The sequence below is a fragment of the Kitasatospora sp. NPDC101155 genome (genome assembly GCF_044768305.1).
Lineage (GTDB): Bacteria > Actinomycetota > Actinomycetes > Streptomycetales > Streptomycetaceae > Kitasatospora.
This window is the reverse complement of record NZ_JBIWPN010000006.1, coordinates 56080-112796: the sequence shown is the minus strand read 5'-3', so window position 1 is coordinate 112796 and position 56717 is coordinate 56080. Positions and strand designations below refer to the sequence as shown.

Genomic DNA, 56717 nt, shown 5'->3' with positions numbered 1-56717 from the left:
GCACGCAGCTCCGTGTCGCCCGGCAGCGGGACGGCGGTCGGCGGCGGCTCACCGGGGTCGTCACCGCCCCGGCGGCCCAGCGCCCAGCTCCGCCAGGTCTGGGGCCGGTCGGACGCCTCCGACCGTTCCGGACCGGACCGGCTGGCTCCGCTCACGATCGCCTCCGTCCGCGCCCGCCCGGTGTGGCCGCGGGCTCCGCGGCGACGGCGCCGACCGGCACCGGCTCCTCCGAGCCGCCGCGGCGCTCACGGCCGGGGACCTGGCCGGGGGCACGGTGCTTGAGCGCGGCGCGCAGGTGCGAGCGGCCGCGGTGGATGCGGCTGCGGACGGTGCCGAGCTTGACGCCCAGCGTGGCGGCGATCTCCTCGTAGGACAGGCCCTCGATGTCGCAGAGCACCACGGCGGCGCGGAACTCCGGGGCGAGGGTGTCCAGGGCGTGCTGCACGTCGGCGTCGAAGTGGGTGTCGCTGAAGTGCTGGGCCGGGCTGGGCTCGCGGGAGGCGAGCCGCTCGGCCGCGTCCTCGCCGAGCGCGTCGAAGCGGATGCGCTGGCGGCGGCGGACCATGTCCAGGAACAGGTTGGTGGTGATCCGGTGCAGCCAGCCCTCGAACGTGCCGGGGGTGTAGGTGGACAGCGAACGGAACACCCGGACGAAGACCTCCTGGGTGAGGTCCTCGGCGTCGTGCTGGTTGCCCGTCAGACGGTAGGCGAGGCGGTAGACGCGGGCGCTGTGAGCCTCGACGATCTCCTCCCAGGTGGGCGGAGTCCAGCTCTGCGCGTCGGGGCCCTCGGCGAAGGTCGCGAGGGCGGGGGCCTCGGTGGTACCGGCGGCCGGCGTCGCGGCGGCGGGCTGGTCCAGGTCGGAGTGCGCAGACTGGTTCATCACGGGCTTCGGCGTACGGGCCGACGCGGTGCCGCGGGAGTGCCGCCGCACGGGGACGTCGCCCTCGGCCACACCTCCTCGGTCGGCTCTTCTGCCCAGCAGGGCCACCACCATATCCACCTCACCCGTCAAGCCCGGATAAAAGTGCCCGGGAGGTCTCCCGCACCCGGTCCTCAGTGACAACGGCCCGCCGCCGTACGCGGTTCCCGCCCGGCCAGTAATCTGTGGCAGGAAATATCGACATCCCCCGGCACCGGGCCGCCACCCGGGGCTCCGAAAGAGGCAGCCATCAGCGAGTTCGGGCCCGCGCGCGCGGCCCTCGCCGACACCTACGTGGGCGAGGACGCGGTGCTGACCTACGCCCGGGCGCAGTCCGCGCGGACCGGGATACGGGCCATCGGGCCGAGCGGCGGGGCGTGCCTGCGGCTGCTGGCCGCCGCGCTGGACGCCAAGGCGGTGGCCGAGATCGGCACCGGCACAGGCGTGTCAGGCGTCTACCTGCTGCGCGGCATGCGGCCGGACGGCGTGCTCACCACGGTGGACTCCGAGCCGGTGCGCCAGCAGCTGGCCCGCGAGGCGTACCAGGCGGCCGGGTTCGCGGCCAACCGCTCGCGGTTCATACCGGGCCGGGCACTGGAGGTGCTGCCCCGGCTCGCCGACGGCCAGTACGACCTGGTGTTCTGCGACGGCGATCCGGCCGAGTCCCGGGAGTACCTGCTGGAGGCGCTGCGGCTGCTGCGGCCGGGCGGGATGGTCTGCTTCGAGGGGGTCTTCCAGGAGGGCCGGCTCGCCGAGCCGGAGCTTCAGGACCCGCAGACCGGCGCGGTGCGGGACCTGGTCCGGGACGTACGGGAGAGCGAGGCGCTGCTGCCCGCGCTGCTGCCGGTCTCGGACGGGCTGCTCTGCGCCGTCAAGCGGTAGGGGCCGCCCGCCCCGGAGACCGCGCGGGCCCGGGCCGACGTGACGTCGTACCCGGGCCCGGCAGTGCGTCTCCAGGAGACGGCGAGCACCCGCTGCGGTCAGCCGGTGACCTTCATGAGGGCATCGCCCAGGGCCTCGGCCTCGTCAGGCGTGAGCTCCACCACGAGGCGTCCGCCGCCTTCGAGCGGAACGCGCATGATGATGCCCCGCCCCTCTTTGGTGACTTCGAGCGGGCCGTCACCCGTCCGCGGCTTCATGGCCGCCATGCTCGTTCCCCTTCCTGCAACCGCTCAGCTACGCACCGGCAGTCCGTCCACCGCCGGTATCGAACGCATTGATCGGAAGCCATTATCCCGCATGCCACGGCCTGATGACCAACATCACTCTCGGTGCAACATCGGCCGGACCGACTCCAACCGCCGCAATTGGCGTCATAAGCCCCGGTGCGGCGGCGGTACCGGCACCACGGGAAGGTGCGATACCTCACACTCCCCAGTCCGGCCCGCGCTCCGGCATCCTGGCACGACCACCGACGCGACGATCGTTTAGGGAGCCCTCCCCCATGTCCGATTCCGTGCTGTACGAGCTGGACGGCGGCCTGGCCGTCATCACCATCAACCGCCCGGAGGCGATGAACGCCCTGGACGTCGCCACCAAGGTGGCGCTGCGCGACGCCGTGACCGAGGCGGCCGGGGACCAGGCGGTGCGGGCGGTGCTGCTGACCGGGGCCGGCGACCGGGCGTTCTGCGTCGGGCAGGACCTGAACGAGCACCTGGCGCTGCTGAAGCGGTTCGAGGAGACCGGCGAGGGCGCGCTGCGGACCGTCGCCGAGCACTACAACCCGCTGACCCGGGCGCTGGCCGGGATGCGCAAGCCGACCGTCGCCGCGGTCGGCGGGGTGGCGGCCGGCGCGGGCGCCTCGCTCGCCTTCGCCTGCGACTTCCGGATCATCTCCGACCGGGCCGGCTTCAACACCGCCTTCGCCGGGATCGGCCTGACCGCCGACTCGGGGGCGTCCTGGACGCTGCCCCGGCTGGTCGGACACGCCAAGGCAACCGAGCTGCTGATGCTGCCCCGCACGGTCAAGGCCGCCGAGGCGATGGAGCTGGGCCTGGCCACCAAGGTCGTGCCGGCCGAGGAACTCGCCGCCACCGCGCGGGTCTTCGCCCGCGAGCTGGCTGAGGGCCCGACCGTGGCCTACGGCGCCATCAAGGAGTCGCTGGCGTACGGCGCTTCGCACTCGCTGGACGAACTGCTCGACAAGGAGGACGAGCTGCAGACCCTGGCCGGCGAGAGCGAGGACCACCGGATCGCGGTGCGCGCCTTCATCGCCAAGGAGAAGCCGAAGTACGTCGGGCGCTGAGGCTCAGCGCCGCTTCCTCCCACCGGTGCGGACGTGGCAGTCCGCCAGGTGGTCGTCGACCAGACCGCAGGCCTGCATCAGGGCGTAGGCGGTGGTCGGGCCGACGAAGCGGAAGCCCGCCTTCTTCAGCGCCTTCGCCAGCGCCGTCGACTCGGGTGTGACGGCCGGCACCTCCGCCGGCGTGCGGGGGGCCGGCCGGTCCGGGTCGGCGGCGAACTGCCAGATCAGCGCGTCCAGGCCGCCGTCCAGGTCGCGGGCGACCCGGGCGTTGGCGATCGCCGCCTCGATCTTGGCCCGGTTGCGGATGATGCCGGTGTCGGCGAGCAGCCGCTCCTCGTCCGCCTCGCCGAACTCGGCGACCTCGGCGATCCGGAAGCCGGCGAACGCGGCCCGGAACCCCTCGCGGCGGCGCAGGATGGTCAGCCAGGACAGGCCGGACTGGAAGGCCTCCAGGCAAACCCGCTCGAACAGGGCGTCGTCGCCGTGCACCGGGCGGCCCCACTCGGTGTCGTGGTAGACGCGGTAGTCGTCCGTCGACTCGCCCCAGCCACAGCGGCGCAGGCCGTCCGCGCCGAGCACCGCGCCTTCGACGACCTCTGTCACTGCTGCGTCCCAGGCTTGGCGTCCTCGGGGGCCGGCTGCTCGGTGAGCGCGGCGGCGGGCTGGACCACCTTGGCGAACTCCTCCAGGCCCGGCAGCGGTTCGGCGCCCGGGTCCGGGGCGGTGGTGGCCTCGACCGCGCCGCGCAGGTGGGCGGCGGCCTCCAGTTCGGCGATCCGCGAGTCGCGGTAGGCGAGTTCGGCGCCGAGGCGGTCCAGGACGTCGTCCACCTCGTCCATCCGGTAGCCGCGCACGGCCATCGGCAGGCGCAGGTCGTCCACGTCCGTCCTGCTCAGCGGTCGGTCCTGCGGCAGCCGCGCGGCGATGCGGTCCGGCACCGCCTCCGGCATCGAGCCGCCCCCGCCCAGCGCCACCAGCGCGGCGCCGCCGACCACCACGGCCATGGCGACCACGATCACCCAGAACACGAGCTGTCCTCCCGAACTCCCGGCCGGTCCTCGATCAAGTGCCAGGGAACCAGACTGATCATGACAGCATGGTCCCTAGTGAGGCCGGGGGCCATCATCGCACCCGCAGGAGCTGTGGAGGAGACATCGGTGGCACTGCGCCTGGGACCGCGCGAATTCGGTGAGGACGAGCTGGTGATCATGGCGATCGTGAACCGGACGCCGGACTCGTTCTTCGACAAGGGCTCGACCTTCACCGACGAGGCCGCGTTCGCCGCCGCCGACCGCGCGATGGCCGAGGGCGCCGCGATCCTGGACATCGGCGGAGTGAAGGCCGGCCCCGGCGACGAGGTCACGGTCGAGGAGGAGCTGCGGCGCACCGTCCCCTTCGTGGCCGAGCTGCGCAAGCGCCACCCCGACGCGGTGATCAGCGTGGACACCTGGCGGCACGAGGTCGGCGAGGCGGTCTGCGAGGTCGGCGCGGACCTGCTGAACGACGCCTGGGGCGGGGTGGACCCGAAGCTCGCCGAGGTGGCCGCCCGGTACGACGCCGGGCTGGTGTGCACCCACGCGGGCGGCGCCGAGCCGCGCACCCGGCCGCACCGGATCGGGTACGAGGACGTGATGGCGGACATCCTGCGGGTGACCGTCGGGTTGGCCGAGCGGGCGGTGGGGCTGGGCGTCCGCCGGGACGCGGTGATCATCGACCCGGGGCACGACTTCGGCAAGAACACCCGGCACTCGCTGGAGGCCACCCGGCGGCTGCCGGAGATGACCGCGACCGGCTTCCCGGTGCTGGTCTCGCTCTCCAACAAGGACTTCGTCGGCGAGACCCTGGACCGGCCGGTGAACGAGCGGCTGCTCGGCACCCTGGCCACCACGGCGGTCTCGGCCTGGCTGGGCGCGCAGGTCTACCGGGTGCACCAGGTCGCGGAGACCCGCCAGGTGCTGGACATGGTCGCCTCGATCCGGGGCACCCGCCCCCCGGCGGTCGCCCGCCGGGGGCTGGCCTAGGTCTCCCGTTGGCGCTCGGCTCGCCTCCGGGGCGCTCGGACCCGGTGCCGACGTTCGTCACTCCGGCGCTCGTGCCTCGCTTGTCGCTCCTCGCTTTCGGCACCGGCGCGCCCCTTCGGCTCGCTCGCGGGCTCGCTCGCGCTAGATCTCGTTGGCGGGCCGGCGGGCGTCGGCGAGGATCTTCATGACCTCGTCGATCTCGTCGGTGATGTGGAACAGCTCCAGGTCGTGCGGGGCCGCCTTGCCCTGCGCGACCAGGGTGGTCTTCAGCCACTCGTAGAGGCCGCCCCAGTAGGCGCTGCCGTAGAGGATCACCGGGAAGCGGGTGACCTTCTTCGTCTGCACCAGGGTCAGCGCCTCGAACAGCTCGTCCAGCGTGCCGAGCCCGCCGGGCAGGACCACGAAGCCCTGGGCGTACTTCACGAACATCGTCTTGCGGACGAAGAAGTAACGGAAGTTCAGCCCGAGGTCGACGTACTCGTTGAGGCCCTGCTCGAAGGGCAGCTCGATGCCGAGCCCGACGCTCAGCCCACCGGCCTCGGAGGCGCCGCGGTTGGCGGCCTCCATCGCACCCGGGCCACCGCCGGTGATCACCGCGTAGCCGGCCTCGGCTAGGGCCCGGCCGATGGCCACCCCGGCCTCGTACTCGGGCGAGTCGACCGGGGTCCGGGCCGAGCCGAAGACGCTGATCGCGGGCGGGAGTTCGGCGAGGGCGCCGAAGCCCTCGACGAACTCGGAGGTGATCCGCAGCACCCGCCAGGGGTCGGTGTGCAGCCAGTCGGTGGGACCGGTGGTGTCCAGCAGGCGCTGGTCCGTGGTGCTCGTGCCGACCTGGTCCCGGCGCACCAGCACCGGGCCCTTCTGCTTCTCGGGCCAGGCCTTCTTCTTCCGCGGCACGCCGACCTGCTCGGGGCCGTGTCCGTAATGCTTGTCGTCTCCTGTGCCTGTCATGACGAAACCCTACGCCGACCCTCCCCCGTTTTCAGGCAACGGGAGAAGGTCGGTTGGGCAACCGGAAGATGGCCTTCAGCAGCTGATCGGATCAGTGGCCGAACGGGCCAGGTTCAGCTGGTCAGCCAGGCGCGCAGCCGGTCCTCGGTCTCGGCGATGGCACTCAGCGAGCAGTGCTCGTCCCGCTTGTGCGCGTAGTTCGGGTCGCCGGGGCCGTAGTTGACCGCCGGGACGCCGAGCGCGCTGAACCGGGCGACGTCGGTCCAGCCGAACTTGGCCCGGGCCTGGCCGCCGGTGGCCGCCAGGAAGGCCTGGGCGGCGGGCTGGGAAAGGCCGGGCAGCGCGCCCGCGGCGAAGTCGGTCACGGTCAGCTCGAAGCCGTCGAAGACCTCGCGCACGTGCTTCTCCGCCTCGGCCTCGCTGCGGTCCGGCGCGTAGCGGAAGTTGATCGTGATCACGCACTCGTCCGGGATGACGTTGCCGGCCACGCCGCCGTCGATCCGCACCGCGTTGAGTCCCTCGCGGTACTCCAGGCCGTCGATCTCCACCCGGCGCGGCTGGTACTGCGCGAGCCGGGTGAGCACCTCGGCGGCGCGGTGGATGGCGTTGTCGCCGAGCCAGCTGCGGGCCGCGTGGGCGCGCACGCCGGAGAGCCGGATCTGCGCCCGCAGGGTGCCCTGGCAGCCGCCCTCGACCACGGCGTCACTGGGCTCCATCAGCACCGCGAAGTCGGCGGCCAGCCACTCCGGACGGTCCTTGGCGAGGTGGCCGAGGCCGTTGCGGTGGGCCTCCACCTCCTCGCAGTCGTAGAACACGTAGGTGAGGTCGCGGTTGGGCTCGGTCAGGGTGGCGGCCAGGCGCAGCGCGACGGCCACGCCGGACTTCATGTCCGAGGTGCCGCAGCCGTAGAGCAGGTCCCCCTCGACGTACGAGGGCAGGTTGTCGGCGATCGGCACGGTGTCCAGGTGGCCGGCCAGGACGACGCGCTCGCCGCGGCCGAGGGTGGTGCGGGCGACCACGTTGTTGCCGTACCGGTCCACGGTGAGGTGCGGGTAGCCGCGCAGGGCGGCCTCCACGGCGTCGGCGAGCGCCTGCTCGTCGCCGCTCACCGAGGGGAAGTCGACGAGCCGGGCGGTCAGCGTGCCGCCGTCGAGAGTGAGGTCCAGGGGCGTCGGGTTCGGGCTGCTCATGGCGTCAGCCTATCCGCGTGGCCGTGCCGCCGATGTGGTCGTTCCGTGACACGGAAGGCACGTGGATCGGCAACCGGGATGCGCCGCACATCCGTCCGAGTAGGTACGGTGTCGGATCAAGAAGGCGGGCGCGAGAGGGGCGAGGGTGGCCAGGAGAAGGCGCGGCAAGGAGCTGGGCGAGGAGCTGGGCGATGAAGTGGCGCCCCGCCGCCGCGGTCCGGTGCGCGCGCTGCTGCTCGTGCTGGTCGGGCTGCTCGGCCTGGCGTTGGTCGCGGGCCTGGCGGTGGTCGGGATCTGGTGGTTCGGGTTCCGGCCGGGCGTCTCCGAGGAGTGCTCGGTGAAGACCGCGGCCGGCAGCGGGACGCTGGAGCTGCCGCAGGCCTCCAACGCGGCGACGATCGCCGCGGTGGCGCGGTCACGCGGGCTGCCGGACCGGGCGACGGCGATCTCGCTGGCGACCGCCATGCAGGAGTCCAAGCTGCGCAACCTCGCGGGCGGTGACCGGGACTCGATCGGCCTGTTCCAGCAGCGGCCGTCGATGGGCTGGGGCACCCCGACGCAGATCGCGGACCCGGTGTACGCGACCAACAAGTTCCTGGACGGCCTGGTCAAGGTGCCCGGCTACACCCGGATGCCGCTGACCGACGCGGCGCAGGCGGTGCAGAAGAGCGGCTACCCGCAGGCGTACGCCAAGCACGAGACCAAGGCGACCCTGCTGACCTCGGCGCTGGCCGGGCGCGAGCCGGCCTCCTTCACCTGCGTGGTGCACGACTACGCCAAGCCGGACCCGGCCGACTCGCCGTCGCCGACCGCGGGTGCCTCGGCCACCCCGGTCGCCCTGCCGGACCGTGCCCAGGTGCTGTCCGACCGGGTGCGCCGGGAGTTCGGCCGCACCGTCACACCGGCCACCGGCTACACCTCGACGATCAAGGGCGCCGAGAACGCGGTCTCGCTGACCCCGGACCCGGCGACCGCGGCGCTGACCTCCTCGGCGGACGCCGGCGGCGACGCCGGGGCGAGCGCGGAGCGGACCAGCGGCTGGGAGGTGGCCCACTGGGCGGTCGCGCAGGCCCAGCAGCTGGGCATCGCGACGGTCGCCTACGACGGGAAGATCTGGCGCAAGACCAAGTCCGAGGACGGCTGGCAGGCCCAGACCTCGGGGACGTCGACCAAGCTCGTTCAGGTCACCCTGGCCCCGTACGACAAGAGCTGACGCACAGACGTACGGGTTGCCGCCGGACGGGTGATTTCGGTCAACTCCGGTGGACCGGCCGCCCGTTCCGGCGAACCCGGGTGGAGAACCGTCACTTCCCTTGGCCGGGGCCGATCCGACGGGGTGCGGCGGGGTCCGGTGGACCCCGCCGCTGTGGTCATACGATCCGATGGTCGGCTTGGAACTTTCCTTGCCCCGGCCGAAACCTTCTGGCTTCTCAAGCGGTAACAACCTCGTCCGCCCGGTCCCGTCCAGGCCCGGTCGTCCACCCGGCGGACGGGACGGACCCAGACCCCTTCGAGGAGCCCCATGTCTCACCCCCTCACGCGCCGGATCGCCCAGGCCGCGCTCATCGTGGCCGCCGGAGCGACCCCGCTGGTCGCGGCCGGCTCCGCGTCCGCCCTGGGCGGGGACGCCCTGCTTCCCAAGAGCGACCTCGCGGCGCCGCTGGGCCAGCTGACCAACACCGACACCGGTTCCACCCTGCAGCACACCACCCACCAGCTCGGCCAGGCGGCCGGCACCACCGGCGCGGCCACCGTCGCCGCGGGCGTGCCGGCCTCCGCCGATGCCGCCGGCGGCATCGTCGCCCACCAGCTCCCCGAGGCGAACGAGAAGGCCAGCTCGCTGACCGCCCCGGTCGACCAGACCGCCGCCACCACCGGCCAGCTCTCCGCCATCACCCCGAAGGTCGCCTCGGCGCTGGCCGGCAAGCTCGGCGAGGCCGTCACCGGCAAGGGCACGGGCACCCGCAGCGCCAACGCCGGCACCGGCCCGGTCGGCGAGCTCGGCCAGGCGGGCGCCGTCGCCCAGGCCCTGCCCGGCACCGACAAGCTCTCCAGCGCCGTCCCCGGCCCCAACGCCGTCACCGACGCGCTGCCGCTCGGCTCGGTGCAGCGCGCGCTGCCGGTCGGCTCGGTCGAGCACGCCCTGCCCGGCGGCCTGCCCGGCACCGACGTCCTGGGCCTCGCGGAGCACGGCTCGGCCAACCGCCTCGGCGGCGCCGACCTCGGCCCGCACAACCCGCTCTCCGGCCTGACCGGCGCGCTCGGCCCGGTGGGCGGCCTGCTGGGCGGCGTCAACGGCGGCAGCATCAGCGGCCTGCCGCTGTAGTCCGCGGTGGTTCCCGGTAGCCCCCGGTAGTCCGCACAGGCCGAAGGGGCCGGCGTTCCCGCTCGGAACACCGGCCCCTTCGACGTGTCGTCAGCGCGCCGCGGTCAGCCGCTCGACGGCCGCGGCGACCCGCTCGTCGGTCGCGGTGAAGGCCACCCGGACGAAGCGCTCGCCGGCCGGGCCGTAGAAGTCGCCGGGCGCCACCAGGATGCCCAGAGCGGCCAGTTCGGCCACGGTCTCCCAGCACGGGCGGTCCTGGGTCGCCCACAGGTAGAGGCTCGCCTCGGAGTGCTCGACGCGGAAGCCGTACGCCTCCAGCGCCGCCCGCAGCGCCGAGCGCCGGGACGCGTACCGCTCCCGCTGCTCGGCCACGTGGGCGTCGTCCGCCAGCGCCGCGATCGTCGCCGCCTGGACCGGCGCCGGCACGATCATGCCGCCGTGCTTGCGCACCTCCAGCAGCTCCTTGACCACCACCGGGTCGCCCGCCACGAAGGAGGCGCGGTAGCCGGCCAGGTTGGAGCGCTTGGAGAGCGAGTGGACGGCCAGCAGGCCCTCGTGCTGCGTTCCGTCGTCAGGGCCGCCGCAGACGTCCGGGTGCAGGACGGAGACCGGGTCGGCCTCCCAGCCCAGCTCCAGGTAGCACTCGTCGCTGACCAGCAGCGCCCGGTGCTCCCGGGCCCACTCGACGGCGCGGCGCAGCTCGTCCCCGCCGAGCACCCGGCCGGTCGGGTTGGACGGCGAGTTCACCCAGAGCAGGCGCACCCGGGAGCCGTCCAGCTCGTCCACCGAGTCGTACTCGACCGGCTCGGCGCCGCACAGCCGGGCACCGACCTCGTAGGTCGGGTAGGCCAGCCGCGGATAGGCGACCTGGTCGCCCGGGCCGAGGCCGAGCTGGGTCGGCAGCCAGGCCACCAGCTCCTTGGAGCCGACGGTCGGCAGGACGGCCTGCGGGCCGATCTCGGCGCCACAGCGGCGGTGCAGCCAGCCGGCGATCGCCTCGCGCAGCTCCAGGGGGCCCCAGACGGTCGGGTAGCCCGGCGTGTCGGTGTGGGCGGCCAGCGCCTTCTGGATCACCTCGGGGACCGGGTCGACGGGGGTGCCGACGGAGAAGTCGCAGAGGCCGCCCGGGTGGGCGAGGGCGGTGGCTTTGCAGGGCTCCAGCTTGTCCCAGGGGAAGACGGGCAGCCGGTCGGAAACGCGGCGCGCCGCCCCCGGGTGGCCCGGGAACGGCGCGCGCGTGCTGTTCGTGCTCACAGCTCAGTAGCCACCGATCGTCAGTGGTCGGCGTTCTGCGGCGGCAGAGCGGCGATGAACGGGTGGTCCCGCTCGATCAGGCCGAGCTTCGAGGCGCCACCGGGCGAGCCCAGGTCGTCGAAGAACTCGACGTTCGCCTTGTAGTAGTCCTTCCACTCCTCCGGAGTGTCATCCTCGTAGAAGATCGCCTCGACCGGGCAGACCGGCTCACAAGCACCACAGTCGACACACTCATCCGGGTGGATGTAGAGGGAACGGCTGCCCTCGTAGATGCAGTCAACCGGGCACTCTTCGATGCACGCCTTGTCCTTCACGTCGACACAAGGCTGCGCGATGACGTAGGTCACGCTGTCGTTCCTCCTCGGAAGGGCCCTGGCGGCCCGTTCTGTTCTGCTCGCGTGCGCGGTGAGCGCGGCGTCGTCGATGCCCGCCCCTAGTATCGCGGGTCGGAGACCGCAAATGCACAGGAGGTGGCCGGATCATGACTCGGGACCCGCTGGACAGCCGCCCGGAAGTCCGGATAGATCGCTCTGACGTGGGACGACGCGTGTCCGTACGACGGGTGTCCGAGTTCGTGGACGACCGTCCGGTGTTCCGCGATGTGATCGGGGTGCTCACATCGTGGGACGATCATGGGCTCACCGTAGCACCGCGCTCGGGCGAGCCGGTCTCCTTCCCGGAGAAACTGCTGGTCGCGGGCAAGGCCGTCCCGCTGTTCCCGGCCCGGCGCGTGCCGCAGCCGGCCGCCACGCCCGTCGAGCTGCAGCGGATCGCCGGGCGCGGCTGGCCCGGGGTCGAGCAGGAGGCGCTCGGCGAGTGGACCCTGCGGGCCGCGTCCGGGTTCACCCAGCGGGCCAACTCCGTCCAGGCGCTCGGCGAGCCGGGGCTGCCGCTGCCGGAGGCGCTGGCCGCCGTCCGGGACTGGTACGCGGCACGCGGCCTGCCCGCGCTGGTCGAGGTGGTCACCCCCGGGACGACGGACGAACTGCGGGCGCTGCTGGGCCCACTGCGCTCGCCAACCCTGGTGCGCACGGCCCCGCTGGCCGGGGTGGCCCGGGCCGGCGCCGGGCACGACCGGGTCCGGCTCTCGCGGACCGCGGACGCGGACTGGATGTCGCTGTACGGGCGGCTGAGCGAGGACCCGGCGGTGTGGGAGGCGGCCCGGCGGGTGCTGCACGGCGGCCCGTCGGTCTGGTTCGCCACCGTGCCGGGCGCCCCCGGACAACCGCCGCTGGCGATCGGACGCTGCGTCATCGACGGGCCCTGGGCCTGCCTCGGCGCGATCGAGGTCCAGCCGTACGCCCGGCGGGCCGGGCTGGCGACGGCGGTCATGGCCGTGCTCGCCGCCCGGGCGGCCGAGGAGGGGGCGAGCGGCGCGCACCTGCAGGTCGAGGCCGGGAACGGCGGTGCGATCGCGCTCTATGACGGACTCGGCTTCACTACCAGTCACACTTACCACTACGCACCCCTGCCCCAGGGGTAGCCCCCCGACCGCTACGTCCCCGTTTGTCCGCTTGTCCGTCCGTCGCACGAAGGCCGTCGTCGTCACCGTGACCGAGCAGAGCAGAGACCGCTTCCGGACCGCCGCCCGCACCGAGCAGCCCGACCCGGTGCTGCTCTGCCTGCTCGCCGCCGCCGAGCACGCCCCGGTCCTCGACCCGGGCGACGTCGGCGAGCCGCCCGGCGTCGACGCCCTGCTCGCCGCCTGCGAGGCCGCGCTGGACCGGCACGCGGCCGCCGTGCGGCTCGCCGTCGCCGAGCGCTCGCCCTCCGGCCCGGAGGAGACCGCCGCCCTGCTCGCCGCCGTCCTCGGCGGGCGGGAGCGGTTCCACGGGCGGATGTCCGACTACAGGCGGCTGGAGTCCTCGCTGCTGCCGGACGTGCTGCGGCGCCGGCGCGGACTGCCGATCATGCTCTCGCTGGTGTGGACGGCGGTCGGACGGCGGGCCGGGCTCACCGTCCACGGCATCGGGCTGCCCGGCCACTTCATCGTCGCGGTCGGCGGCCCGGCCGGCGGCGAGGACTACGTGCTCGCCGACCCCTTCCACGGCGGCCGGCTGCTCGACCCGGCCGACGTCGAACAACTGGTCGCCACCGCCGGGCACGAGTTCACCCCCGACCTGCTCACCCCCGCCCAGCCGCTGGACATCGTGCTGCGGGTGCTCGGCAACATCCGGGCCTGGGCCGCCGACCGGCCCGAGCACGCCCGCACCCAGCTGTGGGCCACCGAACTCGCCCTACTGCTCCCCCGGCACCCGGCCCAGCTCCGGCTGGAACGGGCCGAACTCCTGGTGCGGACGGGGGACTTCCTCGGCGGCTCGGCGGAGATGGACGCCTACGCGCAGATCCTGGACGCCTTCGACCCGGACACCGCCGCCAAGGTCCGCCAGGAGGCCAGGGCGGCCCGGCACCGGCTCAACTGACCGTCCGCGGGGTTACAGCCAGCCCTTCTCCCGGGCGATCCGGACCGCCTCGGTGCGGTTGCGGGCCTCGGTCTTCTGGATCGCCATCGACAGGTAGTTGCGGACCGTCCCCTCCGACAGGTGCAGCCGCTTGGCGATGTCCGCGTTCACCGCGCCGTCGGCGGCCGCCCCCAGCACGTCCCGCTCGCGCGCGGTCAGCGGGTTGGCGCCCTCGGCCAGTGCGGCCGCCGCCAGCGCCGGGTCGATCACCCGCTCGCCGCGCAGCACCCGGCGGATCGCCTCGGCGAGCTCGGAGGCGGGCGCGTCCTTCACCAGGAAGGCGTCCGCGCCGTACTCCATCGCCCGGCGCAGATAGCCGGGGCGGCCGAAGGTCGTCGCGATCACCACCTTCGTCCGCGGCGCCCTGCGGTGCAGCTCGGCGGCCGCCTCGATGCCCGTCATGCCCGGCATCTCGATGTCCAGCACGGCGACCTGCACGTCGTTCGCCAGCACCGCCTCCACCACCTCGTCCCCGCGGCCCACCTGCGCGACGACGTCGATGTCCCCCTCCAGCCCGAGCAGCGCCGCCAGCGCCTCGCGGACCATGCCCTGGTCCTCGGCGAGCAGCACGCGGATCGAGAGGCTGTTCTCTGTGTTACCCATGGTCAAGACCTTAGAGGGAGGCTTGAGTTCCCTGTAGGGGGGAGACGCCGAGGTGGACCGCCCGGTATTCGGGTGGTTCACCGAGGCCCTGCGCAGCAGACTGGCCGGATGCCGACCCTGGAGCTCCTCCGCCCCGACCACGCCGACGCCCTGCTCGCCTTCGAACGCGCCAACCGGGCCTGGTTCGCCCGCACCGTCCCCGACCGGGGCGACGCCTACTTCGCCGAGTTCCCGGCCCGCCACGCCGCCCTCCTCGCCGAACAGGCCGAGGGCACCTGCCGGTTCCACGTCATCCTGGACGCCGACGGCGCTCTGATCGGCCGGATCAACCTGGTGGACCTCTCGGGCGGCACCGCCGACCTCGGCTACCGCATCGCCGAGTCGGCGGCCGGCCGAGGCCTCGCGAAGGCCGCCGTCGCCGAGGCCTGCCGCCTCGCCGCCACCGCGTACGGCCTGCACGCGCTGAACGCCGCCACCACCCTGGACAACCCGGCCTCCCAGGCCGTTCTCACCCACAACGGGTTCGCGGTCACCGGAGAGATCCTCCTCGGTGACCGCCCCGCCCTGCGTTATCACCGCGACCTGGACCGGCCGGGGCCGGCATGATGGCGGCTATGACGATCTACCGAAAGGCCGATGCCGCGTAAGCGGCCCGGCGCGCTGCGCGCGCACCCTGATCCCGCCCGCCGTTGGGAGACCGCCCCGCCGGTCCGGATTCACGGGCTCTCGACCTCGACCGGCCTCGCCGTCCATCGATACGAGCACCTGGACAGGTCGTACTACGTGTTTCCAGGCGCGACCGAAAGAGCCCTGCGGCGGTACCGGCAGTTCCTGAGCCCTCCCGGCACCCGCCCGCGCTATCCGAGGGCGCTTCACTGCACCTGCCGCGGCTGCTCGTTCGACGACGTACGGCACGCCCGCGACGTTCTGGACGAGGTGCTGGGAGCTCTTCCGCCACGGCCGCGCGGCGAACTCGTCCGGCTCCTGCTCCCCATGGATGCGGCCTACCTCCGCCGTACCCTTCCCGATCCCTTCGCCGACCGCCTCGGGCCGGGCCCCTGGTGGTACCGCCGCCTCGGCGAGCGGTGGGAGTGCGGGAGCTGAGCGCAGTGGGAAGTCGGCCGGGCCGACTTCCCACACCGCACCGGGCGGCTACTCCGGTTCTCCATGGCACGCACCAGTGCGACGAAGCCACGTCCTACCAGGGGTTACAGCCAGCGCTGGGCGGCCTCGACGCTGTCGGCGCCGCTGGTGTTGAAGGCGATGGCGGCCTGCGGGGCGTGGCGGTGGACGAGGTTGACGACGAGTTCGAAGAACGGCAGCGCCGGCTCCGGCTTGCGGATGCCGCCGCCGATGACCACGACGTCCCAGTCCCGGTCGGTGAGGGCAGCGGTGATCGCGGGCTCGGCGGTCCCGTCGGGGGCGACCAGGGTCATCGCCGCGTCGAGGCCGTGGTCGGCGAAGCGGTCGAGTTCGGCGTCGAGGACGGCCCGCATGCCGTCGCCGTCCATGCCGGGGACGGTGTGCGGGTCGAAACCGAGGATGAGGACGGTGGACATGCCCAACAGAACGATCAGTCCACCCGGTCGGGTTCCCCGACTGCCGTCCGGCTAGCGGGCCTTGGAGGGCGCGGAAGGCGCGGAGGGTTCGGAGGGCTCGGACGGCGCGGCCGTCGTCCGCAGCGGCACCGAGGCCCGCAGCCGGAAGCCCTTCCCGCGCTCCCCCGGCCCGGTCTCCAGCCGCCCGCCGACCAGCGCGAGGCGCTCCTCCAGCCCGGAGAGCCCGTTGCCCGCCTGGGACTTGCCCGGCCCGCGCCCGTCGTCGGCGATCTCCAGGACGGCGTAGCGCTCGCCGCTCGCCTCCCAGCTCTCGTCCGCCGTCACGGTGCAGACGGTGGCGCCCTCGCCGTGCCGGACGATGTTGGTGACGGCCTCGCGCAGCGCCCAGGCCAGCGCGCCCGCCTCCTCGGTGGCCAGCGACGGCCAGGCGTCCACCAGCTCCGGCGCGACCTCCAGCCGGACCTGCGCGGCGGACAGGGCGGTCCGGGCGGCGGCCAGCTCGACCGGCAGGGTCGGGCGGCGGAAGCCGGTGACCGCCTCGCGCACGTCGATCAGCGACTGTCGGGCGACCTGCTCGATGTCGGCGACCTGCGCCCGCGCCGCCTCGTCCTTGCCGGCGTCCATGAACCGGCCGGCCAGCTCGCTCTTCAGGGTGATCAGCGAGAGCGAGTGCCCGAGCAGGTCGTGCAGGTCGCGGGCGAGCCGCAGCCGCTCCTCGGAGGCGGCCAGGTGGGCGACGGCCGCCCGGGCCTCGCGCAGCTCCTTCATGGTGGCGACCAGCCGCTGCAGGCCGGCCATCGCGACGCCGGAGAGGAAGGCGGTGAGGGCGAAGGTCGTGATGTTGTCCGTGTCGGCGTGGGTGAGCAGGCCGACCCCGGCGGTGAGCGCGGCCATGCCGCCGAGCGCGCGCAGCACGTAGCGCGCCGGTGTGATGATCGCGACGCACACTGCGGCGTAGATGAACAGGGTCAGAAAGGCGGTGCCGAGGACGAAGGAGGCGGCGACCGCGAGCACGATCATCGCCGCGACGATCGCCTGACAGGCCCGGAGCCTCATCTCGGCCTGCGAGCGGAAGATCACCAGCAGGACGTAGGCGGCCACGAACCCCGCCAGGCAGCACCAGCCGAGCACCCGCCCGGCCGGGCTGTGGTCCCCGTTCAGCAGGTTGCCCGCCGGGTAGGCCAGGTAGAGCATCCACAGCAGCATCCAGGCGACCTTGACCAGCAGCTGGCGCCTGGTCTCCACGGGGGAGCCGGGGACATTCATGAACGACGCACGTGCCAGGCCCACCTGCATGTGGGCGTCGGAAGGGCGGGCCTGACGCGTGTCATCCATGGAGATCATCATGCCTGGCGGGTGTCACGCCGGTACAGCGCGGCGGCGGCGGTGACGAACACCACGAGGAAGGCAGCCAGCCCGGCGACGGCGACCGTGTCCAGGGAGTGCCCGGGCTGGGTGAAGGCGGCCAGCTTGTTGTACAGGTACACCGGGTTGAACCGGGCGTACTTCTCCAGCGAGCCGCTCACCGGGAACCAGGTGCCGCCGAAGAGCGACATCAGCATGTACGTGATCATCACGATGGTCTGCACCGAGTCCGGCGCCGCCGCGTAGCCGAGCGCCACCCCGAGCGCGGCGAAGACGAAGCTGCCCAGCCACAGCGCGGCCGCCAGCCCGATCCACTGCGTCGCGCTCAGCGAGACGCCCTGGGTCGCGCCGACCGCGAAGACCACCAGGATCGCCGGCAGCGTGGTCACCGCGCTCGCGCCGATCTTGCCGAGGGTGTACGCCCGGCCCGGCAGCGCGGTCAGCCGCAGCTGGCGCGTCCAGCCGCTCTTGCGCTCCAGCGAGATCCGCTGCGCGCTGCCGGAGAGCACCGCGCCGACCGCGCCGAAGGTGGCCATCGAGACCATGAAGTAGGTCTTCACCGGCAGGCCGCCGGCCAGCTTGTCGGAGCTGTAGGCGTGGATGAAGAAGAAGTACATCAGCGCCGGGTAGGCGATGGTGAAGAGCAGGTAGCGCCGGTTGCGGAGGGTCCGCAGGACCTCCAGCTTGATCAGGGTGGTCATCGCACGCTCTCCTTCTCGGCGTCGGCCTCGCGGTCCAGCTCGCCCGTGATGGTCAGGAAGGCCTGCTCCAGGCCCAGGCCGGCGACCTCCAGCCCGCGCGGGTACAGGCCCGCCCGGTAGATCCCGGCCACGCTCGCGTCGGCGTCCGCGGTGCGGATCCGCACCGTCCGCACCCCCGGGACGCGGGCGGTGACGTCCAGCGACTGCACGCCCGGCAGGGAGCGCAGCACGGCCTCCTCGAACTCGCCGTCCGTGTCGTGGAGTTCGAAGGCGATCCGGCGCGCCCCGGCGCGCGCCTTGATCTCCGCGGAGCTGCCGTCGACGATCAGCCTGCCCCGGTGCAGCACCAGGACGCGGTCGGCGATCGAGTCGGCCTCCTCCAGGTAGTGGGTGGCGAACAGCACCGTGCGCCCGGCGTCGGCCTGTGCCCGCATGCTCGCCCAGAACCCCTGCCGGACGCTGACGTCCATGCCGGTGGTGGGCTCGTCGAGCACGATCAGGTCGTTGTCGCCCGCGATCGCCAGGGCGAAGCGGACCCGCTGCTCCTGGCCGCCGGACAGCTTGTCGACCCGGCGGTCGGCGATCTCGGTGATCCCGGCGTCGGTCAGTACCCCCGTGACCGACCGACCGCTCGGGTGCACCTTGCAGGCGAGCTCGACCAGCTCGCGGACCTTGACGTCGGTCATCAGCCCGCCGCTCTGCAGCATCGCGCCGACCCGGCCGGCCGCGATCGCCTCCCGCGGGGTGCCACCGAACAGCGTCACGCTGCCCTGGTCGGGCTCGCGCAGGCCGAGCAGCAGGTCCAGGCTGGTGGACTTCCCGGCGCCGTTCGGGCCGAGCAGGGCGACGGTCTCGCCCGGCCGCAGCACCAGATCCAGCCCGTCCACGGCGCGGACCCGCCCGTAGCTCTTGCCGACGCCGCGGAAGGCGGCCACCTCGGTAACCATCGCCCGGCTCCTCTCCCCTGACGGGTGTCCTGTGCGGCGCTGTCCGCACCACCTCAGAGTCCCGCGCGGGCGGGTGCCGGCGGCAGTGTCGGCCGTCGTGCTTTCGGTATGACGGATGTCATGCCGACGGCCGGTACCCCCATCACCCCAATGGGGCACTACCGGGTACCGGCCGCGAACAGGCTGGCCAGGGGGTTCTACAGGCCCAGCGCGCGCTTCACGAAGTCGACCTGGAGCAGCAGCAGGTTCTCCGCGACCTCCTCCTGCGGGGTCATGTGGGTGACACCTGACAGCGGCAGCACGGTGTGCGGGCGGCCGGCGGCCAGCAGCGCCGAGGAGAGCCGCAGGGTGTGGGCGGCCACCACGTTGTCGTCCGCGAGACCGTGGATGATCATCAGCGGCCGCTCCAGCCCGGCCGCGTAGCCGTTCAGCGAGTTCGCCTCGTACACGTCGGGCCGCTCGGCCGGGTGGCCCAGGTAGCGCTCGGTGTAGTGGGTGTCGTACAGCTCCCAGTCGGTGACCGGCGCCCCGGCGACCGCCGCGTGGAACACGTCCGGGCGGCGCAGCACGGCGAGCGCGGAGAGGTAGCCGCCGTACGACCAGCCGCGGATGGCGACCCGGTCGAGGTCGAGCGGGAACTCCCCGGCGAGCGCCTGGAGCGCGTCCACCTGGTCGTCCAGGGTGGCCCCGGCGAAGTCGAAGGCGATGGACTTCTCCCAGGCCGGACCGCGCCCGGGGGTGCCGCGACCGTCGGCGACGACCACCGCGAAGCCCTGGTCGGCGAACCACTGCGAGTTGAGGTGCGGGTTGTGGGCCTGGACGACGCGCTGGCCGTGCGGGCCGCCGTACGGGTCCATCAGGACGGGCAGCAGGCCGTCGTGCTCGCGGTCGTAGCCGGTGGGCAGGAAGACGGCGGCCGGGATGCGGCGCTCGCCGGCGAAGCGGAAGACCGGGCGGGCGGTGATGACCGGGGTCTCGGCGTAGGAGGCGATGACCGCGACGTCGTCGACCACCACGCCCTCCGGCAGGTCGCGGGCGACCTGCACCAGGGAGCCCGGCAGGTCGGGCTCGGCGGTGGCCCGGACCGTGATGCCGCCGGCGTGCACCGCGCTGGTGACGGAGGTGAACGGACGGCCGTTGGAGGACTCCCACGCGAGCCGCTTGCCGTCGTGGCTGATCCGGCCGACGGCGATCCAGCCGGGCTCGGGGTCGGTCTCCTCGGCGCCGCCGGAGGCGGTGAAGAACACCTCCTCCTCGGTCACGGTGACGACCGACCTGATGTGCAGGTCGGCCCCGGTGACGGCCTGGTCGCCGACCACCAGCGCGCGCGCTCCTCCCTCGTCGGAGATCCGGACCAGCTTGCCGTCCGGGGTCCAGGCCGGGACGCCCGGGAAGGCCTCCAGCCAGGCCTCGTCGCGCTCCTCGAACAGCAGGTCGGTGGCGCCGGTGACCACGTCCAGGCCGAGGATCCGCTGCGCGCGCTGGTCGCGGGACTCGACCAGCAGCAGCGGCACCCCGCCCTTGGACCAGTGCACCCGGGCCAGGTACGGGAAGGCCTCGCGGTCCCAGGACACCTCGGTGCGCCCGCCGTGCAGGTCGAGCACCCAGAGGCCGACCTCGGCGTTGGCGGTGCCGGCCGCAGGGTAGGCGACCTCGGCGGGCTCGCGGTCCGGGTTGGCCGGGTCGGCGATCCACCAGCGGCGCACCGGGCTGTCGTCGGCGCGCTCGACCAGCAGCCGGTCGCTCTCCGGGGACCACCAGAAGCCGCGGTCGCGGTCCATCTCCTCCTGCGCGATGAACTCGGCCTGACCCCAGGTGACGTTGGGGCCGTCCGGCTCGGCGAGCGCCCGGTCGCCGCTGCCGTCGGTACGGGTCAGCCGCAGCTCGCCGGTGGTGTTGGCGTAGGCGACGTGCGCGCCGTCCGGGGAGAGCCGCGGGTCCAGCAGCGGGCCCCGGGCGGGCAGTTCGGCGGTGGCGCCGGTGGCCAGGTCGGCGGTGAACAGCCGGCCGGACAGGGCGAAGGCGGCGAGCTTCCCGTCCGCGTCCAGGGCGTAGCCGACGACGCCGGCCGAGCCCTCGCGGCTGCGCTCGCGGCGGGCCTTCTCGGCCGGCGAGAGGTCCTCCTCGCCGCCGCCGAGCAGGACGGCCGGGTCGGCGGCGATCCGCTCCTCGCCGGTGGCGGTGTCGAGGGTCCAGAGCAGGTTGGCCCGGTCTCTGCCGGAGCGTGAGCGCAGGAAGACGACCCGCGAGCCGTCCGGTGCGACGGAGAAGGAGCGGGGCGCGCCGACGGTGTAGCGCAGGGTCCGCGCGTACTGCCGGGGGAAGGTGTCCGCAGGGGTGTGGGAGGTCATGGCACCAGACCCTACGACGGCGGACTCCCACGACAGGGTGACTGGTGATCACTCGTTCGGAGCATCGTCGCGAAGTACCCCCCAAAGAGCTCCAAACCCCCTCCGACCGGCCCACGCGCCGCACGAGTGCCCCGACGCCCCGGCGTGCACGGACTCACCGAATGTAATGCTCCCCTTACCCATCGGGTATGACTGGTCGGGCGAGTGATCGTCGGGTCCGTCCCGGCCCCGGTCACCCGGCCCCGATTCCCGTACGGTCCCACCGCCGGCCCTCCCCAGGGGTCGGCACCCGAGAAGGGGGATGAGCCGACATGGCCATGAACATCTCCGCAGTCGCGCTGATGCTGACGATCGTGGTGGTGCTGGTCCGCCGCTCCGACCTGAAGCCGACGCACGCCGTCGTCTGCGCGCTGCTCGGCTTCTACCTGGCCTCCAGCTCGATCGCCCCGTCGATCACCCAGGTCACCACCAACCTCGCCAGCATGCTCAACGGCCTGAAGCTCTGACCCGTAGCCGCGGTCGTTAGGCTTCCTCCCATGACCGCGACTACCGGCCGCAGCCTCCTCCTGGTGCACGCCCACCCCGACGACGAATCGATCGGCAACGGCGCCACCATGGCCCGGTACGCCGCCGAGGGCGCCCGGGTGACGCTGGTGACCTGCACCCTCGGCGAGGGCGGCGAGGTCATCCCGCCCGAGCTGGCCCATCTGACGGCCGATCGGGACGACACCCTCGGCGCGTACCGGATCGGCGAGCTGACCGAGGCGATGCGCGCCCTCGGCGTCACCGACTTCCGCTTCCTCGGCGGCCCGGGGCACTACCGCGACTCCGGGATGATGGGCGTGCCCGACAACGACGTCCCCGGCTGCTTCTGGCGGGCCGACGTGGACGAGGCGGCCGGCCACCTGGTCACGGTGATCCGCGAGGTGCGGCCGCAGGTGCTGGTCACCTACGACGAGAACGGCGGCTACGGGCACCCGGACCACATCCAGGCGCACCGGGTCGCGATGCGCGCGTACGAGCTGGCCGCCGACCCGGCGCACCGCCCTGAGCTGGGCAGTGCCTGGCGGATCGCCAAGGTGTACTGGAACCGGATGCCCCGCTCGGTGATCGAGGCCGGGCTCGCCGAAACCGCCGTCAAGGCGCCGTTCCCGGGCGTCGCCCAGCCCGCCGACGTGCCCGGGGTGGTGGCCGACGAGGCCGTCACCACCGCGCTGGACGGCGCCGGGTACGCGGGGCGCAAGGCCGCCGCGATGGCCGCGCACGCCACCCAGATCACCGTGGACGGCGCCTTCTTCGCGCTCTCCAACGACCTCGGCCAGCCGCTGTTCGCCACCGAGTACTACCAGCTGGTGCGCGGCCAGGCCGGGCCGGAGCGCCCCGAGCGCGACCTGTTCGCGGGCCTGGACCACGACACCGAGACCGAGAACGCCACTGAGGGGAGCGTCCGATGACCGCGCCCGCCACGCCGCCGCGCCGCTCGTTCGCGGCGACCGTCCTCGGCACCCAGAAGGAGCGGCTGGCCGAGCCTCAACCCCCGCGCGCCGTCCGGATCGCGGTGTATGTCCTGTTCTTCCTCCTGGGCATCGCGGTATCGGTCTGCGGATCCTTTGTGCAGGCCCTGTGGCCGCCGGTGGGGGTTCTGCTGGCGCTCGCCGCGAGCGTCGCGACCTTCTACGCCGGTCTGCGGATCACCGGCACCCGGCTCGGCGCCGCGATGCCCGCGGCCGGCTGGTTCCTGGCGATGCTGCTGATGATGGTGCCCCGACCGGAGGGCGACAACGTGCTGTGGTCCAACGCCACCTCGCTGGCCTGGCTGTTCGCCGGATCGGTCCTGGGCGTGATCTGCGCCACCCTGCCCACCCGTGGCAGCTGGTTCCCGGGGGTGCCCAACCCCCCGCGCTGATCCCGCCCGCGCGCGGCGTACGGCACCGCGCACGACGCGCAGTCAGGACCACACGGCCGTACTCTCATACCGGAGGAACCGGACGTATCAGGATCTGTCCGAAGCCGTTCACCCCTCAGTTCTTCCCAGTATGGTGGTCCCGCAGTACGTCGAACCCGACCGTCGGTCGCAGAGACAGGCCCAGGGCCCGGCGACCACGAACCGCGGTCGCGCCGCACGGCCCGCCCGCGAACCCGGAGCAGAGCAGCATTGAGCAGCCGCGAATCTGACAACGCCAACCCGACGCCCCGGCGCACGGGTCCGGACGCCTACCCGTCGGGCACGCCGCCCTACGGCACACCGGGATTCCCCGGCGGCGACCGGGCCGCGGCCGGTGCCGACCAGGGCGCCGCGTCGGGCGGCGAGGACGACGGCCCGAAGACCGAGACCACCCTGACCACCCGGGTGCGGATCAACATCCCGGGCTCGCGCCCGATCCCGCCGGTCGTCGTCCGCAGCACCGTCAAGAACGAGGACGGCCCGGGCGAGCCGGCCCCGGCCGCCGCCGAGCCGGGCGGCCCGCGGCACCGCTCCGCGCCCGCCTCGCCCGTCCTCGGCGTGATGGAGGACGGTGGCCGCGGGGCCACCCCGCCGCACCTGCCGCCGGAGTGGCAGATCCCGCCGATCCCGCCGGCGACCTCCGAGTCCGAGTCCACCGGCGCGTGGTTCCGGCCGCGGCAGAAGAAGGCCCCGGCCGCCGAGCCCACCCCGGCCGCCGTGCCGGCCGGTGCCCCGAGCGCGCCGGAGGCCCCGGCCGGAGCCGGCACCGCCGCCGAGGCCCGTCCGCAGGGCACCCCGAACGGCGCCCGCCCGGCCCCGGCGGCCGCTGCGGCCCGCCCGAACGGCCGCCCGGTGCCCGCCCCGGGCAAGTCGCCGAACCAGGCCCCCGCGCCGTTCGGCGCCGAGGTGCCGGCCGAGGAGCCCGGGGTGTACGAGGCCGCCGAGCCCTTCGCCCCCGTCGCCGACCCGTTCGCCCCGGTCGCCGACCCGTTCGGCCCGACCCGCCCGACCCGCCCGACCGGCCCCGAGGCCGGTCCGCGCGGCCCGCGCGGCGGCCGCCCCCAGCAGCAGGCCCAGCAGCCGGCCCCGCAGCCGAACGGGGTCCAGCCGAACGGTGGTCGGCCGAAGCGGCGGCAGCAGAACGGCCCGCAGGGCGCGCCGGGTCTGAACGGCCGTCCGCAGGGCCCGGCCCCCGCCGAGCCCGGCCCGGAGGACACCTCCGTGGACGGCTTCGCGCCGATCCGCGAGAACACCCCGCCGCCGGCCGCCATACCCGGCCTGCCCCAGAACGGCGCCCCGCGCGCCGCCGACGGCCGTCCGCAGCCGGGCCTGTTCGCCTCGGCCCCGACCGGCGCCGACCCGTTCGCCACCCAGCGTCCGGCCGCCCCCGGCCAGGACCCCTTCGGCCCCCCGGCGGCCCCCGGCGGGCTGTTCCCGGGCGCACCGCAGCCCGCCCCCGGCGGCTCCCCGCAGGCCGGCCGCGACCCGGAGTCCACCGAGTTCACCCCGCTGCCGACCCCGGCTCCCGGCCCGGGCCCGGAGGCGGCCCGGCCCGCTCCGGGCGGTCCCGACGGCCCGGTTCCGCCCGGTCCGGCCGCGCAGCCCGTCCCCGCACCGAACCCCGCCCCGGCTCCGGCCAAGGCCGAGCCGGCCGCCCCCGCCAAGGGCAAGGACAAGGGCAAGGCCAAGGGAGGCGGCGCCAAGAAGCTGGTCAAGCTCGGCGTCTACGCCGTCGGCGGCGTGCTCTTCCTCGGCGCCGCCGCGTACGGCACCGGCCTGATGCTCAACGAGTCGGACGTCCCCAAGGGCACCGTGGTACTCGGCACCGACATCGGCGGCAACAGCCGTGACCAGGCGATCCACGCCCTGGACGAGTCGGTCGGCAAGGCCGGGCAGCAGCCGCTCAAGCTGAAGATCGGCGACCAGAGCGTCGACCTCGACCCGACCGTCGCCGGGCTGAGCTTCGACACCACTGCCACCGTGGACGGCCTCGCCGCGCACAGCTACAACCCGGTCGACGTCATCAAGTCGCTCAAGGGCGGCACCAAGGCGGTCGCGCCGGAGGTCCGGGTCGACCGGGCCAAGCTCAAGGCGGCACTGGACTCGCTGGCGGCCGGCTCGGGCCAGGGCCTGCAGGAGGGCTACGTCAAGTTCGGCGACAACGGCGACCCGGTCGTGGTGCCCGGCAAGGCCGGCCAGGCGGTGGACTCCAACGCCGCCCTGGACGTGGTCGAGCAGGCCTACCGCGACCGCGCCGCCGGCAAGCCGGACCAGCCGATCGCGCTGGCCGTCACGGCCGCCCAGCCCAAGGTCTCCACCCAGGCCCTGCAGGCCGCGGCCGACGGTCTCGGCAAGCAGGTCACCAACGGCAAGATCCACATTGTGGCCGGCGCCAAGCCCTGGGAATTCGGCGCCAAGACCGCCGCCAAGGCGCTCACGCTGGTCCCGGACGCCTCCGGCAAGATCGCGCCCAAGTGGGACCTCGACGCGCTGAGCTCGCAGCTGAACGGCGTGTTCGACAAGGTGAAGGTCAAGAAGAACGGCCAGACCGGCACGATCACCCCGCAGGACGTAGCGGACGCCGTCACCTCGCTGTTCGACAAGACCGGCGACAAGGACCGCACCTTCAAGTTCACCGTCGCCTGACGGACCGGACACGAACGAGGGGCGGGCCCGCTGCCGCAGTACCGGCAGATGGTCCCGCCCCTCGACAACTCCCCCTCCCGGTCAGCAAGATGTGACGCCACACCTTCCGCCACAGCGACCCCGGGAGCCACGCCGATGAGCAGCCGCCTCCAGCACCACCGGACGGCACTGCTCGCCGGCCTCACCGTCCTGACCCTCTCGCTCGCGCTCTGCTCCTGCTCCTCCGGGCAAGGCGACGCGGGCGCGGACGCGATGCCGAGCGCCGCCGGGGTCCCCAAGCTCACCTCGATCGACATCAATCAGCACGACCGCTCCGAGCTGCGCCAGGGCGGCACCCTGAACCTGGCGATCACCCAGTTCTCCCACCAGTGGTCGCCGATCCACGCCGACGGCAGCGAGTCCTCGACCATCGCCGTCACCAAGCCGCTGCTGCCGACCTTCTTCCGCTCGGACGCGGCCGGCACCCAGACCGTCAACCCGGCCTACCTGCAGGAGGCGCACGCCGACTTCAAGGACGGCCGACAGGTGGTCACCTGGACGCTCAACCCCAAGGCCCACTGGTCCGACGGCACCCCGATCACCTGGCGTGACATCGAGGCCAACTGGCGCGCCCTGAACGGCCGGAACCCGGCCTACCGGCCCTCCAGCAGCACCGGCTTCGAGCTGGTCTCCTCGGTCGAGCGCGGCAAGGACGACTTCCAGGCCGTGATGACCTTCGACCAGCCGTTCTCCGAGTGGCAGTCGATGTTCAACGGCGCCGCCAACGCCCCGCTGCTGCCGGCCGCCAAGGTCTCCACCCCGGAGCTGTTCAACTCGGCCTACCTGGACGCGATCCCGCTCACCGCCGGCCCGTTCAAGGTCGACCGCCTGGACCCGGCCGCGCAGACCGTCACCCTGGTCGCCGACCGCACCTGGTGGGGCGACAAGCCGATGCTGGACAAGATCGTCTTCCACGCCATGCTGCCCGACGCGATGGGCGCTGCCTTCGCCAAGGGCGGGATCGACCTCTTCAACAACGGCCCGGACCTGGCCGGCTACCAGGTCATCAAGAACACCAAGGGCGCCGCCGTGCGCCGGGCCGGCGGGCCGGACTTCCGGCAGATCACCCTGAACGCCCGCACCCCGGCGCTCGGCGACCCGTCCGTCCGCCAGGCCGTGTTCCAGGCGATCAACCGGGACGCCCTGATCCGCTCCGACCTCAACGGCCTGGACTGGCCCGGCGTCCCGCTCAACAACCACCTGCTGGTCGCCAACCAGAACGGCTACCGCGACAACTCCCTCGGTCTGTCCCGCTTCGACCCCGCCGACGCCGCCCGCAAGCTGGACGCGGCCGGCTGGAAGCTCGACGGCGACGTCCGGAAGAAGGACGGCCGCGAGCTGAACCTGCGGATGATCGTCCCGGCCGGGGTCGCGGTGGCCCAGAACGAGGCCGTCGGCGTCACCAAGATGCTCAAGGACGTCGGGATCAAGGTCACCACGGTGACCGCCGCCGCCAACGAGTTCTTCGACAAGTACGTCAACCGCAACGACTTCGACCTGGCCGCCTACGCCCTGATCGGCACCCCGTTCCCGGCCAGCGGCAGCCGGGCCGGCTTCGCGCAGAACGGCGGCGCCAACCACGTCGGCGCCGGCAGCGCGGCCGCGGACGCCGCGCTCGACCGGGCCGCCGCCGCGACCGACGCCGGCACCGCCTCCGAGGCGATCAACCAGGCCGACGGCGAGCTCTGGAAGGTGGCCGGCGTACTGCCGCTCTACCAGCGGCCGCAGCTGTACGGTGCTCGCGCCGACCTCGCCAACATCGGGGCGCAGGGGCTGTCCGACATCGTCTGGGAGAACGTCGGATTCACCAAGTAGGGCCGCCCGACGCCCGGTTGGCCCGAAGGGGCTCAGCCGTGCAGCGTCTCCCGCCAGTAGTGGCAGGCGCTGCGCCGGCCCGGCAGCTCGGCGCCCTCCTCGTCCACCACCGGCACCAGCGGCGGGAGTTCGGCCAGGCAGCGGTCCTGCACCCGGTCGCAGCGCGGGTTGAACGCGCAGCCCTGCGGGATCCGCAGCAGGCTGGGCGGCAGGCCCTTGATGGCGTGCAGGTCCTGGCCCTTCTGGTCCAGCCGCGGGATGGAGTCCAGCAGGCCCCGGGTGTACGGGTGGGCCGGGCGCGCGTACAGCTCGTGCACCGGCGCGGTCTCGACGATCCGGCCCGCGTACATCACCGCGATCTTGTCCGCGACGTCGGCGACCACGCCCAGGTCGTGGGTGATCAGGATCAGGCCCATGTTGAACTCGGCCTGGAGGTCGGCCAGCAGCTCCATCACCTGGGCCTGCACCGTGACGTCCAGCGCGGTGGTCGGCTCGTCCGCGATGATCAGGTCGGGCTCCAGGGAGAGTGCCATGGCGATCATGATGCGCTGGCGCATGCCGCCCGAGAACTGGTGCGGGAAGTCACCGACCCGCTGCCGGGCGGCAGGTATGCGCACCCGCTCCATCAGCTCGACGGCCCTCTCCCGGGCCTCCTTGCGGGAGAGCCCCTGGTGCACCCGGAACATCTCGCCCAGCTGGTAGCCCACGCTGAGCACCGGGTTGAGGGCGGACAGCGCGTCCTGGAAGATCATCGCGATCCGCTGACCCCGGACGGCCCGCCGGGCCTTGGGGTTCATGGTCAGCAGGTCCTCACCCCGGAACAGGATCCGCCCCGAGGTGATCTTCCCCGGCGGCATGTCCAGGATGCCCATGACCGCCTGCGCGGTCACCGACTTGCCGGAGCCGGACTCCCCCAGCACCGCCAGCGTCTCCCCCGCCGACACCGAGTAACTCACCCCGTTGACGGCCCTGGCGACGCCGTCCTGGGTGTGGAACTCGATGTGCAGGTCCTCGACCTCCAGCAACGGGGTCCCGGGCTCCAGGCTCGACCGGCCGCCGCCGATCACCTCCACCGCGTCCATGTGAGCAGCCCTCCTCAGCGCAGCAGCGACCACCGATAGGCGCCTAGCAACTATCAATGACCGACGCGCACTTGGGGAGGGCACGGCAGATCTCGGTTCCATCACGGCATGGCACGGGGCGCGCCCCCGCGCCGAGGACGCGCCCTGGGGACGGCGCGGTCAGTCGCCGCTCGGCCCGATCTCGCGCTCCGGCGCGCTCGGCCCGATCTCGCGCTCCGCCGCACTCTGCTCGATCTCGCGCTCCGCCGCGAAGTGACAAGCCGAGTCGTGAAAGGCCGCGCCCTGCAGCCAGCTCGGCGAGGCGAGCAGCGGGACCTCCACCGCGCAGCGCTCCTGTGCCTTCCAGCAGCGGGTCCGGAAGCGGCAGCCGGACGGCGGGTTGGCCGGCGAGGGCACGTCCCCGGTGAGCACGATCCGGTCCCGCGACTCGCGCGCCGTCGGGTCCGGCACCGGCACGGCCGACAGCAGCGCCTGGGTGTACGGGTGGGTCGCGTGGTCGTAGATCTCCGCGTCGGTGCCGATCTCGACCATCTTCCCCAGGTACATCACGCCGACCCGGTCGGAGATGTGCCGGACGATGGAGAGGTCGTGCGCGATGAACATGTACGACAGGTTGAACTCGCCCTGCAGCTGCTCCAGCAGGTTGATCACCTGCGCCTGCACCGACACGTCCAGCGCCGAGACCGGCTCGTCGCAGATGATGATCTCCGGCTTGAGTGCCAATCCCCGGGCGATGCCGATGCGCTGGCGCTGACCGCCGGAGAACTGGTGCGGGTAGCGGTTGATGTACTCGGGGTTGAGCCCGACCACGTCCAGCAGGTCCTGGACGGCCTTGCGGCGGTCGCCCTTGGGCGCCACCTCGGGGTGGATCTCGAAGGGCTCCCCGATGATGTCGCCGACCGTCATGCGCGGGTTCAGCGAGGTGTACGGGTCCTGGAACACCATCTGGATGTTGCGCCGGACGGCCTTCAGCGCGGACCCGGACAGCCGGGAGATCTCCTCCCCCTTGTACCGGACCGAGCCGCCGGTGGCCGGCTCCAGGTTCATCAGCACCTTGGCCAGCGTGGACTTCCCGCAGCCGGACTCGCCGACGATGCCGAGCGTCTCACCCTGCATCAGGTCGAAGCTGACCCCGTCGACGGCCTTGACCGCGCCGACCTGCCGCTTGAACAGCACGCCCTTGGTGAGCGGGAAGTGCTTGACCAGGTCCCGGACTTCGAGGATCGGCTCGCCGCGCGGAATGTCCTGGTTGAACGCGACCTCCTCCGGCACCACCGCGCCCAGCGCGCTGGACCCGTTGGCAGCGGCCCTGCCGGCGCCGGCTCCGTCAACGGTCATGGAGGGTCTCCTTCCAGAAGAAGCAGGCGCTGCCGCGCCCCTCCAGCGGCCTGCCGTCCTCCTCGGCGACCGGGAACAGCTCCGGCACCTCGGCCCGGCAGATGTCCTGTGCCCGGGGGCAGCGCGGGTTGAAGGCGCAGCCCCTGGGGATCCGCAGCAGGTTGGGCGGCAGGCCCTTGATCGCGTAGAGCTCCTGGCCCTTCTGGTCCAGCCGCGGGATGGAGTCCAGCAGGCCCCGGGTGTACGGGTGGGCCGGGCGCGCGTACAGCTCGTGCACCGGCGCGGTCTCGACGATCCGGCCCGCGTACATCACCGCGATCTTGTCCGCGACGTCGGCGACCACGCCCAGGTCGTGGGTGATCAGGATCAGGCCCATGTGGAACTCGGCCTGGAGTTCGGCCAGCAGGTCCATCACCTGGGCCTGGACGGTCACGTCCAGCGCGGTGGTCGGCTCGTCCGCGATGATCAGGTCCGGCTCCAGGGCCAGCGCCATGGCGATCATGATGCGCTGGCGCATGCCGCCGGAGAACTGGTGCGGGTAGTCGTTCACCCGCTGCTTGGCCGCCGGGATGCGCACCCGCTCCATCAGCTCGACGGCCTTCGCCCTGGCCTCCGCCCGCGAGGCCCCCTGGTGGGCCCGGAACATCTCGCCGAGCTGGAAGCCCACGCTGAGCACCGGGTTGAGGGCGGACAGCGCATCCTGGAAGATCATCGCGATCTTCCGGCCGCGGATCCTCCGCCGCTCGTCCTTGCCCATCTTCAGCATGTCCCGGCCGCGGAAGCGGATCTCGCCGCGCGGGATCCGGGCCGGCGGCATGTCCAGGATGCCCATGATCGCCTGTGCGGTCACCGACTTGCCGGAGCCGGACTCGCCCAGTACCGCCAGCGTCTCCCCGGCCCGGACGCTGTAGTTGACCCCGTTGACGGCCCTGGCCACGCCGTCCCGGGTGACGAACTCGACGTGCAGGTCCCGTACGTCGAGCAGCGGCCCCTCGTACGGCGTTTCCCGCTCGTGTTCGGTGCTGTGCACAGCTGTGGTCACGATGCGCTCCCCTCGCTCAGCGAAGCTTCGGGTCGAGGGCGTCGCGCACCGCGTCGCCCAGCATGATGAAGGCCAGCACGGTGACGGACAGCGCCGCGGCCGGGAAGAACAGCACGTACGGCGCCGTGCGGATCACCTTCTGGGCGGAGGAGATGTCGATGCCCCAGGAGATGGTCGGGTCCTGCAGGCCGATGCCGAGGAAGCTCAGCGTCGCCTCGGTGGCGATGTAGCCGCCGAGCGCGATGGTGGCGACCACGATCACCGGGGCGATCGCGTTCGGCAGGATGTGCCGGAACATCAGCCGTCCGGTCCCGGCGCCGAGCGCCCGGCCGGCCACCACGTAGTCGGCCTGCTTGACGGTCAGCACCGCGCCGCGCATGACGCGGGCGATCTGGGTCCAGCCGAGCACGCCCAGCGCGATGACCACGCTCCACACCGTGCGGGTGGAGAAGGCGTTCAGCAGCACCAGCGAACCGAGCAGCAGCGGGATGCCGAAGAAGATGTCGGTGATCCGGGAGATCACCGCGTCCACGCCGCCGCCGAAGTACCCGGCGACCATGCCGGTCAGCCCGCCGAGCACGGTGACCGTGGCGGTCACGAAGATGCCGACGGTGATCGAGGCGCGGGCGCCGTAGATGACCCGGGCGTAGATGGATCGGCCCTGCGCATCGTAGCCGAACCAGCCGGTTCCGAAGATGTCGCCCCAGGCCGGCCGCCGCAGGTAGTCGTGCACCAGGTCGGCCTTGCGCGGGTCGGCGTCGGTGAAGGCCCAGGGGAAGATCGCCATGATGACGAGCAGCAGGATCAGCACCGCCGAGATCAGGAAGATCGGCCGCCGGCGCAGGTCCCGCCAGGCGTCGCCCCAGAGGCTGCGGGCCTCCTCCCGCTTCTCCACATCCCGTTCGACCAGGGTCCCCTGCTCGACCGCCATGCCCTGTTCCCCGGCGTAGTCGAGGCGCGCGACGCCGGGCTTGGGGTGCGGCTCGTACGAGTCCTCGTCGTGGATGTCAGGCATAGCGGATCCTCGGGTCCAGGACCGCGTAGAGCAGGTCGACGAGCAGGCTGGCGACCAGGTAGACGATCACCAGGACGGTCACGATGCCGACCACGGTGGGGCCTTCCTTCGTGTTGATCGCCCGGTACAGGACGTTGCCGATGCCCTGCACGTTGAAGATGCCCTCGGTGACGATCGCGCCGCCCATCAGCGCGCCGAGGTCGGTGCCGAGGAAGGTGACCACCGGGATCAGCGAGTTGCGCAGCAGGTGGCGCAGGACGATGGTGCGCCGGGGAAGGCCCTTGGCGACGGCCGTGCGCATGTAGTCGGCCCGCAGGTTCTCGCCGATCGAGGTCCGGGTGAGCCGGGCCACGTAGGCGAGCGACAGTGAGCCCAACACCACGGCAGGCAGGACGAGTTGGGAGAGGTCGTAGCTGTTCTGCACGGTCGGGGTGACCCAGCCGAGGTTGGTGGCGAAGACCGTCTGCGCGATGTACGCCAGCACGAAGACCGGGATCGAGATCACCACCAGGGTCAGCACGAGCACCAGGGTGTCCTGGATGCTGCCGCGCTTCAGCCCGGAGACCAGGCCGAGGGCGAGGCCCAGGATCATCTCGAAGACGAAGGCCAGCAGCGCCAGCCGGATGGTGACCGGGAAGGCGTTGGCCATGATGTCGGAGACCGGGCGGCCGGTGAAGCTGGTGCCGAAGTCGCCCTGGAAGAGGTTCCCCATGTAGTGCAGGTACTGCTTCCAGACCGGCTGGTCCAGGAAGTACTTGTGCTTGATGCTGGCCACCACGGCCGGGTCGGCGGCCTTCTCGCCGAACAGCGCGACCACCGGGTCACCCGGCAGCGTGTAGACCATCACGAAGATCAGCAGCGTGGTGCCGAAGAACACCGGAATCATCTGCAGCACCCGCCGCAGCACGTAACTGCCCATCCGAGCCTCCTTCCTACGTTCCGGCCGGCCGGGCCGGTCGGCCGAGAGACCGCGCCCCGCCCTCCGCGCGGAGAGGGCGGGGCCGGCCCGGGGGTGCGGGCCCGCCGCCGGGCGGGCCGCAGGAGATCAGCCCTTGACCTCGACCTGGGTCCAGGCCGGGTTGCCGAAGGAGTCGAACTTCACGTTCTGCACCTTGCTCGAGTAGCCCGAGTTGGTGCGGTAGTACCAGAGCGGGATGGCCGGCATGCCGCTCGGCAGCACGGCCTCGGCCTGCTGGTAGCCGGTCACGGTGGCGGCGACGCTGGGGGCCTCGTCGGCCTTGGTGGCCGCGTCGTCGAACTGCGGGTTGCTGTACCCGAAGTCGTTGGAGGCGGCGCCGGTGCGGTACACGTCGGCCAGGAAGTTGGCGTTCAGCGGGTAGTCCTGCACCCAGCCGGTGCGGAAGGCGCCGTTGAGCTGGTGCGTGGTGATCGCCGCGCGCGCGGTCTTGAAGTCCGGCTTCGGGTCGCCCAGGCAGTCGACGCCGGTGTTCTGCCGGATCGAGTTGCAGACCGCGTCCACCCACTCCTTGTGGCCGCCGTCCGCGTTGTAGGTGATCAGCAGCTTGTTGCCGGGGACGCCGCCGCCCTGCTGGATCAGCTGCTTGGCCTTGGCCGGGTCGAACTTGCAGTAGTCGCCGCAGGCGCCTTCCTTGTAGCCCTCGACGCCCTCGGCCACCCAGGCGCTGGCCGGCTTGCGGGAGCCCTGCAGCACGGTCTTGGTGATGGTGTCGCGGTCGATCGCCATCGACAGGCCCTGGCGCACCTTGGCCTTGTCCGGGGAGGACCAGTCGGCCTGGTAGAGCGTGAAGCCGATGTTCTGGATCGCGCCCTGCGGGGCGTCGATGGCCCGGTCGCCGAGGTCGTTCTTGTACGTCGCCAGCGCGGACGGCGGCACCTGGTCCATCACGTCCAGGTTGCTGGACTGCAGGTCCGCGTAGGCGGCCTCGGACGTGGTGTACATCTTGAAGACGATGCCGCCGTTCTTCGGCTTGTCCACGCCCTGGTAGTCCGGGAAGGACTTGGTGACCACCTCGGTGTTGTGGGACCAGCTGACGAACTGGTACGGGCCGTTGCCCACCGGCTTCTGCCCGTACCCGTTCGGGTCCTTGAAGAAGCCGTCCGGCAGCGGTGAGAAGGCGATGTAGCCGAGCTTGTACTCGAAGTACGAGACCTTGTGGCTCAGCTTGACGGTGAAGTGCAGGTCGTCCGTGACGGTCAGTCCGGACATCTTGTCCGTGGTGGGCTTCCCGCCGGCCGGGTGGACGTCCTGGTAGCCCTCGATGTCGGAGAACCAGGAGCTGTTGATCTGGGCGTTGGCCGGGTTGGCGCCCCAGTTCCAGGCGTCCACGAAGTTCTTGGCGTGCACCGGGGTGCCGTCGTGGAACTTCCAGCCGTCCTTCAGGGTGACGTTGAAGGTCTGCGAGTCGCTGGTGTCGATCTTGTCCGCGGCCTGCAGCCGGATCTTCGCGGTGCTGGGGTCGTAGTCCACCAGCCCCTTGAAGAGGTTCTGGATGATGCGACCGCCGCCGACCTCGTTCGCGTTGGCGGGCTGAAGCGGGTTCTGCGGCTCACTGCTCTGGTAGCTGAACGTCTTGGTGGCGTTCGACGAGCTGGTGCCACCGCCTCCTCCGCCGCCGCCGCACCCGGTGGCCACCAGGACCACGGACGTCGCAGCGGCGAGGACCAGGCGAGCACGGGCGGCTACGGGCATGGAGGTCCCTCCTCATCGGGTGTGTTTCGCATCACACCCCATGAGAAGCGTGCCCCGGCGACGGCGCGAGCCGGGTGCACCCGGACGAGTGCCGTAACCCCCTGCGGGGTTGACGCAGTGCCGGATTGACCGAATGCCGGAAGGGCCCGCGGCCGAAGCCGCGGGCCCTTCCTGGGACGCCGGGAGAGGTCAGGCCGCGGCCGACTCCCGGACCTCGGCGAAGTGGCAGGCCGACTCGTGCGCGGCCGGGCCCTCCAGCGTGGTCGGGATCGCCAGCAGCGGGATCTCCTCCGCGCAGCGGTCCTCCGCCTTCCAGCAGCGGGTGCGGAAGCGGCAGCCGGACGGCGGGTTGGCCGGCGAGGGGATGTCACCGGTGAGGATGATCCGCTCGCGGGACTCGCGCGCCGTCGGGTCCGGCACCGGTACGGCCGACAGCAGCGCCTGGGTGTACGGGTGGGTGGCGTTCTCGTAGATCTGCTCGTCGGAGCCGATCTCGACCATCTTGCCCAGGTACATCACGCCGACGCGGTCGGAGATGTGCCGGACGATGGAGAGGTCGTGCGCGATGAACATGTACGACAGGCCGAACTCACCCTGCAGCTGCTCCAGCAGGTTGATGACCTGCGCCTGAACGGAAACGTCCAGGGCGGAGACCGGCTCGTCGCAGATGATGATCTCGGGCTTGAGCGCGAGACCGCGGGCGATGCCGATGCGCTGGCGCTGACCGCCGGAGAACTGGTGCGGGTACCGGTTGATGTACTCCGGGTTCAGACCCACGACATCCAGCAGGTCCTGGACGGCCTTGCGGCGGTCGCCCTTGGGCGCCACCTCGGGGTGGATCTCGAAGGGCTCCCCGATGATGTCGCCGACCGTCATGCGCGGGTTCAGCGAGGTGTACGGGTCCTGGAACACCATCTGGATGTTCCGGCGGACGGCCTTGAGAGCCGAGCCGCTCAGCTTGGAGATGTCCTCGCCCTTGAACAGCACCTGGCCGGAGGTGGCCCGCTCCAGGTTCATCAGCACCTTGGCCAGCGTGGACTTGCCACAGCCGGACTCGCCGACGATGCCGAGCGTCTCACCCTTCTTCAGGTCGAAGCTGATGCCGTCGACGGCCTTGACCGCGCCGATCTGCTTCTTGAACAGGATGCCCTGGCTCAGCGGGTAGTGCTTGACCAGGTCCTTGACCTCCAGGATGTTCTCAGCCATGGAGGGTCTCCTTCCAAAGGTGGCACGCGCTGCGGCGGCCGGTGAGCTCCTCGCCGTCCTTGCCGGTCACGTGATGCAGCGCCGGGATCTCCGTGCGGCACAGGTCGGTGGCGACATCGCAGCGGGGGTTGAACGCGCAACCGGCCGGGACCTTCAGCAGGTTCGGGGGCAGGCCCTTGATCGCGTACAGCTCCTGGCCCTTCTGGTCCAGGCGCGGGATCGAGCGGAGCAGGCCCTTGGTGTACGGGTGCGCGGGGTTCGCGTACAGGTCGTGCACCGGGGCGGTCTCGACGATCCGGCCCGCGTACATCACGGCGATCTTGTCCGCGACGTCGGCGACCACGCCGAGGTCGTGGGTGATCAGGATCAGACCCATGTTGTACTCGGCCTGCAGTTCCGCGAGCAGGTCCATCACCTGGGCCTGGACGGTGACGTCCAGGGCGGTGGTGGGCTCGTCGGCGATGATCAGGTCGGGCTGCAGCGACAGCGCCATGGCGATCATGATGCGCTGGCGCATGCCGCCGGAGAACTGGTGCGGGTAGTCGCCCACGCGCTGCTTGGCAGCGGGGATGCGCACCCGGTCCATCAGCTCGATGGCCTTGGCCTTCGCCTCGGCCTTGGAGGCGCCCTGGTGCACCCGGAACATCTCGCCGAGCTGGTAGCCGACGCTGAGCACGGGGTTGAGGGCCGACAGCGCGTCCTGGAAGATCATCGCGATCTTCCGGCCGCGGATCTTGCGCCGCTCCTCGTTGCTCATCTTGAGCATGTCCTGGCCGCGGTACAGGATCTCGCCCTGGGTCACCTTGCCCGGGGGCATGTCCAGGATGCCCATGATGGTCTGCGCCGTCACGGACTTGCCGGAGCCGGACTCGCCGAGCACGGCGAGGGTCTCGCCGGCAGCGACGGAGTAGTTGACGCCGTTCACGGCCTTGGCGATGCCGTCCCGGGTGTGGAACTCCACGTGGAGGTCCTTGACCTCCAGGAGCGGGGTTCCGACTTCGAGACGATCGCTCTTCTGGTTGCTCTCGATCACGGTGGTCATCGGGTCGTCACCTCTTCTCTCAGCGGAGCTTCGGGTCGAGGGCGTCGCGCACCGCGTCGCCGAGCATGATGAAGGCCAGCACGGTGATGCTCAGCATGCCTGCCGGGAAGAACAGGGCGAACGGCGCCGTACGGATCAGCTTCTGGGCCGAGTCGATGTCGATGCCCCAGGAGATGGTCGGGTCCTGCAGACCGATGCCCAGGAAGCTCAGCGTCGCCTCCAGGGCGATGTAGCCGCCGAGGGAGATGGTGGCGACCACGATCACCGGGGCGATCGCGTTCGGCAGGATGTGCCGGAACATGATCCGGCCGGTGCTGGCGCCGAGCGCCTTGGCCGCCGTCACGAAGTCGGCCTGCTTGACCGTGATCACCGAACCGCGCATGACACGGGTCATCTGGGTCCAGCCCAGGGCGACCAGGGCGAAGACCACGCTCCAGATGGTGCGCGTGGCGAAGGCGTTGAGGATCACCAGCGAGCCGAGCAGCAGCGGTATGCCGAAGAAGATGTCGGTGATGCGGGAGATGATCGTGTCGACCCAGCCGCCGAAGTAACCGGCGAGCATGCCGAAGATGCCACCGAGGATGGTCGTACCGAGGGTGACGCAGATGCCGACCACGACCGAGGCGCGGGCGCCGTAGAGGACGCGGGCGTAGATGCTGCGGCCCTGACCGTCGTAACCGAACCAGTCCGCCTCGAAGAAGTGACTGTAGTTCGGCGGCGTGTGGAAGTGGTCGCGCAGGTCGCCGGCCCTCGGGTCCACCGAGGTGAACAGGCCCGGCGCGATCGCGATGACGATCAGCAGCAGGATGAGCAGCGCGGAGATCACGAAGATCGGCTTGCGGCGCAGGTCGTGCCAGGCGTCGGAGCCGAGGCTGCGGGCCTTCTCGGGCTTGGCGGCCGCCACGACGGCGGGCTGGGCCGGGGTCTCCTCGGCCGTCTTGGTCAGGTCAGGCATAACGGATCCTCGGGTCCAGGACCGCGTAAAGCAGGTCGACGATCAGGCCGGCGGCCAGGTAGACGATCACGAGGAAGGCCACGAAACCGGAGACGGTCGCGCCCTCCTTCATGTTGATCGCTTGGTAGAGCGCGTGGCCGACACCCTGGACGTTGAAGATGCCCTCGGTGACGATCGCGCCGCCCATCAGGGCGCCGAGGTCGGTGCCGAGGAAGGTGACCACAGGGATCAGCGAGTTGCGCAGCAGGTGGGTGCCGATGACCCTGCGGCGCGGCAGGCCCTTGGCCACCGCGGTGCGCACGTAGTCGGCCTTGATGTTCTCGGCGATGGAGGTACGGGTGAGGCGCGCGACGTAGGCCAGCGACAGCGAGCCGAGCACGATGGCCGGCAGCAGCAGCTGGGTGATGTCGGTGCTGTCCTGGACGGTCGGCTTAACCCACTTGAGGTTGATGCCGAAGATCGTCTGGAACAGGAAGCCCAGCACCGGGACCGGGATCGAGATCAGCAGCAGGGTGAAGATCAGGGCGCTCTTGTCGAAGATCTTGCCGCGACGCAGACCGGCGAACAGGCCGATGCCGATGCCCAGCACGATCTCGATGCTGAACGCGAGCAGCGCCAGCTGGACCGTGACCGGCAGTGCCTCGGTGATCTTGTCGAGCACCGGACGTCCGTCCAGGGCCTTGCCGAAGTCGCCGGTGAACAGGCCCCCCATGTAGTCGAGGTACTGCTGGATCAGCGGCTCGTCAAAGTGCTGCTGGTGCCTCAGAACAGCGAGCTGCACCGGGTCCGGCGCCTTGTCGCCCCACAGCGCTGCCAGCGGGTCACCGGGCAGCAAGTGCACCATGAAAAAGATGAGTGCGGTCGTTCCGAGGAACACCGGGATCATCTGGAGCAGTCGCCTCGCGACAAAGCGCCCCATCGTGCCTCCATGTATGACTCTGCCGGGCCCGTCAACCCGGCCAGAGATAAGTCGGCGTGCCAACGGCCGGTGCCAGTCCTCGCCCTTGTGGGGATGGGACGGGCACCGGCCGTTGTCACCGGGTCAGGCGGTGCCGACCGATTACTTCTTCTTGACCTCGACGTCGGTGTAGACCGGGTCGCCGAAGGAGTTGAACTTCACGTTCTGAACGTTGTTGGAGTAGCCCGAGTTGGTCTTGTAGTACCAGAGCGGGATCTGCGGCATGTCCTTGGCCAGAACGGCCTCGGCCTGCTGGTAGAGGTCCGCGGTCTTCTCGACCGAGGTGGCCGCGTCGGCCTGGTGGGCCAGGTCGTCGAACTCCTTGCTGGAGTAGCCGCCGTCGTTCGCGGCGGCACCGGTGCCGTAGACGTCCCGCAGGAAGTTGGCGTTCAGCGGGTAGTCCTGCACCCAGCCGGTCCGCATCATGCTCGGGACCTGCTTCTTCGTGATGATGTCACGAGAGGTCTTGAAGTCCGGCTTCGGGTCGCCGAGGCACTCGACGCCGGTGGCCTGGCGGATCGAGTTGCAGACCGCGTCCACCCACTCCTTGTGACCACCGTCGGAGTTGTAGAGGATGGTGATCTTGTTGCCCGGGACGCCGCCGCCCTCCTGGATCAGCTGCTTGGCCTTGGCCGGGTCGTACTTGCAGGCGTCGCCGCAGGTGCCGGCCTTGTAGCCCATGACGCCCGGCGCCACGAACGAGTCGGCGGGCTGGCGGCTGCTGTTCAGCACGGTCTTGGTGATGGTGTCGCGGTCGATCGCCATCGACAGGCCCTGGCGGACCTTGGCCTTGGCCGGGTCGCTCCAGTCCGCGTTGTACAGCGCGAACGAGATGTTCTGGATCGCACCCTGCGCCTGGTCGACGGCGCGCTTGCCCAGGTCATCCTTGTACTTCGGCAGGTCGGTCGAGTCGACCTGGTCCAGGACGTCCAGCGTGTCGGACATCAGGTCCTTGTACGCGGCCTCGGGCGAGGTGTAGCTGCGGAAGACGATCCCGCCGTTCTTCGGCTTGTTGCTGCCCGCGTACTTGTCGTAGGCGGCCAGGGTGACGGCCTTGTTGTGCTCCCACGAGACGAACTTGTAGGGGCCGTTGCCGACCGGCTTCTCGCCGTAGCCCTTGGGGTCGGTGAAGAACCCGGTGGGCAGCGGGAAGAAGGCCGAGTAGCCCAGCTTGTACGTGAAGTACGAGACGGGGGCCGTCAGTTCGACGGTGAAGTGGGTGTCGTCGACGACCTTCAGGCCGGACATTTCCTTGGCGGTCGGGTCGCCCTTGTCCGGGTGGACGGCGTCGTAGCCCGCGATGTCGGAGAACCAGTCCGAGTTGATCTGGTTGTTCGCCGGGTTGGCCGACCAGTTCCAGGAGTCCACGAAGGACTTGGCGGTGACCGGGGTGCCGTCGTGGAAGGTCCAGCCGGACTTCAGGGTGACGGTGTAGTTCTTGGCGTCGGTGGTCTCGATCTTGTCGGCCACCTGGTTGCGCAGGGCACCGGTCGCGGGGTCGTAGTCGACGAGGCCCGTGAAGAGCTGCTTGACGATACGGCCGCCCTGGTTCTCCATGGCGTTGGCCGGCTGCAGCGGGCGCTGGGGCTCGGCGCTCTGGTAGCTGAAGACGCCCGCGGGGTTGACCGCGGCGCCGTCCGAGCTCCCACCGGAGGTGTCGCTGCTGCCACTGCTGCTACAAGCAGTCGCGGCGAGCGCGACAGCAACCGCTGCGACAACCCACTTGGCCTGGCTCACACCACGCATCGGTGTGCCTCCTGAATTCGACGTTGCGACGGGGAGGGCACCACGGAACGGTTGTCACCGGGTCCGCAATGCCGTCCGCGCTCGTGGTTTCGGCGCGCACCCCTGCGCGTTCACCCTTGACCCGAGCCTGACTGGCTCCACTATCCGTCACGCACGGACACGAAAGTGACCAGTGACGATCTCAATTAGGTCACATGAACAGTCGGTAAGTTTCGAAAACCGGACATTTGAGACATAGCCAGACAGGTATCAAACGGACAGTCGTCATGCATGACGAACCGTCGCGTCCGCTCAGCGGACACTCGGGTGTGATGAGCGTTATTCCGTTAATACCGGCCCCGACAACTTGGAGTAGTTGAAAAAGTTCGCCCCCCTCTCCAATCGGAAAGGGGGGCGAAACAATCCGGCCAATGGCCGTTCAGAGCGTCCGGATCACGCCTTCTTGGCGCGCGAGGCGGTACGCCCGCGGTCCTTCTGGTCCAGGACGACCTTACGGATGCGAACCGTCTCCGGGGTCACCTCGATGCACTCGTCCTCGCGGCAGAACTCCAGCGACTGCTCCAGCGAGAGCTTGCGCGGCGGGACGATCGACTCGGCCACGTCAGCGTTCGAGGAACGCATGTTGGTGAGCTTCTTCTCCTTGGTGATGTTCACGTCCATGTCGTCGGCGCGCGAGTTCTCACCGACGATCATGCCCTCGTACACCTCGGTGCCCGGCTCGCAGAAGAGCACACCGCGCTCCTGGAGGTTGGTCATCGCGAAGGCGGTGACCACACCGGCGCGGTCGGCGACCAGCGAGCCGTTGTTGCGGGTGGTCAGCTGGCCGAACCACGGCTCGTGGCCCTCGTGGATCGAGTGGGCGATGCCGGTGCCGCGGGTGTTGGTGAGGAACTCGGTGCGGAAGCCGATCAGGCCGCGGGACGGCACGACGAACTCCATCCGGACCCAGCCCGAGCCGTGGTTGGACATGTTGTCCATCCGGCCCTTGCGGACGCCCATGAGCTGGGTGACGGCACCCATGTGCTCCTCGGGGACGTCCACGGTGAGGCGCTCGACCGGCTCGTGGGTCTTGCCGTTGACCTCCTTGGTGACCACCTGCGGCTTGCCGACGGTCAGCTCGAAGCCCTCGCGGCGCATGGTCTCGATCAGGATGGCCAGCGCCAGCTCACCGCGGCCCTGCACCTCCCAGGCGTCCGGGCGCTCGGTGTCCAGGACGCGCAGCGAGACGTTACCGATCAGCTCGCGGTCCAGGCGGTCCTTCACCTGGCGGGCGGTGACCTTGCGATCCACCTTGACGCCGGCCTTGGCGTCGGCGCCCTTGCCGGAGCCGCCGCGGCCGACCAGCGGCGAGGTGTTGGTGCCGATGGTCATCGAGATGGCCGGCTCGTCCACCGTGATCAGCGGCAGGGCGATCGGGTTCTCCGGGTCGGCCAGGGTCTCGCCGATCATGATGTCGCCGATGCCGGCGACGGCGCAGATGTCACCGGGGCCCGCCACCTCGGCCGGCTTGCGGGTGAGCGCCTCGGTCATCAGCAGCTCGGAGATGCGGACGTTCTGGATCGAGCCGTCGCGCTTGATCCAGGCCACGGTCTGGCCCTTGCGCAGCTCGCCCTGCTCGACGCGCAGCAGCGCGATGCGGCCGAGGAAGTTGTCGGCGTCCAGGTTGGTGACGTGGGCCTGGAGCGGGGCGTCCTCGTCGTAGCTGGGGGCCGGGACGTGCTCCAGCAGGGTGGAGAAGAACGGCTCCAGGTTGGTGCTGTCCGCGGGAACGGTGCCGTTCTCCGGCTTGGTCAGCGAGGCGACGCCGTCACGGGCGCAGGCGTAGACGATCGGGAACTCGATCTGCTCCTCGTCCGCGTCCAGGTCCAGGAACAGGTCGTAGGTCTCGTTGATGACCTCGTCGATCCGGGAGTCCGGACGGTCGGTCTTGTTGATGCACAGGATGACGGGCAGACGCTGGGCGAGCGCCTTGCGCAGCACGAAGCGGGTCTGCGGCAGCGGGCCCTCGGAGGCGTCGACCAGCAGCACGACCGCGTCCACCATCGACAGACCGCGCTCGACCTCGCCACCGAAGTCGGCGTGGCCCGGGGTGTCGATGATGTTGATGGTGATCGGCGCGCCACCGTCCTTGGGGTGGTACTTGACCGCGGTGTTCTTCGCGAGAATGGTGATGCCCTTCTCGCGCTCCAGGTCGTTCGAGTCCATCATCCGGTCGTCGAGCTGCTGGTGGGCGGCGAAGGCGCCGGCCTGCTTCAGCATGGCGTCGACCAGCGTGGTCTTGCCGTGGTCGACGTGGGCGACGATGGCGACGTTACGGATATCGTTGCGCGTGGGCATGCCTAGCGGATTCTCCCGGAATCGTGGGTTACGGCGCCCGGCCGCGAGACGCGCACTTGCGGCCCCTGTCGGCCGCTGCCACCCGTTCCGCCTGCTACTACCGGTCCACCCGCCGGGCATATGGACATGCCTCGGCTTCCTCCTATCGTACGGGGAAGCACCCAGGTGGGCGGAAACGAGCAGGTCGGGCGGGATCAAGATCACAGCTGGGTCACGCACTCTTCACCCGGCGGCCAGGCTCCGACACTCTTCCGTTCGTGATCCAACGCCTCCGCCCTGGCCTCCTGCAGCCTGGCCGCGGCCCTCATCGCGGCCGGACGCCCCGAGGAAGCCCCCGAGGCGCTCGCCCGGGCCCGTAAGGAGTGCCCCGAGCTGGCCCGGATCGCCGACGTCGAGCGCCTGCTGGAGCCGCAGCCCGCCGAGCTCTAGCGGCTCCAGCCGACGTCCTGGAACCGGGGCCACCCGAAGCCCCAGGCGCCGACCCCGGCCACTCCGGTCCGCACACCCACCAGCTCCGGCCGCTGGTAGAGCGGCACCGAGTGCCCGAGCTGCCAGATCCGCACGTCCGCCTCCTGCAGCAGGTCCAGCCGGGCCGCCGGGTCGAGTTCGGCGGCCGCCCGGTCGAACAGCCGGTCGATCTCCTCGGTGCCGCTGCGGCCGTAGTTGGTGCCCGGGTCGGGCGTGCCGCTGGCGTCCGGCCGGGGCTTGGCGTAGGCGGCGCGCTGCTCGCCCGCCGGGCTGGGGCCGGCCGGCCAGGAGAACAGGGCGAGGTCGTAGTCCCCGGCCGCGAGGTGGTCCTTGACGAAGGTCTCGGCGGGCGCGGCCTGCGTCTTCACCGCGATGCCGGACTCGGCGAGGGAGGCGGTGAGCGCGTCGGCGGTGCGCTTGGCGGTCGCCGAGCCGGCCGGGACGAGCAGGGTGAGGGCGAGCTCCTTGCCGTCCTTGACCCGGGTGCCGCCGTTCGGCCGCTTCCAGCCCGCCTCGTCCAGCAGCTCACCGGCCTCCGCCGGGCCGACCGCGGCGCTGTTGTCGCGGTAGCCCTCCTGGTCCCCCGTGAGCAGGTGGCTGCCGAGCGGGGCGCCGGGCAGCCCGAGCGGGCCGAGCACGGCCTCGGCGATCCGCCGCCGGTCGACCGCCCGGGCCAGCGCCCGCCGGACCGTCGAATCGCTGAGCGGGCCGCGGGCGGCGTTGACGGTGAGCTCGGTGAGCGAGGCGGCGGCGGCCCGGTGCACGGTGATCCCGGGCAGCGACTCGGCCCGCCGCAGCGCAAGCGCCGCCGCCTCGGGCGCCCCTGCGTCCGCGGCGGCGGGCGGGGCGGGCGGGGCGGCCGGACCGGTGCCCGCCGAGGGGCTTGCCGTGGGAGCGACCGGCACCGCCCGGTCCACCGCCACGGTCAGCGGGGCGACGTCCAGCAGGTCCTGGTCCAGCGCGTCCAACCGCTGCTCGGGCGGCGTGACCACGAAGTCGATCCGGTCGGTCTTCGGCAGGTCCCCCCACCAGAGCTGGTTGCTCACCATGGTGATCCGTCTGTCCTTCGCGTCGTACCGGGAGAAGGTGTACGGCCCGGCGGTCAGGTGGCCGCCGCCGGTGAGCGCCCGGTTGAAGGCCGCCGCCGTGGAGGTCTCGGCGGCCGGGTAGAGCGGTCCGAACAGCGCGCGCCACTCGGCGTACGGCCGCCGGAAGGTCACCTTGACCTCGTACGGGCCGGCGCCCTCGGTGATCGACTCGATGGCGTCGTACCCGGCCGGGTGTGCGCTCCGGTAGGCCGGGTCCAGCCCGGACAGGGCGGCCTGCTGGGCGGTGAGGTCGGCGGCCGACAGATGGGTGCCGTCGCTCCAGACGGCGTGCGGGTTGAACCGGTAGGTGACCACCTGCGGCTGCTGCCCGGGCGGGGTGGACTCGGCGCCGGCCAGGTAGTCCGGGTCGGGGACGAGCCGCCCGTGCTCGTCGGGCCGGAACAGCGAGGGGTACAGCGCGTGGGCGAGCAGCGCCGAGTCGGCGTTCGCGTCGCTCTGGTAGACGTTCAGCGTGGGCGGCAAACCGTCCATCGCCCAGCGCAGCGTGCCGCCGTTCTCGACGTCGTTGCGGTCGGCGGGCCGGACGTCCCCGGTGGTGGCGGTGGGGTCGGCCGAGGCCGGTGCGGGCTCGGCGGTATGGGCCGGGGCCGGGTCGTCGGAGCAGCCGCCGAGGCCGGCGGCGAGCAGCAGGGCGATGGCTGCGGCGGTGAGCTGGCGGACGCGCATGGCGGACATGCAACGCCGCCCGGACGGCCCGGCCCGCGCCGACACGGCGGGCAGCCGGGCGACTGCACCCGTACGGCCCAGCCTTACGGCCTCGCCACCGCTACAGCGCCAGCTCGAACCAGACGATCTTGCCCTTGGGCGTGCGCCGGCTGCCCCAGCGTTCGGCCAGCAGACTGACCAGCTGCAGACCTCGCCCGCCCTCGTCGGTCTCCTGGGCGCGCCGCTGCCGGGGCTGGGCGTAGCCGTCGTCCCAGACCTCGCAGACCATGGTGCGCTCGCGCAGCAGCCGCAACCGGATCTCGCCCCGCCCGTGCTTGAGCGCGTTCGTGACCAGCTCGCTGACCAGCAGTTCGGTGGTGTCGACCAGTTCCTCCAGGCCCCGGGAGAGCAGCCAGCTGCAGGCCAGCTCGCGGGCCTTGGCGACCGAGGTGGGCTCGGGGGGCAGGAACCAGTTGCCGACGGCGTCCTCGGGGAAGGCGTGCACCTTGGCCATCAGCAGCGCGATGTCGTCCTCGCCGTGGTGCGGGTTGAGCTCGCCGAGGACGTGGTCGCAGAGGTCCTCCAGGGCCTTGCCCTCGGCGGAGAGGGCGGCCCGGAAGGCGCGCAGGCCCTCGTCCAGCTGGTGCTTGCGGCTCTCCACCAGGCCGTCGGTGTAGAGGCCGAGCACGGCGCCGTCCGGGAGGTCCACCTCGACCTCCTCGAAGGGCTCGCCGCCGACGCCGAGCGGCAGGCCGGGCGGCACGTCGAGCATCCGGGCGCCCTCGCCGGGGGTGAGCAGCACGGGCGGCAGGTGGCCGGCGTTGGCGATCCAGCAGCGCCGGGTGACGGCGTCGTAGACCGCGTAGACGCAGGTCGCCAGGTAGACCTCGCGGGCCTCCTCGTCGGCGGTCGAGGTGAGCCGGCCGTACGGGGTGGGTGGGCCGGCCGGGACGGAGTCGTCGCCGAGGCCGCGGGCGATCTCGTCCAGCGCGGTGAGCACCTCGCCGGGCTCCAGGTCGAGCATCGCCAGGGTCCGCACGGCGGTGCGCAGCTGCCCCATGGCGACGGCGGCGCGCAGGCCGCGGCCCATCACGTCGCCGATGACCAGGGCGGTGCGGTTGCCGGGCAGCGGGATGACGTCGAACCAGTCGCCGCCGACCTCGGTGTTGTTGTTGCTGGGCAGGTAGCGGCAGGCGATCTCCAGGCCGCTGGCGGCCGGGTTGCCCGGGGGCAGCAGGCTGCGCTGGAGGATCAGCGCGCGCTCGTGCTCGCGGCGGTAGAGCCGGGCGTTGTCGATGCAGACGGCGGCACGGGCGACGAGTTCCTCGGCGATGGCCACGTCGCGGGCATCGAAGGGCTCGCTGCCGATCGCCCGGGAGAGCTGGACCAGCCCGAGCACCTGGTCGCGGGCGACCAGCGGGACGATCAGGGTGGAGCGCAGCAGCGGGTCGCGGCCGGGCTCGGGGACGACACTGCGGCCGGTGCGCAGTGCCCGGGCGTGCGGGGAACGGCGCGGGTAACAGAGGGTGCCGCCGGCCTCGGCGATCGGCAGGCCGGTGACCGAGCCGAGCACCGAGGAGGCGCCGCCGAGCACGCTGGAGACGGCGACCCGGCGCAGTTCGCCGCTGCCGTCGGTGAGCACGGTGTCGCCGGGCCGGCCGGCGCTGGGGACGGTCTCGCCGGAGAGCAGCGCGGTGTACAGGTCGACGGTGGCGAGGTCGCAGAACGGCGGGACGACGACGTCCAGGAGTTCCTTGGCGGTGGTCTCCAGGTCGAGGGTGGAGCCGATGTGCGCGCTGGCCTCGTTGAGCAGGGCGAGGTTGCGGCGCACACCGTCGGCCTCGCGCTCGGCGACGTGCCGGCTGGTGACGTCGGAGACCTGCCCGGCCACGCCCATCGGCTGCCCGGCCGAGCCGTTCAGCCGGTACAGCGAGACGGCCCAGAGCCGGTTGCCCTCGCGGGTCGGGACGGCGCTGTGGAAGCGCAGGTCGAAGACGGGTTCGCCGGTGGCGAGGACCTTGCGCAGAGCGGCGGTGAGCCGGTCGGCCTCGGAGGGCGGGAAGAGGTCGTGCGGGGTGAGGCCCTCCAGGTCGGTGGGGACCAGGCCCATGCCGGAGGCGAAGGCGTCGTTGACCCGCTGGAGGCGCAGCCGGTCGTCGAAGAGCACGAAGCCGGTGGGCGTCTGGCCGAAGACGGCCTCGGAGGCGGCGAGGTCGGTCTCGATCCGGCGCAGTCGGCCGAGGTCGACGGCCAGGCAGGTGGCGCCCGCGGTGGGCAGGGCGCTGTCCGGCATCAGGTAGAGCTCGGCGAGGCCCTCGCCGCCGGCGGCGTCCCGGTAGGGGGTGGTGCCGACCCACTCCTCTCCGGCCAGGGTGCGCTCCAGCCGGGCGCGGCCGCGCTGCCAGAGTTCGCGGGGCACGAAGGTGGAGACCGGGTCGGCGCCGACGGCCTCGGCGGCGGGGACGCCGAAGAACTCGGCGGCGCGCTCGCTCCACTGGCTGATCCGCCCGTCGGGGCCGATCGCGAAGGTGGCGACCCGGATGTAGTCGTAGATCGAGCCGGGGTCGCCGGCGCCCCAGGGGCGCTGCCCGGTGGCGGGCGGCGCCGCCGGTCCGGGCAGGTGCGCGGAGCCGGCCTGCCCGGGTACGGCGGCATGACCGCTGCTGCTCGGCGCGTTCCGCGCCGGTGTGCTGTTCAACGGACCGACCCCTCCAACCCGCGACCGTCCGGATGTCGAGAAGACCGAGTATTCATCATCGAGGGGTACGTTCACACGCCCTCAACATCACAACATCAGATCGGGCGAAGGTTTTTGTCCTACCGCCCGCGCAACCACAATGCCACGCCCGCGCCCCCTTCCGGAGCGCGCGCTCCCCCCAGGCTCCCGATGGCATATGCGGCACCGCTCTCCTGGCGTTCTACTCGCGTCCTACTCGCCGAGCTCATTACCCGGCAGGTCCAGCTCGAACCAGACCACCTTGCCGATCCCTTCGGCCCGGGCGCCCCAGTGCAGTGCCAGCCGGTGGACCAGCTCCAGGCCCCGGCCGCCCTCGTCGGCCTCGGCCGCGTGCCGCTCCCGGGGCGGGTCGGGCAGTGGATCGGAGATCTCGACCAGCAGTGTCTCACCGAGCGTCAGCCGGACCCCGATCGGGGCGCTGGCATACCGGACAGCGTTCGTGACCAGCTCGCTGACCAACAGTTCGGCGGTGTCGGTGAGGTCCTCGACGCCCCACTCGGCGAGCGCGGCGCGGACCAGCCGGCGGGCCCGGGAGACGGCGGTGGGCTCGGCGGGCAGGGTCCAGCCGGCCGTCGGGGTGCCGGCCTGGCCGTGCCCGAGCCGGGCCAGCAGCAGGGCGACGTCGTCCGGTTCGCGGCCCTGCTCCATGGTGTCGAGCACCGCCTCGCAGGCGGCCTGGATGGAGGCGTGCGGCTCCTGGAGCACGGTGATCAGCCGGCCGAGGCCGACGTCCAGGTCCTTGTCCCGGGACTCGACCAGGCCGTCGGTGCACAGCGCGAGCAGGCTGCCCTCGGGGATCTTCAGTTCGACGGATTCGAACGGGACACCGCCCACGCCGAGCGGGGCGCCGGAGGGCAGGTCGAGGATCCGGCCGGCGCCGCCGGGCAGCGGGCCGCCGGTGTGGGTCGGCTCCTCGACGGTCTCCTCGCCCGGCACCACCAGCACCGGCGGGATGTGCCCGGCCTTGGCGACGGTCAGCATCGCCGTGCCCGGGTCGAAGACCGCGTAGACGCAGGTGGCCAGCAGCGCCTCGTCCGGGCCCTGGGCCAGGTCGTCGGCCAGCTCGTGGACGTGCCGCAGGAGCACGTCGGGCGGCAGGTCGAGGGCGGCCAGCACCCGGACGGCGGTGCGCAGCCGACCCATGGTGGCGGCGGCCCGCAGGCCGTGGCCCATCACGTCGCCGACCACCAGCGCGGTGCGGTCGCCGGGCAGCGGGATGACGTCGAACCAGTCGCCGCCGACCTCGGTGCCGCTGCTGCCGGGCACGTAGCGGTAGGCGACCTCGACGCCGGTGGGCTGCGGGACCTGCTGCGGGAGCAGGGTGCGCTGCAGGGTGAGCGCGGCGGTGCGCTCGCGGGCGTAGAGGCGGGCGTTGTCCAGCGAGCTGCCGGCCCGGTCGGCCAGTTCGACGGTGAAGGCCAGGTCGTCCCGGTCGAATCCCTCGCGGTAGCCGGCCCGGCTGACCAGCAGCAGGCCGATCACGATGCCTCGGGCGCGCAGCGGGACGACCAGCATCGAGTGCACGCCCAGGTCGTGGGCGGCCTGCGTCTTGGGGTCGCCGGGGTAGGTCACCTCGTCCAGCTGGTCGGCGCCGGAGAGCAGCTCGGGCACGCCGGTGCGCAGCACCCGGCCGCAGGCGGAGTCCTCGGCGAAGGTGATCCGGGCGCCGCGCCGGAGCATCACCTCGACCTCGGGGCCGTCCTGGACGGAGGCGGTGCCGAGCTGGAGCAGCGAGGTGCGCCGGTCGTGGCCGTGCCGGGGCAGGTCGTCACCGTGCGCGACGGCCTGGAGCAGGATCACCGCCGAGTGGTCGGTCAGCCGGGGGACCACGGAGCTGGCGAGCTCCTGGGCGATCCGGGAGGCATCGAGCAGGTCACCGACCCGGGAGCCGAACTCGTTGAGCAGCGAGAGCCGGCGCCGGGCGTGCTCGACCTTGGCGACCGCCCGGTAACGCTCCGTCACGTCCATCACGGTGCCGGAGATGCCGAGCACCCGGCCGGAGCGGTCGGTCATCCGACTGTAGGAGATCGAGCGGTAGCCGGGCCGGGTGGTGACCGGGGAGGCGAGGGTGACGTCGATGACCGGCTCGCCGGTGGCCAGCACCTGGCGCTGGATCGTGGTGATCTCGTCGGCGGCCCGCTCGGGCAGGGTCTCGCCGGTGGTGCGGCCGACGTGGTCCTCCGGGGCGACGCCGTTCAGCTCGGCGAGGGTCCGGTTGACGGCGGTGTAGCGCAGGTCGGTGTCCAGGATGGCGATGCCCAGCGGGGACTGCTCGAACAGCGCGTCGCGCACCGCGAGGTCTCGCTCGACGGCCCGGACGGCGGCCGTCTCGGCCATGTTGGCCTGCAGGAACGGGGTGCCGTCGCCGTCCATCAGGAGGGAGATCCGGGCGTCCACGGTGACCGGCAGGCCGTCCCGGTCGCGCAGTTCGACGCTGCCCGCCCAGCGGCCGTGGTGCAGGGTGTCCTGGATCGCGGCCCGGATCCGGGCGACCTGCGCGTGGTCCGGGATCAGTCCGTCGATCCGGCGACCGACCAGCAGCTCGCCCGGCCAGCCGAGCAGTTCCTCGGCCGCCGGGCTCCACAGCACCACCCGGCCCGCGGTGTCCAGGATCGCGTTGGCGACCTTGAGCATGTCCAGCAGGCTGCCGTCGGGCGGCGCGCCCAGGCCCCGCGCGGCGTCGGCGGGCCCGCCGGGGAAGGGCCGCGCGGGGCGGCTGCGCTGGCCGGGCGGGGTGCCGGGCTCGGGGACGGCCAGGGTCGGCGCGGGCTGGACGAGCTGGACGGGCCGGGCGGGCCGGGCCGTCTCGGGGGCCGCGAGGGCGCCGGCGCGACGGCGGCCGGACGGCGGCTGCGGGGCGGCCGGACGGACGGCGCGGCGCAGTCGGGCGCGGGCGGCGGCGCCTCCCGCGGAGCCTGCCCGCCGCGCTCCCCCGCCGCCGTTCCCGGTTGTCGACACCGACGGGGCCTCCGGCTCTGGGTCGGGATCGGCGTCGCCGGCTGGGACGGCTCACCGATGGTGACGAATAGTGCCGAAACGCGACATACCCAGCAGAACCCAGGCTATCCCGGCTGCCGGGTCGTCTTGTCCGATTGACCTATCTGGCGGCTTGCGCGTCGCCCGCGGCCACCAGCAGCTCGGCGACGTACGGCAGCACCTCGCGGTCGTGCTCGATCCAGTCCACGCCGTCCAGCTCGGCCGGGCCGAGCCAGCGCAGCTCGTCGTGGTCCTCCAGCGGGCGCGGCTCGCCGTCCAGCAGCTCGGCCGCCCAGAACCGCAGCTCCAGGCCCGGCCGGACGGTCCATGCCCCGGGCAGCCGGCGCAGCGCCCGCGCCCGTACGCCCAGCTCCTCCAACAGCTCCCGCTCCAGCGCCTGCGGCTCGGTCTCCCCGGGCTCGGCCTTGCCACCGGGGAACTCCCACCGCCCGGCCACCGCCGCGGGCGCGCTGCGTCGGGCGGCGAGCACCCGGCCGCCGTGGATCAGCGCACCGCCGACGACGATCCGCGGCTCGCTGGGGGTCTCACCGGTCTGGTCCATGGCCCCGACCCTACGGCGCGGCGTCCCCGTCCTCGGACTCGACCCAGTACAGCTGCTTGTGGCCGCGCGCCTCGAACTCCGCCGCCAACCGCTGCGCCTCGGCCCGGTCCAGGCCCTTGGCGACCAGGAAGCGGTTGCCGTTGTCGTCCTGCCGCATCACCCGGAAGGTGCCCATGAGGGGAGCGTACCGGCGGCACGGGAGGCTGTCCCCGGCCGGCGTGGGGGTCGGGCCGGGGACATGGCAGCGAGCGTACGGGCGGCGCGCTACCGGGAGGTACGGGCGGAGTTAACGGCGGGTAACCCATGTGCCCGGGTGTTCGCCCGGGCGTTTCAGACCCGGAGGTCGGGCACCTGCTCGCCGGTGGACAGGCCCAGGGCGCGGCGGATCTCCACGCTGATCGGCACGGTCTTGGCCACCAGCGCCCGGGCCCGGGGCAGGTCGCCCGACAGGTCGGCGCCGGCGGCCGCGGCGTCCCAGGCGGTGGCCGCCTGGGTCTGCGCCTCGGCCAGCTTCTCGACCGTCGGCCGGACGTCGGCCGGCCAGTCCGTGGCCGGCTTGCGCAGGGCGGCGGCCTCGGTCCGGGAGGCGGCGGCCATCCGCCGGGCCCAGGACCGGCACTCGGCCTCGGCGACACCGACGTCCTGCTTCGGCGCGTCGGTGTAGGTGTTGTTGAAGCCCCGGACGGCCTCCAGGTAGGCCAGCTGAGCGGCGGTCAGGTTGGCACGGTCGGTGCGGACCGTCCCCAGGTGCTGGTCGCCCCGGTCCTCGAAGGCGCAGGTGACGTACCGTTCGCCGGCCGCCCAGTTGCCCGAGGTCGGGTAGAGGTAGACGTCGTCCATGCCGTCCGGCACCGCCCACTGGTCGAGCGCGTAGTCCTCCAGCACCGTGCGGCACAGCGTGGCCGCCCGCTCGCGCATGGCGGTCTCGCCCGGGTACGGGCCCTTGCTCTCGGGCACCTTGGCGGTACCGGCCACCTCGCCGTGGTGCGGGTCCGAGCAGGGCACGCGGCCCACCCAGTACACCGTCTCGTCGCCGGGCCCGTCGGTCGTGCTGCTCCCGTTCGGGGAGTTGTAGCAGTCCCCGGCCTTCAGCGCGGACCAGCGGACCGAGCCCGGCGGGGGCTTCTGGGCGTACCGGCCGTCCCGCGCGGAGCTGAAGTCCCCCGCGCCCGCCAGGAGCGCCAGCAGCACCGTGCCGGCCACCCCGAGCACCAGACCGGTCACCGCCATGCCGCGGCCGCGCTCCTTGCGGCGGTTGATCTGGGTCAGCGCGATGATCCCGAACACCAGGGCCACCGGCGCGAGCAGGCTCAGTCCGGTCGCCAGCGAGCCGACCGCGAAGCCGTTGGTGCGCTGCTCCGGCTTCGGGTGGTACGGGGACGCGGAACCGTACGGGTACGGGTACGGATACGGATACGGCCGACCGGGCCGGAGGCCGGACTGCGCCGCCGACGGCGCCGTGGCCCAGCCTCCGGCGGGCAGCGGCGGGGGCGGCGGCTGGGGCGGAGCCGGCAAGGCCGGCGGGGCGGCCTGCGGAGGGTGGTCGGCGGGCGGGGCCCAGGGGTCGACGGGCTCGGGGGCCGGGGCCGGGGCCGGCTCGGGCGCGGACTCCGGTTCCGGGGCCGGCTCGGCGGCCGGGGGATCCAAGGGAGCGGGCTCGACGGCAGCAGCCCGGACGGCAGTGGGCTCGACCTCGGCGGGCCGCTCCGGAGCCTGGGCGTCCGCACGGCCCGAGTCCTTGCGGAAGCCCACCCGCGGGTCCGGCCCCGAGGCGGCGGGCAGCTCGGACTCAGGCTTGGACACGTGGACTCCCCCAACCCGCCGGGGCGGGCGTCAGCTCGGCGTTGCGGCGTTCGACACCGTGGCTCGGACCCGGACGGGCCCGAGGTGAACGGTTGCGCGACTTTACCCGATCTTTCCGAACGCCCGCCCGACCGCTACCCCCCGACCGCCCGACCGGACCCGCCGCTCAGCCGCGGGCCAGGACCTCGCCGTGGATCATCGAGAACCACCCGTCCTCGGCGGCGCCCCACTCCTGCCAGCCGGCCGCGATCCGCTCCAGCTCGGCCCGGTCCGCGAAGCCCCGCTGCACCGCTGTCCGGCCGAACGCCGTGCCGGTCACCCGGTCCGCCCACATCCCGCCCCACCAGTCGCGGCGCTCGGCCGTCGCGTACGTCCAGGTGCTGGTGCTCGCAGCCACCTCGGTGAAGCCGGCCGCGCGGGCCCAGGAGAGCAGCCGCCGCCCGGCGTCCGGCTCGCCGCCGTTGACGCGGGCGGTGCAGCGGTACAGCTCCAGCCAGCGGTCCAGCGCGGGCGCCTCGGGGAACCAGGTCATCGAGGCGTAGTCGGCGTCCCGGGCCGCGACCACCCCGCCGGGCGCCGTCACCCGGCGCATCTCGCGCAGCGCGTCCACCGGATCGCCCAGGTGCTGCAGCACCTGGTGGGCGTGCACGACGTCGAACTCGCCGTCCCGGTACGGCAGTCGGTGCACGTCCGCGAGCTCGAACACCACGTTGGACAGGCCGCGCTCGGCGACGTACCCGGCGGCCTGCTCCAGCACCTCGGCGGAGGTGTCCACGGCCACCACCCGCCCGGTGGGGCCGACCAGTTCGGCCAGGTCGGCGGTGATCGTGCCGGGCCCGCAGCCGACGTCCAACAGGGCCTGGCCGGGCCGCAGTTCGGGCAGCAGGTAGGCGGCCGAGTCGGCGGCGGTCCGGGAGCGGTGCGAGCGCAGCACGGCCTCCTGATGACCGTGGGTGTAGACGGTGGCGGACTGCGGTCCGGGCATGAGGGCCCCCTGGGCGTGGTCGGTGTTCCGGCAGGTCTTCCGTTCGCGCGACGGCTCCGACGCTACGCCCCATCCCGGATTGCGAGAAGAACCGTCTCACATTCCGGCCCCTCCAGGGCCACGCCACACCCCGCCGCCGTACCGTGGAGTCGCCCCCGACAGAACGGTCCCCGCCCATGCCCGGCCCCGGCCAGCGCCCCTTCGTCCTGCTCAGCGCCGCCGTGTCGCTCGACGGCCACCTCGACGACGCCTCCCCCGACCGGCTGCTGCTCTCCAATGCCGCCGACTTCGACCGGGTGGACGAGGAGCGCGCGGCCGCCGACGCGATCCTGGTCGGCGGCAACACCCTGCGCGCCGACAACCCCCGCCTGCTGGTCAACGACCCCACGCGCCGGGCCGCCCGGGTGGCCGCCGGGCACCCGGAGTACCCGCTGAAGGTGACGCTCAGCGCGAGCGGGGCGCTCGACGCCGACCTGCGGTTCTGGCACACCGGCGGCGCCAAGCTCGCCTACACCACCGACGCCGGGGCCGCGGTGCTGCGGCCCCGGCTCGACGGACTCGCCGAGGTGGTCGCGCTCGGCGGCGCGGTGGACCTCGGCGCGGTGCTGGACGACCTGGGCGCGCGCGGGGTGCGCCGGCTGATGGTCGAGGGGGGCAGCGGGGTGCACACCCAGTTCCTGGCCCGGGGTCTGGCGGACGAGCTCCAGCTGGCCGTCGCCCCGCTACTGGTCGGCCAGGCCGGGGCGCCGCGGTTCGTCGGCCAGGCCGCCTTCCCGGGCGGTCCGGCCCGGCGGATGCGCCTGCTGGAGGCACGTACCGTGGGCGACGTCGTCCTGTTGAGGTACGCCCCGAAGGAGCCCGCGCCGTGAACCAGCCCACCACCACCGACCTCGACCACCTGCGCCGGGCCGTCGAGCTCTCCCGCCGCTGCCCGCCCTCCGAGACGGCCTTCTCGGTCGGCGCGGTGATCGTCGGCGCCGACGGCGAGGTGCTGGCGGAGGGCTTCAGCCGGGAGGTGCACGCGCACGACCACGCCGAGGAGGCGGCCCTGGGCAAGCTCCCGGCGGGCGACGCCCGGCTGCGCGGGGCGACTGTCTACAGCAGCCTGGAGCCCTGCGGGCAGCGAGCCTCGCGGCCGGTGCCGTGCGCCCGGCTGCTCATCGCGGCGGGCGCGGCGCGGGTGGTGGTCGCCTGGCGCGAGCCGGACCTGTTCGTCACCGACTGCCAGGGCACGGCCCTGCTGGAGGCGGCCGGGGTCGAGGTGGTGGAGCTGCCGGAGCTGGCCGAGGAGGCCCGGGCGGTCAACGCCCATCTGCTCCACTGAGCTTTTGTATCATTTGGAAACAAAGAGCTCGCCTTCCTGGCCGCGCCGGCCATTCTCCCCGAGGAGCCGCCCCATGCCCGCCACCCCCCTCCGACTGACCGCCCGCGCCCTCCTCCTCGACATGGACGGCACCCTGGTCAACTCCGACGCCGTGGTCGAGCGCTGCTGGGGCCGCTGGGCCGTGCGGCACGGCCTCGACCCCGTCGAGGTGATGCACGTCGTCCACGGCCGCCAGGGCCACGCCACCATGGCCGTGCTGCTGCCGGACCGCCCCGTCGAGGTCAACCTCGCCGAGAACGCGCAGATGCTCACCGAGGAGCGCGCCGACGTCGAGGGCGTCGTCCCGGTCCCCGGCGCCCCCGCCTTCCTCGCCGCCCTGGCCGACCTGCCGCACGCCCTGGTCACCTCCGCCGACGAGTCGCTCGCCCGGATCCGGATGGCCGCCGCCGACCTGCCGCTGCCGCCCGTCCTGGTCACCGCCGAGTCGGTCGGCGCCAGCAAGCCCGACCCCGAGGGCTTCCTCAAGGGCGCCGCCGCCCTCGGCCACGCCCCCGCCGACTGCCTCGCCTTCGAGGACTCCGGCGCCGGCATCGCCGCCGCCCGCGCGGCCGGCATGCGCGTCATCGGCATCGGCCCCCGCGCCGCCGCCCACCACCCGGACGCCCTCGCCGCGACCCTCGCCGCGGTCACCGTCACGGCGGACGCGGACGGGGTGGTGACGGTCACCGTCCAGGCCTAGTCGGGCTCAGCCGCGCTGGATGCCTCCGGAGTTCAACAGCAGCCATCGGGCGCCGTCCGGGAGTTGGACCGTCAGGACGCCCGCCTGCTCTCCCACCGCCAGGTACCACTCACCCGGCACCAGCTCTCCCGCCGACACCGGCGAACCGTCCGCATCGAAGAGCCGGCGCACCGCCGGCACCGCGAACCAGAACGGCGCAAAGTCGTCCCGGCCCTCCGGAGGCAGGTACGGCCGGTCCGCGACGCCCTTCTGGATCCCGCTGACGTCCAGCAGCAACCCCCTGGCACCGTCCGGGAGTTGGACCAGCAGGGCGTTCTCGGCGGCTGCCAGTGCCAGGTACCAGGTGCCCGGCACCAGCTCCCCCACCGGCTCCAGCGAACCGTCCGTACCGAAGACCTCGCGCACGGCCGGGACGGCGAGCCAGAACAGCTCGAACTCGTCGTCCTCCGAACCGTTCTGGATCCCGACGCGGTCGAGCAGGATCCCCTGAGCCCCGTCCGCGTGCTGGACCAGCAGGGCCTCCCCGCGGGCCGCCAGCGCCAGGTACCAGGTGCCCGGCACCAGCTCCCCCACCGGCTCCAGCGAACCGTCCGTACCGAAGACCTCGCGCACGGCCGGGACGGCGAGCCAGAACA

General features: G+C 72.4%; 48 protein-coding genes and 2 pseudogenes (1 of these 50 running past the window's edge). 15 read left to right on the top strand and 35 right to left on the bottom strand.

Annotation, left to right across the window (positions count from 1 at the left end; all coding sequences use genetic code 11):
• On the bottom strand, positions 1-155 hold the 5' portion of the coding sequence (locus tag ACIRYZ_RS11360; protein ID WP_402942243.1) for a zf-HC2 domain-containing protein. It extends 856 nt beyond the left edge of the window; the window shows 155 of its 1011 coding nt (coding positions 1-155); it begins with the start codon at positions 153-155; its stop codon lies off the left edge, out of view.
• Positions 152-883, bottom strand: coding sequence for an RNA polymerase sigma factor SigE (gene sigE / locus ACIRYZ_RS11355; protein ID WP_402942658.1), 732 nt, complete (start codon positions 881-883; stop codon positions 152-154). Before sigE ends, ACIRYZ_RS11360 begins: the two co-directional genes overlap by 4 nt.
• A gap of 288 nt (positions 884-1171) precedes the next feature.
• On the opposite strand from sigE, the gene ACIRYZ_RS11350 reads away from it, so the two are divergent.
• The gene (locus ACIRYZ_RS11350) at positions 1172-1804 is read left to right on the top strand and encodes an O-methyltransferase (RefSeq protein ID WP_380615729.1); all 633 of its coding nucleotides are present in this window, start codon (positions 1172-1174) and stop codon (positions 1802-1804) included.
• A 98-nt stretch (positions 1805-1902) separates the two neighbouring features.
• On the opposite strand, the gene ACIRYZ_RS11345 is transcribed toward ACIRYZ_RS11350, so the two are convergent.
• Positions 1903-2070 (bottom strand): DUF3117 domain-containing protein, encoded by a 168-nt coding sequence (locus tag ACIRYZ_RS11345; RefSeq protein ID WP_270144370.1) that lies wholly within the window; start codon positions 2068-2070, stop codon positions 1903-1905.
• A 296-nt stretch (positions 2071-2366) separates the two neighbouring features.
• Between ACIRYZ_RS11345 and ACIRYZ_RS11340 the strand changes: the two genes are divergently transcribed.
• Positions 2367-3167, top strand: a complete 801-nt coding sequence (locus ACIRYZ_RS11340; protein WP_402942241.1) for an enoyl-CoA hydratase-related protein — start codon at positions 2367-2369, stop codon at positions 3165-3167.
• 3 nt (positions 3168-3170) lie between these two features.
• Here ACIRYZ_RS11340 and ACIRYZ_RS11335 read toward each other — a convergent pair whose 3' ends face one another.
• Both ACIRYZ_RS11335 and ACIRYZ_RS11330 read right to left on the bottom strand, forming a co-directional pair.
• The gene (locus ACIRYZ_RS11335; protein ID WP_402942240.1) at positions 3171-3770 is read right to left on the bottom strand and encodes a DNA-3-methyladenine glycosylase I; all 600 of its coding nucleotides are present in this window, start codon (positions 3768-3770) and stop codon (positions 3171-3173) included.
• Complete coding sequence (locus ACIRYZ_RS11330; protein ID WP_402942238.1) at positions 3767-4195, bottom strand: DivIVA domain-containing protein; 429 nt, start codon at positions 4193-4195, stop codon at positions 3767-3769. The genes ACIRYZ_RS11335 and ACIRYZ_RS11330 overlap by 4 nt, the downstream gene beginning before the upstream one ends.
• 180 nt (positions 4196-4375) lie before the next feature.
• Here ACIRYZ_RS11330 and folP point away from each other — a divergent pair, with 180 nt between their 5' ends.
• Positions 4376-5188 (top strand): dihydropteroate synthase, encoded by an 813-nt coding sequence (folP, locus tag ACIRYZ_RS11325; RefSeq protein WP_393025184.1) that lies wholly within the window; start codon positions 4376-4378, stop codon positions 5186-5188.
• 141 nt (positions 5189-5329) lie between these two features.
• Here folP and ACIRYZ_RS11320 read toward each other — a convergent pair whose 3' ends face one another.
• Together ACIRYZ_RS11320 and dapE are read right to left on the bottom strand one after the other, a co-directional pair.
• Entirely contained in the window at positions 5330-6139 is an 810-nt protein-coding gene (locus ACIRYZ_RS11320) for a TIGR00730 family Rossman fold protein (RefSeq protein ID WP_402942237.1), read from the bottom strand.
• A gap of 113 nt (positions 6140-6252) precedes the next feature.
• Positions 6253-7329, bottom strand: coding sequence for a succinyl-diaminopimelate desuccinylase (gene dapE / locus ACIRYZ_RS11315; protein ID WP_393024773.1), 1077 nt, complete (start codon positions 7327-7329; stop codon positions 6253-6255).
• A gap of 145 nt (positions 7330-7474) precedes the next feature.
• Between dapE and ACIRYZ_RS11310 the strand changes: the two genes are divergently transcribed.
• Positions 7475-8542: a hypothetical protein gene (locus ACIRYZ_RS11310; protein WP_402942235.1), complete on the top strand. Its 1068-nt coding sequence runs from the start codon at positions 7475-7477 to the stop codon at positions 8540-8542.
• Between the two features lie 309 nt (positions 8543-8851).
• Positions 8852-9655, top strand: coding sequence for a hypothetical protein (locus ACIRYZ_RS11305; RefSeq protein ID WP_402942233.1), 804 nt, complete (start codon positions 8852-8854; stop codon positions 9653-9655).
• 90 nt (positions 9656-9745) lie between these two features.
• Here ACIRYZ_RS11305 and dapC read toward each other — a convergent pair whose 3' ends face one another.
• A complete protein-coding gene (gene dapC, locus ACIRYZ_RS11300) occupies positions 9746-10909 on the bottom strand; it encodes a succinyldiaminopimelate transaminase (protein ID WP_402942231.1) in 1164 nt (387 codons plus the stop codon).
• Positions 10910-10929: 20 nt separating this feature from the next.
• The gene (gene fdxA, locus ACIRYZ_RS11295) at positions 10930-11256 is read right to left on the bottom strand and encodes a ferredoxin (protein WP_350511846.1); all 327 of its coding nucleotides are present in this window, start codon (positions 11254-11256) and stop codon (positions 10930-10932) included.
• Between the two features lie 200 nt (positions 11257-11456).
• Here fdxA and ACIRYZ_RS11290 point away from each other — a divergent pair, with 200 nt between their 5' ends.
• A complete protein-coding gene (locus ACIRYZ_RS11290) occupies positions 11457-12392 on the top strand; it encodes a GNAT family N-acetyltransferase (RefSeq protein WP_402942229.1) in 936 nt (311 codons plus the stop codon).
• Positions 12393-12423: 31 nt separating this feature from the next.
• Positions 12424-13332 (top strand): transglutaminase family protein, encoded by a 909-nt coding sequence (locus ACIRYZ_RS11285; protein ID WP_402942227.1) that lies wholly within the window; start codon positions 12424-12426, stop codon positions 13330-13332.
• A 12-nt stretch (positions 13333-13344) separates the two neighbouring features.
• Here the strand turns inward: ACIRYZ_RS11285 and ACIRYZ_RS11280 are convergent, their stop codons facing one another.
• A complete protein-coding gene (locus tag ACIRYZ_RS11280; RefSeq protein ID WP_402942225.1) occupies positions 13345-13974 on the bottom strand; it encodes a response regulator transcription factor in 630 nt (209 codons plus the stop codon).
• 108 nt (positions 13975-14082) lie between these two features.
• Between ACIRYZ_RS11280 and ACIRYZ_RS11275 the strand changes: the two genes are divergently transcribed.
• Complete coding sequence (locus ACIRYZ_RS11275) at positions 14083-14580, top strand: GNAT family N-acetyltransferase (protein WP_402942223.1); 498 nt, start codon at positions 14083-14085, stop codon at positions 14578-14580.
• A 602-nt stretch (positions 14581-15182) separates the two neighbouring features.
• On the opposite strand, the gene ACIRYZ_RS11270 is transcribed toward ACIRYZ_RS11275, so the two are convergent.
• The 5 genes from ACIRYZ_RS11270 to ACIRYZ_RS11250 form a co-directional block, all read right to left on the bottom strand.
• The gene (locus tag ACIRYZ_RS11270) at positions 15183-15533 is read right to left on the bottom strand and encodes a hypothetical protein (protein WP_402942221.1); all 351 of its coding nucleotides are present in this window, start codon (positions 15531-15533) and stop codon (positions 15183-15185) included.
• Positions 15534-15584: 51 nt separating this feature from the next.
• A complete protein-coding gene (locus ACIRYZ_RS11265) occupies positions 15585-16868 on the bottom strand; it encodes a sensor histidine kinase (RefSeq protein WP_402942219.1) in 1284 nt (427 codons plus the stop codon).
• An 8-nt stretch (positions 16869-16876) separates the two neighbouring features.
• Positions 16877-17599 (bottom strand): ABC transporter permease, encoded by a 723-nt coding sequence (locus ACIRYZ_RS11260; RefSeq protein WP_402942217.1) that lies wholly within the window; start codon positions 17597-17599, stop codon positions 16877-16879.
• A complete protein-coding gene (locus ACIRYZ_RS11255; RefSeq protein ID WP_402942215.1) occupies positions 17596-18546 on the bottom strand; it encodes an ABC transporter ATP-binding protein in 951 nt (316 codons plus the stop codon). Before ACIRYZ_RS11255 ends, ACIRYZ_RS11260 begins: the two co-directional genes overlap by 4 nt.
• Positions 18547-18743: 197 nt before the next feature.
• Entirely contained in the window at positions 18744-20897 is a 2154-nt protein-coding gene (locus tag ACIRYZ_RS11250; protein ID WP_402942213.1) for a prolyl oligopeptidase family serine peptidase, read from the bottom strand.
• Positions 20898-21208: 311 nt separating this feature from the next.
• Between ACIRYZ_RS11250 and ACIRYZ_RS11245 the strand changes: the two genes are divergently transcribed.
• The 5 genes from ACIRYZ_RS11245 (at position 21209) to ACIRYZ_RS11225 (ending at position 27342) form a co-directional block, all read left to right on the top strand.
• Positions 21209-21403 (top strand): DUF2304 domain-containing protein, encoded by a 195-nt coding sequence (locus ACIRYZ_RS11245; RefSeq protein ID WP_402942211.1) that lies wholly within the window; start codon positions 21209-21211, stop codon positions 21401-21403.
• Positions 21404-21433: 30 nt separating this feature from the next.
• Positions 21434-22351 carry an N-acetyl-1-D-myo-inositol-2-amino-2-deoxy-alpha-D-glucopyranoside deacetylase gene (gene mshB, locus ACIRYZ_RS11240; RefSeq protein ID WP_402942209.1) on the top strand — a complete coding sequence of 306 codons (918 nt, stop codon included), beginning with the start codon at positions 21434-21436 and terminating at the stop codon, positions 22349-22351.
• Positions 22348-22803: a DUF6113 family protein gene (locus ACIRYZ_RS11235; protein WP_393024729.1), complete on the top strand. Its 456-nt coding sequence runs from the start codon at positions 22348-22350 to the stop codon at positions 22801-22803. The genes mshB and ACIRYZ_RS11235 overlap by 4 nt, the downstream gene beginning before the upstream one ends.
• 249 nt (positions 22804-23052) lie before the next feature.
• Entirely contained in the window at positions 23053-25488 is a 2436-nt protein-coding gene (locus ACIRYZ_RS11230) for a peptidoglycan binding domain-containing protein (RefSeq protein ID WP_402942207.1), read from the top strand.
• Positions 25489-25623: 135 nt separating this feature from the next.
• The gene (locus ACIRYZ_RS11225) at positions 25624-27342 is read left to right on the top strand and encodes an ABC transporter family substrate-binding protein (protein WP_402942205.1); all 1719 of its coding nucleotides are present in this window, start codon (positions 25624-25626) and stop codon (positions 27340-27342) included.
• A gap of 32 nt (positions 27343-27374) precedes the next feature.
• Here the strand turns inward: ACIRYZ_RS11225 and ACIRYZ_RS11220 are convergent, their stop codons facing one another.
• The 19 genes from ACIRYZ_RS11220 to ACIRYZ_RS11130 form a co-directional block, all read right to left on the bottom strand.
• On the bottom strand, positions 27375-28424 hold the full coding sequence (locus ACIRYZ_RS11220; RefSeq protein ID WP_402942203.1) for an ABC transporter ATP-binding protein: 1050 nt from the start codon (positions 28422-28424) through the stop codon (positions 27375-27377).
• Between the two features lie 159 nt (positions 28425-28583).
• Positions 28584-29762: an ABC transporter ATP-binding protein gene (locus tag ACIRYZ_RS11215; RefSeq protein ID WP_402942201.1), complete on the bottom strand. Its 1179-nt coding sequence runs from the start codon at positions 29760-29762 to the stop codon at positions 28584-28586.
• Positions 29752-30804 carry an ABC transporter ATP-binding protein gene (locus ACIRYZ_RS11210; protein ID WP_402942199.1) on the bottom strand — a complete coding sequence of 351 codons (1053 nt, stop codon included), beginning with the start codon at positions 30802-30804 and terminating at the stop codon, positions 29752-29754. The genes ACIRYZ_RS11215 and ACIRYZ_RS11210 overlap by 11 nt, the downstream gene beginning before the upstream one ends.
• Positions 30805-30820: 16 nt before the next feature.
• Positions 30821-31735 carry an ABC transporter permease gene (locus ACIRYZ_RS11205; RefSeq protein WP_402942653.1) on the bottom strand — a complete coding sequence of 305 codons (915 nt, stop codon included), beginning with the start codon at positions 31733-31735 and terminating at the stop codon, positions 30821-30823.
• 76 nt (positions 31736-31811) lie between these two features.
• Positions 31812-32738, bottom strand: a complete 927-nt coding sequence (locus ACIRYZ_RS11200; RefSeq protein WP_387629096.1) for an ABC transporter permease — start codon at positions 32736-32738, stop codon at positions 31812-31814.
• 126 nt (positions 32739-32864) lie between these two features.
• On the bottom strand, positions 32865-34490 hold the full coding sequence (locus ACIRYZ_RS11195; protein WP_402942197.1) for an ABC transporter substrate-binding protein: 1626 nt from the start codon (positions 34488-34490) through the stop codon (positions 32865-32867).
• A 189-nt stretch (positions 34491-34679) separates the two neighbouring features.
• Positions 34680-35696 carry an ABC transporter ATP-binding protein gene (locus tag ACIRYZ_RS11190; RefSeq protein WP_387629100.1) on the bottom strand — a complete coding sequence of 339 codons (1017 nt, stop codon included), beginning with the start codon at positions 35694-35696 and terminating at the stop codon, positions 34680-34682.
• The gene (locus ACIRYZ_RS11185; RefSeq protein ID WP_402942194.1) at positions 35689-36738 is read right to left on the bottom strand and encodes an ABC transporter ATP-binding protein; all 1050 of its coding nucleotides are present in this window, start codon (positions 36736-36738) and stop codon (positions 35689-35691) included. Before ACIRYZ_RS11185 ends, ACIRYZ_RS11190 begins: the two co-directional genes overlap by 8 nt.
• A 19-nt stretch (positions 36739-36757) precedes the next feature.
• The gene (locus ACIRYZ_RS11180) at positions 36758-37693 is read right to left on the bottom strand and encodes an ABC transporter permease (RefSeq protein ID WP_402942192.1); all 936 of its coding nucleotides are present in this window, start codon (positions 37691-37693) and stop codon (positions 36758-36760) included.
• Positions 37686-38612 carry an ABC transporter permease gene (locus ACIRYZ_RS11175; RefSeq protein ID WP_402942190.1) on the bottom strand — a complete coding sequence of 309 codons (927 nt, stop codon included), beginning with the start codon at positions 38610-38612 and terminating at the stop codon, positions 37686-37688. Before ACIRYZ_RS11175 ends, ACIRYZ_RS11180 begins: the two co-directional genes overlap by 8 nt.
• Before the next feature lie 141 nt (positions 38613-38753).
• Positions 38754-40397, bottom strand: coding sequence for an ABC transporter substrate-binding protein (locus ACIRYZ_RS11170; protein ID WP_402942189.1), 1644 nt, complete (start codon positions 40395-40397; stop codon positions 38754-38756).
• Positions 40398-40829: 432 nt separating this feature from the next.
• A complete protein-coding gene (typA, locus tag ACIRYZ_RS11165) occupies positions 40830-42734 on the bottom strand; it encodes a translational GTPase TypA (protein ID WP_402942188.1) in 1905 nt (634 codons plus the stop codon).
• A 425-nt stretch (positions 42735-43159) separates the two neighbouring features.
• Positions 43160-44977, bottom strand: a complete 1818-nt coding sequence (locus ACIRYZ_RS11160) for an ABC transporter family substrate-binding protein (RefSeq protein WP_402942186.1) — start codon at positions 44975-44977, stop codon at positions 43160-43162.
• Positions 44978-45077: 100 nt separating this feature from the next.
• Positions 45078-47654: a SpoIIE family protein phosphatase gene (locus ACIRYZ_RS11155; protein ID WP_402942184.1), complete on the bottom strand. Its 2577-nt coding sequence runs from the start codon at positions 47652-47654 to the stop codon at positions 45078-45080.
• A 231-nt stretch (positions 47655-47885) separates the two neighbouring features.
• The gene (locus ACIRYZ_RS11150) at positions 47886-50651 is read right to left on the bottom strand and encodes a SpoIIE family protein phosphatase (protein ID WP_402942182.1); all 2766 of its coding nucleotides are present in this window, start codon (positions 50649-50651) and stop codon (positions 47886-47888) included.
• Between the two features lie 139 nt (positions 50652-50790).
• Positions 50791-51231 carry an NUDIX domain-containing protein gene (locus tag ACIRYZ_RS11145; RefSeq protein WP_402942180.1) on the bottom strand — a complete coding sequence of 147 codons (441 nt, stop codon included), beginning with the start codon at positions 51229-51231 and terminating at the stop codon, positions 50791-50793.
• A 10-nt stretch (positions 51232-51241) separates the two neighbouring features.
• Positions 51242-51406 carry a hypothetical protein gene (locus ACIRYZ_RS11140; protein ID WP_387623676.1) on the bottom strand — a complete coding sequence of 55 codons (165 nt, stop codon included), beginning with the start codon at positions 51404-51406 and terminating at the stop codon, positions 51242-51244.
• Between the two features lie 155 nt (positions 51407-51561).
• The gene (locus ACIRYZ_RS11135) at positions 51562-53034 is read right to left on the bottom strand and encodes a DUF4190 domain-containing protein (protein ID WP_402942178.1); all 1473 of its coding nucleotides are present in this window, start codon (positions 53032-53034) and stop codon (positions 51562-51564) included.
• Positions 53035-53200: 166 nt separating this feature from the next.
• A complete protein-coding gene (locus ACIRYZ_RS11130) occupies positions 53201-54019 on the bottom strand; it encodes a methyltransferase domain-containing protein (RefSeq protein ID WP_402942177.1) in 819 nt (272 codons plus the stop codon).
• Between the two features lie 176 nt (positions 54020-54195).
• On the opposite strand from ACIRYZ_RS11130, the pseudogene ACIRYZ_RS11125 reads away from it, so the two are divergent.
• Positions 54196-55343, top strand: a pseudogene (locus ACIRYZ_RS11125) (dihydrofolate reductase family protein).
• A gap of 73 nt (positions 55344-55416) precedes the next feature.
• Entirely contained in the window at positions 55417-56082 is a 666-nt protein-coding gene (locus tag ACIRYZ_RS11120; RefSeq protein ID WP_402942176.1) for an HAD-IA family hydrolase, read from the top strand.
• Positions 56083-56088: 6 nt separating this feature from the next.
• On the opposite strand, the pseudogene ACIRYZ_RS11115 reads toward ACIRYZ_RS11120, so the two are convergent.
• A pseudogene (locus ACIRYZ_RS11115) lies at positions 56089-56717 on the bottom strand (hypothetical protein); the annotation flags it as partial.

Excerpts from the sequence above, each read along its gene's own strand:
- sigE (WP_402942658.1), bottom strand. The coding sequence starts at position 883 with ATGAACCAGTCTGCGCACTCCGACCTGGACCAGCCCGCCGCCGCGACG.
- ACIRYZ_RS11345 (WP_270144370.1), bottom strand. The coding sequence starts at position 2,070 with ATGGCGGCCATGAAGCCGCGGACGGGTGACGGCCCGCTCGAAGTCACC.
- ACIRYZ_RS11340 (WP_402942241.1), top strand. The coding sequence starts at position 2,367 with ATGTCCGATTCCGTGCTGTACGAGCTGGACGGCGGCCTGGCCGTCATC.
- folP (WP_393025184.1), top strand. The coding sequence starts at position 4,376 with ATGGCGATCGTGAACCGGACGCCGGACTCGTTCTTCGACAAGGGCTCG.
- ACIRYZ_RS11320 (WP_402942237.1), bottom strand. The coding sequence starts at position 6,139 with ATGACAGGCACAGGAGACGACAAGCATTACGGACACGGCCCCGAGCAG.
- dapE (WP_393024773.1), bottom strand. The coding sequence starts at position 7,329 with ATGAGCAGCCCGAACCCGACGCCCCTGGACCTCACTCTCGACGGCGGC.
- ACIRYZ_RS11305 (WP_402942233.1), top strand. The coding sequence starts at position 8,852 with ATGTCTCACCCCCTCACGCGCCGGATCGCCCAGGCCGCGCTCATCGTG.
- ACIRYZ_RS11280 (WP_402942225.1), bottom strand. The coding sequence starts at position 13,974 with ATGGGTAACACAGAGAACAGCCTCTCGATCCGCGTGCTGCTCGCCGAG.
- ACIRYZ_RS11275 (WP_402942223.1), top strand. The coding sequence starts at position 14,083 with ATGCCGACCCTGGAGCTCCTCCGCCCCGACCACGCCGACGCCCTGCTC.
- ACIRYZ_RS11270 (WP_402942221.1), bottom strand. The coding sequence starts at position 15,533 with ATGTCCACCGTCCTCATCCTCGGTTTCGACCCGCACACCGTCCCCGGC.
- ACIRYZ_RS11265 (WP_402942219.1), bottom strand. The coding sequence starts at position 16,868 with ATGGATGACACGCGTCAGGCCCGCCCTTCCGACGCCCACATGCAGGTG.
- ACIRYZ_RS11260 (WP_402942217.1), bottom strand. The coding sequence starts at position 17,599 with ATGACCACCCTGATCAAGCTGGAGGTCCTGCGGACCCTCCGCAACCGG.
- ACIRYZ_RS11255 (WP_402942215.1), bottom strand. The coding sequence starts at position 18,546 with ATGGTTACCGAGGTGGCCGCCTTCCGCGGCGTCGGCAAGAGCTACGGG.
- ACIRYZ_RS11250 (WP_402942213.1), bottom strand. The coding sequence starts at position 20,897 with ATGACCTCCCACACCCCTGCGGACACCTTCCCCCGGCAGTACGCGCGG.
- ACIRYZ_RS11245 (WP_402942211.1), top strand. The coding sequence starts at position 21,209 with ATGGCCATGAACATCTCCGCAGTCGCGCTGATGCTGACGATCGTGGTG.
- mshB (WP_402942209.1), top strand. The coding sequence starts at position 21,434 with ATGACCGCGACTACCGGCCGCAGCCTCCTCCTGGTGCACGCCCACCCC.
- ACIRYZ_RS11235 (WP_393024729.1), top strand. The coding sequence starts at position 22,348 with ATGACCGCGCCCGCCACGCCGCCGCGCCGCTCGTTCGCGGCGACCGTC.
- ACIRYZ_RS11225 (WP_402942205.1), top strand. The coding sequence starts at position 25,624 with ATGAGCAGCCGCCTCCAGCACCACCGGACGGCACTGCTCGCCGGCCTC.
- ACIRYZ_RS11220 (WP_402942203.1), bottom strand. The coding sequence starts at position 28,424 with ATGGACGCGGTGGAGGTGATCGGCGGCGGCCGGTCGAGCCTGGAGCCC.
- ACIRYZ_RS11215 (WP_402942201.1), bottom strand. The coding sequence starts at position 29,762 with ATGACCGTTGACGGAGCCGGCGCCGGCAGGGCCGCTGCCAACGGGTCC.
- ACIRYZ_RS11205 (WP_402942653.1), bottom strand. The coding sequence starts at position 31,735 with ATGGCGGTCGAGCAGGGGACCCTGGTCGAACGGGATGTGGAGAAGCGG.
- ACIRYZ_RS11200 (WP_387629096.1), bottom strand. The coding sequence starts at position 32,738 with ATGGGCAGTTACGTGCTGCGGCGGGTGCTGCAGATGATTCCGGTGTTC.
- ACIRYZ_RS11195 (WP_402942197.1), bottom strand. The coding sequence starts at position 34,490 with ATGCCCGTAGCCGCCCGTGCTCGCCTGGTCCTCGCCGCTGCGACGTCC.
- ACIRYZ_RS11190 (WP_387629100.1), bottom strand. The coding sequence starts at position 35,696 with ATGGCTGAGAACATCCTGGAGGTCAAGGACCTGGTCAAGCACTACCCG.
- ACIRYZ_RS11185 (WP_402942194.1), bottom strand. The coding sequence starts at position 36,738 with ATGACCACCGTGATCGAGAGCAACCAGAAGAGCGATCGTCTCGAAGTC.
- ACIRYZ_RS11180 (WP_402942192.1), bottom strand. The coding sequence starts at position 37,693 with ATGCCTGACCTGACCAAGACGGCCGAGGAGACCCCGGCCCAGCCCGCC.
- ACIRYZ_RS11175 (WP_402942190.1), bottom strand. The coding sequence starts at position 38,612 with ATGGGGCGCTTTGTCGCGAGGCGACTGCTCCAGATGATCCCGGTGTTC.
- ACIRYZ_RS11170 (WP_402942189.1), bottom strand. The coding sequence starts at position 40,397 with ATGCGTGGTGTGAGCCAGGCCAAGTGGGTTGTCGCAGCGGTTGCTGTC.
- typA (WP_402942188.1), bottom strand. The coding sequence starts at position 42,734 with ATGCCCACGCGCAACGATATCCGTAACGTCGCCATCGTCGCCCACGTC.
- ACIRYZ_RS11160 (WP_402942186.1), bottom strand. The coding sequence starts at position 44,977 with ATGCGCGTCCGCCAGCTCACCGCCGCAGCCATCGCCCTGCTGCTCGCC.
- ACIRYZ_RS11145 (WP_402942180.1), bottom strand. The coding sequence starts at position 51,231 with ATGGACCAGACCGGTGAGACCCCCAGCGAGCCGCGGATCGTCGTCGGC.
- ACIRYZ_RS11140 (WP_387623676.1), bottom strand. The coding sequence starts at position 51,406 with ATGGGCACCTTCCGGGTGATGCGGCAGGACGACAACGGCAACCGCTTC.
- ACIRYZ_RS11130 (WP_402942177.1), bottom strand. The coding sequence starts at position 54,019 with ATGCCCGGACCGCAGTCCGCCACCGTCTACACCCACGGTCATCAGGAG.
- ACIRYZ_RS11120 (WP_402942176.1), top strand. The coding sequence starts at position 55,417 with ATGCCCGCCACCCCCCTCCGACTGACCGCCCGCGCCCTCCTCCTCGAC.